This is a genomic window from Ponticoccus sp. (in: a-proteobacteria), assembly GCF_048381735.1.
Map to the genome: position 1 here is coordinate 54,821 of NZ_JBLXGL010000011.1, position 55,488 is coordinate 110,308.

A 55,488-nucleotide genomic window follows, 5' to 3' on the forward strand; every position below is an offset into this window, starting at 1 on the left:
GCGCGCCGCCATCGTCGGCGGCGGGCGCTCCGCCAAGCCCGGAGAGGCCAGCCTTGCCCACAATGGCGTGCTCTTCATGGACGAGTTTCCCGAATTCACCCGCGACGTGCTGGAAACCCTGCGCCAGCCGGTCGAGACCGGCGAGGTCGTGGTGTCGCGGGCCAATGCCCATATCCGCTATCCCTGCCGCTTCCTGCTGGTGGCCGCCGCGAACCCCTGCAAATGCGGGCATCTGGCAGAGGCCGCCCGCGCCTGTTCCCGCGCGCCCACATGCGGCGAGGAATACATGGGCCGCATCTCCGGCCCGCTGATGGATCGCTTCGACCTGCGGATCGAGGTGCCGCCGGTGGCCTTCACCGATCTCGACCTGCCCGCCACCGGGGACACATCGCAGGTCGTCGCGGCCCGCGTTGCCCAGGCGCGCGCGGTGCAGGCGGCGCGGTTCTCCGGCTGCGAGGGCCTGCGCACCAACGCCGATGCCGAGGGCCGCATGCTGGAAAGGATCGCCGCCCCCGACGACGACGGCCGCGCGCTGCTGCTGAGGGCCGCCGACCACATGGCGCTGAGCGCCCGCGGCTATCACCGCATCCTGCGGGTCGCGCGCACCATTGCCGACCTCGACGGCGCCGACACGGTCGGGCGGGCCCATGTGGCCGAGGCGCTCAGCTACCGGCTTCTGGGCGCGAAAGAGACCTGAGCCACTGCGCCAGCGCGCGCAGGGTGGCGCGGCCCTCGGGCAGCATCCCGTAAAACAGCGGCCAGACATGCGGCAGGTCGCGCTCGACGGTCAGGCTCACGGCGGCGCCCTGCCCGCGCAGCCGCTCCGCCATGCGCAGGGTGTCGTCGCGCAGGATCTCGGTCGCGCTGACGGTCAGCCAGACCGGCGGCGCCCCGCCGAAATCGGCGAAGAGCGGCGAGGCCCGCGGATCGTCGGGCGCCGTGACCCCAAGGTAGAGCGCCGCGCAGTCGCGGGCGCGGGTGACCGGCAGCATGACATCGCGGGCGGCGTTCTCGGCGCAGCTGTCGCCCGAGAGCGTCAGGTCGGTCCAGGGCGAAAAGGCGAACAACCCCAGCGGCTTGGGAAGGTCGGCGCGCAGGATCTCCGACAGCAGGCTCAGCGCAAGGCCGCCCCCGGCGCTGTCGCCGCCAAGGATCACGCCTTGCGGATGATCCGCCACCGCGCGGTAGACGGCCAGCGCGTCCGTCAGCGCGGCGGGACAGGAATGCTCCGGCGCCAGGCGGTAGTACGGCAGGCACAGCGGCAACCCCGCCGCCCGCGCCAGCCGCGCCGCCAAGGCGCGATGGGTGACCGGGCCGCCCATGACATAGGCGCCCCCGTGCAGGTACAGAAGCAGCGGGCCGGGGCTGTCGGGATTGACCCAGAGCGTCGGACAGCCGCCGGTGCTGCGGCTGTCGAAGGTGGTGCCGAACGGCGGATGCAGCCAGAGCCGGGCCTTCATCTCGGTCAGGCGGCGCAGCGCCCGGATGTCCTGCGCCCGCCCGAGGTGGCGCTTTTCGGTCAACGGCAGCCAGAAGTTCAGCAGCCGCGCCGGAAGACTCATCCCAGCTTTGCCTCGATCGCCTGCCAGATCTTCCCGGCCACATTGGTGCCGTCGAACCGCTCCATCTCCTGGATGCCGGTGGGCGAGGTCACGTTGATCTCGGTCAGCCAGTCGCCGATCACGTCGATGCCGACGAAGACCTGTCCCTTCTCGCGCAGGACCGGACCGATCCGGGCACAGATCTCGCGGTCGCGGTCGGTCAGGGCGATCTTCTCGGGGCGACCGCCGACATGCATGTTCGACCGCACCTCGCCCGCTGCCGGAACGCGGTTGATCGCCCCCACCGCCTCGCCGTCGACGAGGATCACGCGCTTGTCGCCCTTGGTGACGGCGGGCAGGTATTTCTGCACGATCAGAGGCTCGCGCGAGAAACCGGTGAACAGCTCGTAGAGGGACGAGAGGTTGCGGTCGTTCTCGTCCAGCCGGAAGACCCCGGCCCCGCCATTGCCGTAGAGCGGCTTGAGGATGATATCGCCGTGACGGGCCTTGAAGGCGCGGATCGTTTCCAGATCGCGGGCGATGGCCGTCGGCGGTGTCAGGTCCGGGAAGTTCAGGACCAGCAGCTTCTCGGGCGAATTGCGGACCCAGAAGGGGTCGTTGACCACAAGCACGTCGTCCTTCAGCCGGTCCAGCAGATGGGTCGTGGTGATGTAATGCATGTCGAAGGGCGGATCCTGCCGCAGCCAGATCACGTCCATCTCGGACAGGTCGACCTGCACCCGCTCTCCCAGAACGGCGGGCTGCGCCGCGACCCGCTGCACGGTCATCCAGTGCCCGCGCGCGGTGATCCGACCCTCTTCATAGGCAAGCTGGTCCGGCCCGTAGTAGAACAGCTGGTGTCCGCGCGCCTGCGCCTCTTCGGCCAGACGGAACGTGCTGTCGGCGTTGATGTCGACCCCGGCAATCGGGTCCATCTGAAAGGCGATCTTCATGGGCGCTCCTCGTCTGTCGCCGCCCATAGATGGCGCAACGCGCGGGAAGGCGCAATGCCGGGGGTCGTCAGTAAAACAGGGCGTTCTCGATCACGCGCATGTCACCCCAACGGTTCAGCAGAACCACGTCGAACCGGACCTCGGTGCGGCTGCCGCGCGGCTGGGTTCCAAGGAATTCCTCGGCCGCAGCCTGCAAGCGCCGCATCTGGCGCGGTGTCAGCCGCTCGATGGCGCGGTCGAAACTGCGGCTTTTCTTCACCTCGATGAAGACGAGCCCCGCGCCGTCGCGGGCGATCAGGTCAATCTCGCCCCCCTTGCCGCGCCAGCGGCGGCGGGCAATGGGAAAGCCCCGCCGTTCGTAATCCTGTGCCACGCGATGTTCGGCAGCCAGCCCCTCGTGGTAGCCGCGCGCGCCCCGCAATTGCCGGTCGGTCGGACGCGACCCGGCGGGGGCGGGCACCGGTTCCGAGGGGATCCTGTCGAAATCGAAACAGAGCTGTGTCATTCATCCGTCTCCGCCGAAAGCCGCATGGCCAATTGGTAGACCGGGCGCCGTTTCACCCCGAAACGGGCAGAGACGTAATCCGCCGCATCGCGCACCGACATCGTTTCCAGCGCCTTGGTCACCTCTCGTTCTAGGTCAAAGTCATTACCGGAAGATGAATCGCCCTTGGCGATCAGCACGACGATTTCCCCCTTGGGGGGCGTTTCGGCGTAATGCGCCGCGAGCTCGGACAGCGTTCCCCGCCGCGCCTCCTCGAAACGTTTCGTCAATTCGCGGCAGACCGCCGCCTCGCGGTCCCCAAGCATCTCGGCGGCGTTGCGCAGCATCGCCTCCAGCCGCCGGGGCGATTCGTAGAAGACAAGCGTCGCCTCGACCCCCGCCAGCGCCTGCAAGGCGGTCTTCCGCGCGCCCGCCGCGTTCGGCAGGAACCCGGCGAAGAAGAAGCGGTCTGTCGGCAGGCCGCCCAGCGTCAGCGCCGTCACCACCGCCGAGGCCCCCGGGGCGCTGGTGACCGCATGCCCCGCCTCCCGCGCCGCCCGGGCGAGATCGAAGCCGGGATCCGAGATCATCGGCGTCCCCGCCTCGGAGGCATAGAGCACCGCCCGGCCCGCCGCCATCTCACCCAGCAGCCGCGGGCGCATCCGCGCGCCGTTGTGTTCGTGATAGGCCAGCAGCGGCCGGTCCCCCACGGCGATCCCGTGCAGGTCCATCAGGTGGCGCAGGCTGCGGGTGTCCTCGGCGGCCAGCACATCGGCGGCCTTCAGCAGGTCCAGCGCGCGCAGGGTGATGTCCCGCGCGTTGCCGATCGGCGTTGCGATCAGGTACAGGCCCGGCGACAAACCTCCGCCGATTTTCCCCTTGTCGGCATTCGTCACTTGGACCCCCCTGACCGCAGCACTATGATCCCCGGTAAATCGCGGGCGCTCGCCCCGCCTCCGGAAAACGAGGGAGTAATTTCAACCATGTTTGCCTTTCTGTCCCCGCTGCGCAAGGCGTTGCGGCCAGCCGTTCTGGGGCTTTCCGCCCTGGGCCTTTCTGCCTGCGATGTCAACCTGGCGCCGTCTCTCGGCGGGGGGCCGGCCATCGATCCCTCGCAGCCGATCCCGGTTGCGCTTCTGGTGCCCAAATCCGACGGCGGTGCCGCGCCGGTGGCCGCCGCGCTGGAAAACGCCGCCCGTCTCGCCATCGCCGAGCAGGGCGCGCAGATCGACCTGCGCGTCTATGACACCGCCGGGCGGCCCGAGCTCGGCTCTGCCCAGGCCCAGAAGGCCGTCGACGACGGCGCGCGGATCATCCTCGGCCCGCTGTTCGGAGAGGTCGCGAACGCGGCCGGTCTGGCGGTCGCCGACGAGGGCGTGAACGTGCTGGGCTTTTCCAACAACGCCTCGATCGCGGGCGGCAACGTCTTCATCCTTGGCCCGACCTTCGCCAATACCGCGCAACGGCTGATGGCTCATGCCAAGCGGCAGGGCAAGTCGCGCATCCTGATCGTGCATTCCAACGACGTGCCCGGCCAGTTCGGCAAGTCCGCCATCGAGCAGGCCGCGAAAACGCATGGCGTGCAGGTTGTGGGCGCCCAGCCCTATGCCCTTTCGGTCGAGGGCGTCTCGGCCGCCGCGCAGGCCGCCGGACAGGTGGTCCAGTCCGGTGCGGCTGACACCGTCTTCATCACCACCGACGCGACCAATGCCGCGATGCCGATGCTGCTGCGGCAACTGCCCGAGAACGGCGTCACCTCCGCCCAGGTGCAGTTCGTCGGCCTGACCCGCTGGGACGTGCGGCCCGACCTCTTCGAGCTTCCCGGCGCCGAGGGCGCATGGTTCGCCCTGCCCGAAAAGGCCCGGCAGGACAGCTTCAACCAGCGCTACGCCGCCGCCTATGGCACCGCGCCGCACCCGCTTGCCGGCCTTGCCTACGACGGCATCGCGGCAATCGCCGCGCTGGCCAAGCAGGGGCGCGGGGACGCCCTGTCGACCCGGGGGCTGACCTCTTCTAGCTTTACCGGCACCGGCGGTGTATTCCGTCTGATGAACGACGGCACGAACCGGCGCGCGCTGGCGGTGGCCACGGTCCGCAACAAGCAGATGGTGATCCTTGACCCTGCCCCAAGCAGTCTCTCCTCGGCAGGCTTCTGACCGCGACACGAACCCGGTGCCGGACGACCTGATCGCCCCGGCATCGGATATCTTCGACCTGGACGCGGTGCGCACCACGCTCTTCGCCAGGCTGAAACCCGGCATGGCCGAGGGCACGGTGCGCAAGGCCGTGGTCGAGGCCCTCTCCGAAACCACCGAGCAGGGTCGCGACGTCATCGCCGCGGCCTTTGCCAGGGAACCCTTCGGGTCTCGGCGCACCACCCGGTCCTACACCTGGATCACCGATTGCGTGGTGCGGCTGACCTTCGAGATCGCCACGCAGGTCCTGCATCCCAGGGCCAACCCCACGCAGGGGGAACGCCTGTCGGTCCTCTCGGTCGGCGGCTACGGGCGTGGCGAGATGGCGCCCTTTTCCGACGTCGACCTGCTGTTCCTGACGCCCTACAAGATCACCCCCTGGGCCGAGAGCGTCATCGAGTCGATGCTCTACGTCTTCTGGGACCTGAAGCTGAAGGTCGGTCATTCCTCGCGCACGGTGAAGGACTGCATCCGCCTGGGCGGCGAGGATTTCACCATCCGCACCGCCATGCTGGAACACCGCTACATCACCGGCGACCGTGCGCTTGCCGACAAGCTGACCAAGGCCCTGTGGACCGACCTCTTCAACGGTTCGGAACGCGATTTCGTCGCCGCCAAGCTGGAAGAGCGCGGCGCGCGGCACCGCAAGCAGGGCCTGCGCTACATGGTCGAACCCAACGTCAAGGAAGGCAAGGGCGGGCTGCGCGACCTGCAGTCGCTGTTCTGGATCATCAAGTATGTGCACCACACCGACGACGTGTCCGAACTGGTGCGGCGCGGGGTCTTCCGCCCCGACGAATACGAGGAATTCGTGCAGGCCGAGCGGTTTCTCTGGGCGGTGCGCTGCCACCTGCACCTGCTGGCGGGCCGGGCTGTCGAGCAGCTGACCTTCGACATGCAGGTCGAGGTGGCGCAGCGCATGGGCTACAACGACCGACGCGGGCGCCGCGCGGTCGAGATCTTCATGCAGGATTACTTTCGCCACGCCACCACCGTCGGCGACCTGACCCGCATCCTGCTGACCGCGCTGGAAGCCGACCACACCAAGGACGCGCCGCTGATCCTGCGCATCCTCAAGCGCCAGCCGCAGGTCAAGGACGGCTATGCCGTCGTCAACAACCGCCTTGCGATCTCGGACGACAGGCGCTTCCTGGAAGACCGGCTGAACCTCTTGCGGCTGTTCGAAGAGGGGCTGCGCACCGGGCTGCTGATCCACCCGGATGCGATGCGGCTGGTGAAGGCGAACCTGCACCTGATCGACGCCGGCTTCCGCGAGGACAAGGAAGCGCGGCGGCTGTTCATGGACCTGCTGCTGAAGCACGGCAACCCGGAGCGCGCGCTGCGGCGCATGAACGAGCTGGGGGTACTGGCGGCCTTCATCCCCGAATTCGCGCCCATCGTGGCGATGATGCAGTTCAACATGTACCACCATTACACGGTGGACGAACACACCATCCAGTGCATCCGGCACCTGTCCGAGATCGAGCACGGCGACCTGAAAGAGGCGCTGCCCGTCGCCTCGACGATCCTTGACGAAGGGGTCAACCGCAAGGTGCTGTATGTGGCGCTGCTGCTGCACGACATCGGCAAGGGCCGGGACGAGGACCATTCCGCGCTTGGTGCCCGGATCGCGCGCAAGGTGGCGCCGCGTCTGGGTCTGAACAAGGCCGAATGCGCCACGGTGGAATGGCTGGTGCGCTACCACCTGCTGATGTCCGACATGGCGCAGAAGCGCGACATCGCCGACCCGCGCACCGTGCGCGACTTTGCCAAGGCGGTGCAGACGCGCGAGCGGCTGGACCTGCTCTGCGTGATGACGGTCTGCGACATCCGGGGCGTCGGCCCCGGAACCTGGAACAACTGGAAGGCGGCGCTGATCCGCGCGCTCTACCGCCAGACCCGCCGCGCGCTGGAAGGCGGGATGGAGGATCTCAACCGCGAGAACCGCGGCACCGAGGCCCGCAAGCTTCTGCGCGAGACCCTGTCGGACTGGGAGCCCTCCGCCCTGCGGACCGAGACGCAGCGCCATTACCCGCCCTACTGGCAGGGGCTGCACATCACCGCGCATGTGGTCTTTGCCAGGCTTCTGAAGGACATCAAGGACGACGAGGTCAAGATCGACGTCCACCCCGACGAGGACCGCGACGCCACGCGGGTCTGCTTTGCGCTGCAGGATCATCCGGGCATCTTCTCGCGGCTGACCGGCGCGCTGGCGCTGGCCGGGGCCAATGTCGTGGACGCGCGCACCTTCACCACCAAGGACGGCTATGCCACGGCGGCCTTCTGGGTGCAGGACGCAGAGGGCTCTCCCTACGAGGACCTGCGCATCCCGCGCCTGCGCGAGACCATCCGCAAGACCCTTGCCGGTGAGGTGGTGACCCGCGAGGCGATGAAACCGCGCGACAAGCTGAAGAAGCGCGAAGAGGCCTTCCGCGTGCCGACCTCGATCACCTTCGACAACGAGGGGTCCGAGATCTTCACGATCATCGAGGTCGACACCCGCGACCGCGCGGGGCTTCTGCACGATCTCGCCCGGACGCTGGCGGCGCAGCATGTCTACATCGCCTCGGCCATCATCGCGACCTACGGCGAGCAGGCGGTCGATACCTTCTACGTGAAGGACATGTTCGGGCTGAAGCTGCACAGCCGCGTGAAACGCGAGCTGATCGAGAAGAAGCTGCGGCAGGCGATCGAGGAAGGCGCGGCGCGGGCGCGCGGCTGATGTCCGGGCCCGGGGGATTTCGCCCGGCTGACGCCGCGCGACCGGCCGGGGGCTTTGCCCCCGGACCCCCAGGATATTTCCGGACAGAAGAAGCGGGAGGCGCGCGCGCCGGGACGGCACCGCCGGCATGCGTCCAGGGCGGATCGGCGCGGCCCCGGGGCTTCCTGTGCCCGAACTGCGGTTGCCGGGAACCCTTGGCGCCCCTGCCCCGTTGCATGTCCGATGCACGCCACGTCGCATGCGCGATGTAGCGCCCCTTCCGGGCAACCCGGCTTTCGGATAGGGCTTCGCCAAACGACGGACCGAGGACAGAATGAAACCAATCCGCCTGATCGCCGGGATCATGACCGTCGGGTTCTGGACCCTGCTGAGCCGCATTCTCGGGGTTGTCCGGGAAATCATGATCCTCGCGCTGATCGGGCCGGGGCCGGTGATGGATGCCTTCGTGGCGGCCTTCCGGCTGCCGAACATGTTCCGCCGCTTCTTTGCCGAGGGGGCCTTCAACGCCGCCTTCGTGCCGATCTTCTCGAAGAAGCTGGAGGCGGACGAGAACCCGACCCGCTTTGCCACCGATGCGCTGAACGGGCTGGCCTTCGTGCTGCTGATCCTGACCGGCCTCGCGCTGGTCTTCATGCCCGGGCTGGTCTGGCTGACCGCCGGGGGCTTTGCCGGGGACGGGCGCTTCGGGATGACGGTGGACTATGGCCGCGTGGTCTTTCCCTATATCCTGCTGATCTCGCTGGCGGCGCTGTTTTCGGGCGCGCTGAACGCCACCGGCCGCTTTGCCGCCGCCGCCGCCGCGCCGGTCTTTCTCAACATCATCGTCTGCAGCGCCATGGGGCTGGCCACCCTGGCCGGGGGCGCCGTGATCGAATGGCTGATCTGGGCGGTGCCCCTGGCCGGTGTGGCGCAGCTGGCGCTGGTCTGGATCGCCGCGGACCGGGCCGGGGTGCGCCTGCGCCCGGCGCGGCCGCGCTGGACGCCGGACATGAAGCGGCTTGTCGTGGTCGCCGTGCCCGCGGCCCTTGCCGGCGGGGTGATGCAGATCAACCTGCTGGTCGGCCAGCAGGTGGCCTCGCATTTCGACAAGGCCGTGGGCTGGCTTTATGCCGCCGACCGCCTGTACCAGCTGCCGCTGGGCGTGGTGGGCATCGCGGTGGGCATCGTGCTGCTGCCCGACCTGTCGCGGCGCCTGAAGGCCCGGGACGAGGCCGGATCGCGCAATGCCTTCTCGCGCGCCGGAGAGCTGTCGCTGGCGATTACCGTGCCCTGCGCGGTGGCGCTGATCGTGATCCCGGTGCCGCTGGTCTCTGTGCTGTTCGAGCGCGGCGCGACCGGGCGCGCGGACACGCAGGCCATCGCGCTGGCGGTGGCGATCTACGGGCTGGGGCTGCCCGCCTTCGTGTTGCAGAAGGTGCTTCAGCCGCTGTTCTTCGCCCGCGAGGACACCCGCAGCCCCTTCCGCTACGCGGTCTGGGCCATGGTCATCAACGCCCTGGTCGCGATCGGTCTGTCGCCCGTGCTGGGCTGGATCGCCCCGGCCATCGCCACCACCGCCGCCGGCTGGATCATGGTCTGGCAACTGGCGCGGGGGGCGCGCGCCATGGGCGACGTCGCCTCTTTCGACGCGCGGTTCCGGGGCCGCATCCTGCGCATCTGCGCCGCCTCGGCGGTCATGGGGGCGGCCCTTTACGGCGCGGCGCTGCTGCTGTCGCCCTGGCTGGCCCTACCCTGGATCCGGGCCGCCGCCCTCTTTGCGCTGATCCTCGCGGGCACCCTGGTCTATGCCGTGGCGGGACAGGTCCTGGGCGCCTTCAGCTTCTCGGAGATCCGCGCCATCACCCGCCGCAGAAAGGCCTCGTCATGACGCCCCAAGCCCTGATCACCGCCGCCGAAGGCTTTCCCGCGCTGGAGCGGCTGGTCGCCTCGGCCACCGAAGATCTGGTGATGTCGTTTCGCATCCTCGACCCCAGAACCCGCCTGCGCGACCCGGGCCTGCGCGAGCGCGGGCTCGAGACATGGTCGAACCTGATCTCGTGGACCGCGCGGCGCGGCGTGTCGATCCGGCTGCTGATCGCGGATTTCGACCCGATCTTCACCTCTGGCCTGCACCGCAACGCCTGGGCCTGTGCCTCGGGCTTCGCCGATGTGGCCGGGGAGAACACGCAGATCCTCTGCGCCACCCACGGCCAGCAGGCCGGGGCGCTGTGGCGCATCGCGATGATGCGCAAGATCAACGAGACCATGGCCCGGCTGCGCGACGAGGATCCCGCGCGCCTGACGCCGGTGCAGCGCGACATGCTGAAGCGCGGCCCGGTCCTGCGCCCGGTCACCCTGCACCAGAAATTCGCCATCGCCGACGGCGAAGGCTGCATCATCGGCGGGCTGGACATCAACGAACGGCGCTATGACACGCCGGACCACGACCGCGCCGCCGAAGAGACCTGGCACGACATCTCCGTCGAACTGGCGGACAGGGACTTTGCCGGTGCGCTCTTTGGCCATTTCGCCGATTGCTGGAACGCCGCGCTGCGCTGCGGATCGCCGTCGCTGGCCACCCGGGCCGTCCCGATAGAGCTGTCCCGGCGGGCGCAGTCGCGCCCCGAGGTCAGGCTGCTGCGGACCTTTTCGAACCCCTGCCCCGGCCCGGCCCGCATCAGCCCGCGCCCCAGGGCGATGGACCACGAGACCGCGCATGAAAAGCTCTTTGCCGAGGCAGAGCGCTTTGTCTACATCGAGACACAGTTCCTGCGCCATGCGCCGATCACCGAGGCGCTCTGTGCCGCCGCCGCCCGCGCACCGGACCTGCAACTGGTCGCGGTCCTGCCCGCGGCGCCCGAGCGGGTGCTCTTCGAAGGCGACCGCAGCATCAACGCCCGCCATGCCCACGGCCTGCAGGTCGCGCAGATGGACCGGCTGCGCACCTGTTTCGGCGAACGCTTCGCCGCCTTGACGCCAGCCCAGCCCCGCCCGCGCGACGGTGACGAGCCCGATCTGGAAGAGGCGGCGCCGGTCTACCTGCACTCCAAGGTGACGATGGTGGACAACAAGGCCGTGATCATCGGCTCTGCCAATCTCAACGGGCGGTCGCTGCGCTGGGACAGCGAGGCCTCTGTGCAACTGCGGGACGCGGCCTTTTGCAAGGCCCTGTTCCAGCGGCTGACGGACAAGTGGCTGCGGTCACGGGCCGAGGGCGCCGACCTGACCCGCGCAGGCACATGGGCGCGGATTGCCGAGGCCGAGAAGGCGAAGAAGCCCGCCGACCGCGAGGCCTTCCTTCTGCCCTACCCGATGCAAAAGGCGCGGCGCTTCGCGCGACGCATCCACCTGCTGCCGGACGACATGTTCTGAGGCGTGCGGCCCCGCAGCCGGCGGCCGCGATTCTGAACGGCCTGCGCACCCGGGGCAGGACTGCCCTGCCGCGCCATGGCGGCAAGGGTTTCGCGGCACAGGTCAGGCCGGGGGCCGGTCGCCTGCGGCCCGCGCCTCAGCGATTGCGGACCGCGGCGATCAGCCGGGCCAGCCCGCCGGGCACCAGCGCCGTGGTCAGAACGAAGCCGGTGACGAAGCCCGCGAGGTCGGCAATCCAGTCCTGCCCGCCGCCGAAGAGCACCGCAAAGACCAGCTGGATCCCCATCAGGAAGCCGATCAGCTGAAAGGCGCGGAACTGGCCGCCGCCCTCGCGCCCCAGCCGGACCCAAAGCAGGTATGTGAAGCCCCCGATCAGGCCGTAGACTGGCGGATAGGCCCCCAGCAGCCAGGGGTCGGAGCCCAGAAGGCCGAAGGCCAGCGCCCCGGCGATCGAACAGAGGACGAAAAGCAGGCAGACCCGCAGGCTGCCGATGACCTCTCCGACCACCTTGCCCATGGCCAGAAGGATCACCACCGCAAACAGCGCATGAGAGAAACTGGCGTGAAAGAAGGGATAGGTGACGAAGCGGATCAGGTGCTCGGGCGGAAAGCTCCCGTTCTCCAGCATCCAGTCGAAGGCCCGCCCGGAAAAGCCGAAGCGTTCCACCAGCGTATTGCGCCAGCCGACCGCGTTCGGTCCGCCAAGCAGCCCCCGCGCGCCGAGGTTGAAGGCCAGTTCGAACCCGGCCATGACCAGCGCAAGGGCCGCCACGACGGGCGGCAGCGGGTTGACCGGGGTCTCGTTCACGGGATGGGTCATGCACGGGCCTTTCTTGACGCTCTCGCGGCGCATGGGTAAGCCAGCCCGGACCCGATTTCCACCACGGAGTACACAGATGTCCGAGGACACGACCCAAACCGCTTTCACGCCGCGCGTCTTCTCGGGCATCCAGCCTTCGGGCAACCTGCACCTTGGCAACTACCTTGGCGCGCTCAAGCGCTTTGCCGACAGCCAGACCGCCGGGATCCAGTCGATCTTCTGCATGGTCGACATGCATGCCATCACCGTCTGGCAGGACCCCGCCGCGCTGCGCCGCCAGACGCGCGAGCTGACGGCGGGCTTCATCGCCTCGGGCGTCGACCCCGACAAGTCGGTCCTGTTCAACCAGAGCCAGGTTTCGGCCCATGCAGAGCTTGCGTGGATCTTCAACTGCGTGGCGCGCATGGGCTGGATGAAGCGCATGACCCAGTGGAAGGACAAGGCCGGCAAGAACCAGGAGAACGCCTCGCTGGGGCTGTTTGCCTATCCCGCGCTGATGGCCGCCGACATCCTTGCCTATCACGCGACCCATGTGCCGGTGGGCGAGGACCAGAAGCAGCACCTGGAACTGACCCGCGACATCGCGATCAAGTTCAACAACGACTTCGGCGTGGATTTCTTCCCGATCACCGAGCCGGTCATCGAGGGCACCGCCACGCGCGTGATGTCCCTGCGCGACGGCTCGAAGAAGATGTCCAAGAGCGATCCCTCGGACATGAGCCGGATCAACATGACCGACGACGCGGATGCCATCGCCAGCAAGATCCGCAAGGCCCGCACCGACCCGGACGCCCTGCCCTCCGAGGCCGAGGGGCTGGAAGCCCGCCCCGAGGCGCGCAATCTGGTGAACATCTACGCGGCGCTGGCGGATCTGTCCGTGGACGCTGTGCTGCGGGATGTCGGCGGCAAGCAGTTCTCGGAGTTCAAGCCGATGCTGGCCGATCTCGCCGTCACGCGGCTTTCGCCGATCTCGACAGAGATGGCGCGGCTGATGCAGCAGCCCGACGAGATCGACGCGATCCTGCGCCACGGCGCCGAACAGGCCCGCGCCATCGCCAATCCGATCCTCGAAAAGACCTACGAAATCCTCGGCATGGTGCGCTAGGCGCGCCCCATGCGCGCCGCCGGACCTGCGTTCGGCGGTGCGCCTGCCGACAGCATCCATGCCCGCGCGCTGTCTAGATCCGCAAGGGCAAAGCTGCGCAGGGCAAAGCCCCGCGACAGCGAGACCGAGAGGACCGGACAGAACCAGCCGATGTCGGACACGATCGCGACATGGGTGACGGCCGCAAGCAAGGCCTTTGCCCGGGGCCGGGCGCAGGCGGTTTCGATCCGGCAACCCAGCCCGTCCTCGAAACCCGCGAAACTCTCGATCACCTCGATGACCTTCAGGGGGCCGCAGCGGTCGCGCAACGCCGCCAGGGGCGCGCAGAGGGCCGCGTAATCCGCCCATCCCAGCGGGCCGCGCAGGGTCAGGATCGCGGTGCCAGGGGCCGCGTCTTCGGCATAGTGAATCGGCATGTGTCGGTTCTCCCGGGCCTCACATGCCCCGGCAGACCCCGCGCTGCCTTGATATGCATCACATAGGCGTTTCCCGATCCGACAGCCGCGCCGCCAGCCGCAGCGCATGGACCGGGTCGCGGGCCACGGCAGGCAGTACCGGATCATAGGCGGCGCGCAGCACACCGGCGATCTCGGGCCGCAGGATCACCGCGCCCTCTGCGGTGCGCGCCAGCGGCGAGCGCTCCGCGAAGGCGGTGTCGGACCACAGCAGGAAGGCCTGTACCGCCTGAGACAGGGCCAGCGTCTCGGCGGGCTGGGCCGCAAGGGCATCGTCCATCCGCAGGAAGGTGAAACAGGCCCGGATCGCGCCTTCGGCGTCGAAGCGGAAAACCCGGTACTGGTTCGCGCCGGCCGCATCCAGCCGCGCCACCAGCGCCTCCAGCCCCTCGATCATCTGGCCAAGGGAAGGCACGTCCAGAAGCTCTGACCAGTCGCGGAAGAAGAACAGCATCAGGTTGGCGCCAAGTTCCGGGTCGGTCTCTGTCAGGGGATGCCCGGACAGGGCCGCGACGGCCTCCAGCGCGCCCTTCACCACGGTCAGGGTCTCCTCTTCGACCCCAAAGACGATGGGCGCCACGGGCCGCCCCCAGCGCGCGCAGAGAAAGCTGCCGTCAGAGCGGGTGAACAGGGGCTGGATCTCTTCGGGGGTCATGGCGTCTCCTCTGCGGTCCTAGGGTCAGGGCAGATACGCCAGCACGGAACGGCGGGCAAGGTTCCCGCGCCAGCCATGCAAAGATGAGACAGCCGCTATGCCCTTTCCGACCTAGTACCATGCCGCAATGCAGCATAACTCTGCCCGCAAGGGAGGATAACTTGTTCCCGGAATGAGGCATCCCATGGCAATGACCAACACAGCATACGCGCCGCGCACCAATGTTTTCGCCCGGATCGGCAACCGCATCATGAACGCTCTGGTCATGGTGGCAGAGGCCAACGGTCGCGTGAAGCAGATCGAGCACCTGCAGTCGATGAGCGACGCAGAGCTCGCCCGCCGCGGCATCAAGCGCGACGAGATCGTTTACCACGTCTTCCGCGACCTTTCGCACGTCTGAGACCACCCGCGTTTCACATCCCTCGTGAAAACGGCAAAGCCGCGCCCCACACCGGGGCGCGGTTTTCTCGTTCTGAACCGGCGGATGCGCTCTGCGCATGGCGTCCCCCTCGGCAGGCCCTTGCCGGGGCAAGTCCACCCGGCCCCCAGGACACTCGCCCCCTTGCGGGATGGGCCTTTTCCGACGCGCAGCCCATCGGTCGATTGGCAAGCGAAGCGGTCCGTGCCCCTGCAGGCAACATCCGCCCCCTCGGACAACGAAAAAGGCCGCCCGATGGGGGCGGCCTCTGGTCTTTCGGGAAGCGCGGAACGATCAGTTCTGCGCGTAGAATTCGATGACGAGGTTCGGTTCCATGACAACCGGGTACGGCACGTCCGACAGGCCGGGGGCCCGCAGGAAGGTCGCGGTCATCTTGGAGTGGTCGGCCTCGATGTAGTCCGGCACGTCCCGCTCGGCCAGCTGGGTGGCTTCCAGCAGCGCGGCCATCTGGCGCGACTTCTCGCGAACCTCGACGACATCGCCCTCTTTGACGCGGTAGGACGGGATGTTGACGCGCTTGCCGTTCACCAGCACGTGGCCGTGGTTGACGAACTGGCGGGCGGCGAAGACGGTCGCCACGAACTTGGCGCGGTAGACCACGGCGTCGAGGCGGCGCTCGAGCAGGCCGATCAGGTTCTCACCGGTGTCGCCCTTGACCCGCTCGGCCTCGGCGAAGATGCGGCGGAACTGCTTTTCGGTCAGGTCGCCGTAGTAGCCCTTGAGCTTCTGCTTGGCGCGCAGCTGAAGGCCGAAGTCCGACAGCTTCTGCTTGCGGCGCTGGCCGTGCTGGCCGGGGCCGTATTCGCGGCGGTTGACCGGGGACTTCGGGCGGCCCCAGATGTTTTCGCCCATGCGGCGGTCGATCTTGTACTTGGCAGAGGTGCGTTTGGTCACCGTCTGATCTCCTTTTTATTGGCCTTTCGACCTGATCCGAAAACCGGTTCCCACGTTTCTGGCCGAAATCGCGTTTGCGTCTCGACCGTTGCGTGGACCGGACCCGGGCCGGGCCTCTTGCCGTGTCAAAGGGCGTTGTCCTCTCCCCGGACCGGTTTCCCGGCGACCCGGGTTGACAGGAATCCCCTTGCAGGGCCCACCAACACCAGTGAAGCGGCGCTTATACGGGCATTCGGCCCGGAGTCAAGCACGACACCGGCACCGCCGCGATTTGAAGCAAATACGGACATTTACGGCCTTTTAACGCCTGTGGCGTCAACTGGGCCGCAGGGATCGTGACGGAGAGCAGGGATCGTGACGGAAAAAAGCTTGGCCCGGGACCCGGACACATATGACGGGGCGCCGCGCAATGCGCTGGATCACGCGGTGACGGCGCGCGATGCCACCGTGCTCGACATGGTCCGCCGCGCGATCAGCCACCGCGAGGTGATGCTGGCGTTTCAGCCGGTCATGCAGGCGCGCGTGCCGGGACGGATCGCCTTTCACGAAGGGCTGATCCGCGTGCTCGACGAAACCGGGCGGGTGATCCCCGCCGGGCAGTTCATCGACACGGTCGAGGATACGGAATACGGGCGGATGCTGGATTGCATCGCGCTGGAACAGGGGCTGGCGGAACTGTCGCGCGTGCCGGGCCTGCGGCTGGCGATCAACATGTCGGCCCGGTCGATCGGCTACAAGAAGTGGATGCGCACGCTGTCCCGCGGCCTGCAGGGCGACCCCACCGTGGCGGAGCGGTTGATCCTGGAGATAACCGAACAATCCGCCATCACCCTGCCGGAACTGGTGAAATCCTTCATGCGCGACCTGCAGGGCAAGGGAATCGCCTTCGCCATGGACGATTTCGGCGCGGGCTTCACCGCCTTGAAGCACTTCAAGGATTTCAGTTTCGACGTCCTGAAGATCGACGGCCAGTTCTGCCGCGACATCGCCCGCGACCCGGACAACCAGGTGCTGGTCTCGGCGATGATCCGCATTGCCGAACAATTCGACATGTTCACCGTCGCCGAACGGGTCGAGACGCGGGCCGATGCCGACTGCCTGACCGAGCTCGGCGTCGATTGCCTGCAGGGCTACCACTTCGCCGCCCCCACCGTGCGCCCGGCCTGGCGCGATCCGCCCCCCGCGGCCAAGCGCTCTGCGACCGGCTGACGGGACCGCCGCGCCAAGGCTGCCCCCGCTCCGTGCGATCCATCGGCAAGGAACAGGCCACCGGCCCCACCCGCCACAGCGCCCCCTGATTCTCGGCATCGGGGCAAGCCAAACCCTACCGTAAGGTCAAGCTGAGACACCCTGTCCTGTTACCGGCTTCCCGCGCCCTTGCTATTGCAGCATCGCATCACGTCACGGTGGTTTCGCCGCGCGTGGAAACACGGTATGCCCGATCACACACGATTGGCTGGAGGACATCACATGACCAACGTCGTTATCGCCAGTGCCGCCCGGACCGGGGTCGGCAGCTTTGGCGGATCTTTCGCAAACACGCCCGCACATGACCTTGGCGCCGCCGTGCTCGAGGCTCTGGTGGCGCGCGCCGGGATCGACAAGTCGGAGGTCTCCGAGACCATCCTCGGCCAGGTCCTGACCGCCGCGCAGGGCCAGAACCCCGCGCGCCAGGCCCATATCAACGCCGGCCTTCCGCAGGAAGCCGCCGCCTGGGGCATCAACCAGGTCTGTGGCTCGGGCCTGCGCGCCGTGGCGCTTGGCGCCCAGCACATCATGCTTGGCGACGCCTCTGTCGTCTGCGCGGGCGGCCAGGAAAACATGACCCTCAGCCCCCACGCCCAGTGCCTGCGCGCCGGGCAGAAGATGGGTGACATGCAGTTCATCGACACGATGATCCGCGACGGCCTGTGGGACGCCTTCAACGGCTACCACATGGGCCAGACCGCCGAGAACGTCGCCCAGCAGTGGCAGATCAGCCGCGAGATGCAGGACGAATTCGCCGTCGCCAGCCAGAACAAGGCCGAGGCCGCGCAGAAGGCCGGCAAGTTCGACGACGAGATCGTGCCCTTCACCATCAAGACCCGCAAGGGCGACATCGTGATGGACAAGGACGAGTACATCCGCCACGGCGCCACCATGGAAGCCATGCAGAAGCTGCGCCCGGCCTTCACCAAGGACGGCTCTGTCACCGCGGCCAATGCCTCGGGCCTGAATGACGGCGCCGCCGGTGTCCTGCTGATGTCCGCCGACGCGGCCGAGAAGCGCGGGATCGAACCGCTGGCCCGCATCGCCTCTTACGCCACCGCCGGTCTCGACCCCTCGGTGATGGGTGTCGGCCCGATCTACGCGTCGCGCAAGGCGCTGGACAAGGCAGGCTGGTCGGTCGACGATCTCGACCTGATCGAGGCCAACGAGGCCTTCGCCGCGCAGGCCTGCGCCGTGAACAAGGACATGGGCTGGGATCCGGCCAAGGTGAACGTGAACGGCGGCGCCATCGCCATCGGCCACCCCATCGGCGCCTCGGGCGCGCGCGTCCTGAACACCCTGCTCTTCGAAATGAAGCGCCGGGACGCCAAGAAAGGCCTCGCCACGCTGTGCATCGGCGGCGGCATGGGTGTCGCGCTCTGCGTCGAACGCCCCTGACATCAGGACGCGGTGGACCAGCAATGGGCTGCATTTCAGCACTGGCCCCGGTCCGTCATCCGGTTGGCGCGCAGACGCGCGCCAACCCTCCCAAACTTGTTCCCTTCGGGCAAAAACGATTCGCATTTCAAGGCCGGACGGCTCTATCGGCCCCATCCCCCAAGCCCCTGTCGACCCCTGTCGCCCGGCATACATCGGGCCCCTGTCGCCCCCCTGCGCGGACACCGGTTTCAATGACCGGTGACGGTCCGCTGCGCGCCAGACCGGCGCCTCGCTAGAGCAATGGAACGGAGGCCCCTGCCATGACGATCGGTTTCGACGATCAGCAGAGCCTCCGGGGGTCAGGCCCCCGCGAAACCGTGACGCAGCCCACACCCGAAAAATATCGGCGCAATAAAGTTGCGCCGGAAGGCCCCAGCATATAACGATTCGAACTGACGCCAGAACTGGAGGATACCATGGCAAGAGTTGCACTCGTCACCGGCGGAAGCCGCGGCATCGGAGAGGCGATTTCCAAGGCGCTGAAGGCGGAGGGCTACGAAGTGGCCGCCACCTATGCCGGAAACGACGAGAAGGCGAAGGCCTTTACCGAGGCGACCGGCATCAAGACCTACAAGTGGAACGTGGCGGATTACGACTCTTCCAAGGCCGGTATCGCGCAGGTCGAAGCCGACCTTGGCCCGATCGACGTGGTCGTCGCCAATGCGGGCATCACCCGCGACGCGCCCTTCCACAAGATGACGCCCGAACAGTGGAACGAGGTGGTCGACACCAACCTCACCGGCGTCTTCAACACCGTTCACCCGGTCTGGCCCGGCATGCGCGAGCGCAAGTTCGGGCGGGTCATCGTGATCTCCTCGATCAACGGTCAGAAAGGCCAGTTCGCGCAGGTGAACTATGCCGCGACCAAGGCGGGCGACCTGGGCATCGTGAAGTCCCTGGCGCAGGAAGGCGCCCGCGCGGGCATCACCGCCAACGCCATCTGCCCGGGCTACATCGCGACCGAGATGGTCATGGCGATCCCCGAGAAGGTCCGCGACAGCATCGTCGCCCAGATCCCCGCAGGCCGCCTTGGCGAGCCCTCCGAGATCGCGCGCTGCGTCTGCTTCCTTGCCTCGGACGACGCGGGTTTCATCAACGGCTCGACCATCTCGGCCAACGGCGCGCAGTTCTTCGTGTAGCCCCCTCATGCCCCGCATGAAGGGGCAGCCGGAGACAGTGTTCTTCGGCACAGCCGAAAACACGGTCCGGTCGCTTCGGATAGGCCCCGCCCCTCTCGGTCGGGGCCTTTTTTGTGCGCCAGCGCACCAACAGGCCGCTCATGTGCGTCTTTTCCCAGTCTCAGGCGCGCTATATCCGTAGATCAAAGAGGAGAAGCGCCATGCTGAAACAGATCAACGGATTGCACCATGTGACCTCGCTGGCCAGCGGGGCGCGGACCAACAACCAGTTCTTCACCAACACCCTTGGCCTGCGCCGGGTGAAGAAGACCGTGAACTTCGACGCGCCGGACGTCTATCACCTGTATTACGGCGACGAGATGGGCACGCCGGGCACCGTCATGACCTATTTCCCCTTCCCCGGCGCGCGGCGCGGACGCCCCGGGGCAGGTGAGGTCGGGACCACCGCCTTTGCCGTGCCCAGGGACGCCCTGCCCTGGTGGGAAGAGCGCCTGTCGGGCCGCGGCATCGAGGGGCTGGCCCGCAGCCAGCGGCTGGGTGAAGAGCGCCTGCTGTTCAAGGGCCCGGATGGCGACGGCTTTGCGCTGGTGGCGCGAGACGACGACCGCGCGCCATGGGCCGCCGAGGATGTGCCCGCAGACGTGGCGATCCGGGGCTTTCACTCGGTCGACATGCGGCTGGACCCGCGCGGCGCGGCGGCGAGCGCGGAACTGCTGGGCTTCATGGGGTATCAGAAGGACGACAGCGCCGACACCGTCACGCGGTTCCGGGTGGCGGGCGGCAATGCCGCGCAGGTGGTGGACATCACCGAGGTCGACGCCGCCCCCGCCGGACAGGGCGCGGGCAGTGTGCACCACATCGCCTTTTCCGTGGACGACCGCGCCGCCCAGCTGGAGGTGCGCAAGGCGCTGATCGACACCGGCTACGACGTGACCCCGGTGATCGACCGCGACTATTTCTGGGCCATTTACTTCCGCTCGCCGGGCGGGGTGCTGTTCGAGGTGGCAACCAACGAGCCGGGCTTCGACCGCGACGAGGACGCCGCGCATCTGGGCGAGGCCCTGAAGCTGCCGCGGCAGCATGCGCATCTGCGCGACACGCTGGAGAAGGTTCTGGAACCGATCCCGGATTGAGGGCCGAGGGGGCGGAGGGGGCTCTGCCCCCGCTTCGCCCCCCGAGGTATTTGGAAGACCGAAGAAGGGCGCGGGCTATGGGAGGGAAATCAGGGTGCTGCGCGCGGGACCGGGCGGGCAGGACGCTGGTTTCCGAAACGGACCTGCCCTGAGGCGGACAGGTCCGGGGATGGGCCGCCTAGGCGGGCACCCCAGAGGAGAGGCGCGTGATCTCTTCCTTGATCCGCAGCTTCTGCTTCTTAAGATCCGCGATGTGCAGGTCGTCGATCCCGGGGGCGCGCTGCGCCTGTTCAACGGCTGTCGACAACGACTGATGCTTCTTCTTCAGTTCCTGCAGGTGCGAACTCAAGCTCATGGGATCCTCCTTACGAGTGGGGTGAGGCCTTCAGTCCAGCACATCAAAAGACACAAGTCACGCTGCGAGTGCAGCATGTTTTCACACAAATGTAACAAAACGCGCTTTCTCAGCGCAATTTTGCCGGGAAAATAAGCGGCTCTCCTCGCCTGAAGACGCCTTCGAAGCGATCCGTGTATCGATTGCCGCAGCTTTCGTGGCTGTCGAAGGCATGGATCACCGCCGGAGCGTGGAAGCGGAACTCTGCCCGGCCCTCCTTGCGGGCGCGGGCGAGAATCAGCCGGGGCGCCCTGCCCTCGCGCGGCAGCAGCGGCCACAGCTCCAGGGCACCCAGGTGCCGGTCCAGCGCCGCCAGCAGTTCGGGCAGCCGCTCGGCCCGCTGGATGAAGGTTGCGAAGCCGCGCGGCTTCAGCCGGCGCGAGGCCGTCGCGACCCATGTCTCGAGCGGGGTTTCCCCGGCGCGGGCGACCTCGCGCGCCGTATCGCTGGCGGGCACGCGGCGGCGGGCCTCGAAATAGGGCGGGTTGGCGATCACCGCGTCGAACCGTTCGGCCCGCATGGCGGCGGGCGGCGCGGCCAGATCGCCTTCCCAGATGTCGCCGGCCAGCCCGTTCTCGGACAGGTTCCGGCGAGCCAGCGCGGCATAGCCCGGCTGCAGCTCGAGCCCCGCCAGCCGCAGCCCCGGCACCCGCACGCCCAGACAGCAGAGCGCCGGCGCCGCGCCGCAGCCCAGTTCCAGCACCGCCTGACCGGGTGCCACCGCGACAGCCGCCGCCAGCAGCACCGGATCGGTGCCCGCGCGATACCCTTCGCGTGGCTGGAAGACATGCACCCGCCGCCCCAGCATGGCGTCGCGGGTCAGATCCGCCTCGGCGAAGGGGTCAGTCCTCAAACCGCACCCCGGCCTCGCGCAGCAGGCGCCGGGCGGCCTCGGCCTGATCGCGGCGCACCATCAGGCGGCGCGGCAATATGCCAATGGAGCCTTCGAGGACGCTCATGTTTACGTCCAATTCAAAGCTGTCTATATCCTCACCGTCCAGAATGGACCGGACCAGCGGGATCAGGGTGATGTCGTTGGTGCGCAAGAGCTCTTCCATGAGCGCGATGTAAGGACAGGGCCCGGCCCTTGTCGAGCCTTGCAGGGGAGATTGATGAGTTTGGACACGAGCCTGTCGAAACCGCATGAGCGGCTGGCCCAGCTGCTGGCCGATGACCTGGCGCAGGTCAACGCGCTGATCCGCGAGCGGATGGCTTCGAAGCACGCGCCGCGCATCCCCGAGGTGACCGCGCATCTGGTCGAGGCCGGGGGCAAGCGGCTGCGGCCCCTGCTGACGCTCGCCTCGGCGCGCCTGTGCGGCTACGACGGGCCCTACCACACCCATCTAGCCGCGACGGTGGAGTTCATCCACACCGCGACGCTGCTGCATGACGACGTGGTCGACGAAAGCGCCAAGCGGCGCGGGCGTCCGACGGCCAACCTGCTGTGGGACAACAAGTCGTCGGTGCTTGTCGGCGACTATCTCTTTGCGCGGTCGTTCCAGTTGATGACCGAGACCGGCAACCTGCGGGTGCTGCGCATCCTGTCCGACGCGGCGGCGACCATCGCCGAGGGCGAAGTGCTGCAACTGACTGCGGCGCAGGATCTGAGCACGACCGAAGCGATCTACCTGCAGGTGGTGCGCGGCAAGACGGCGGCGCTGTTCTCGGCGGCGACCGAGGTGGGCGGCGTGATCGCCGCACGCCCCGAGGACGAGGTGCAGGCGCTGTTCGATTACGGCGACGCGCTGGGGATCGCCTTCCAGATTGTCGACGACCTGCTGGATTACTGGGGCGGCGATGCCACCGGCAAGAACGTCGGCGACGACTTCCGCGAACGCAAGCTGACGCTGCCGCTGATCAAGGCCTTCGCCGCTGCGGACGAGGAAGAGCGCGCCTTCTGGAAGCGGGTGATCGAAAAGGGCGACCAGCGCGATGGCGATCTGGAGCACGCGCTGGCGCTTCTGAACCGGCACGGTGCGCTGGAAGCCACCCGGCAAGAGGCGCTGGCCTGGGCCGAGAAGGCGCGCGCGGCCATGGGGCGCCTGCCCTCTGGCGAGATGCGGGACCTGCTGATCGACCTCAGCGACTACGTGGTCAGCCGCGTCAGCTGAGCGTTGCGGCGGTGATCCACCAGCCGGGGTGCTTCAGGCGCAGGGCCGCTGCGGCGGTCTCTGCCGTGGCGCGGTCGTCGTAGAGCGCAAAGCAGGTGGCGCCCGATCCGGACATACGGGCAAGGCGCGCGCCGGGGGTCGCCGTGAGCGCCGCAAGCACCTCGGCAATGACCGGCTGCACGGCGATGGCGGGGGCCTGCAGGTCGTTGCGCTGCGTTTTCAGCCAGGCGATCGCGGCGGGCGTTCCGCCGTCCTCCGGCATCGCGTACATCGGGGGATTGTCCTTGCAGGTCAGCGCCTTGAATACCTGTGGCGTGGGCACGTCCACGCCCGGGTTCACCAGCACCGCCTGCATCGGCGCCATGGTCAGCGGCAGCACCCCTTCGCCGATTCCGGTCATCCGGGCGGCGTGCCCCAGGCTGCAGACCGGCACATCGGCGCCCAGCCTTTCCAGCCCCTCGACGGGGAAGGGCCTGCCGTAGAGGTCCTGCATCGCGCGCAGAACCGCGGCGGCGTCGGACGATCCCCCGCCGATCCCGGCGGCGGCGGGCAGGTGCTTGTCCAGCGTGATCGCCACGGCGCAGCCGAACCACTCCGCCGCCTTCCAGCACAGGTTGCGCGCATCCTCGGGCACACCGGCGGCGCGGGGGCCGGTCACGGTCAGGCGCATCTCGGGCGCATCGGCGACAGTGACGCGGTCGCCTACATCGGCAAACATCACGAGGCTGTCCAGCAGGTGGAAGCCATCGGCCCGCAGGCCGGTCACATGCAGCGTCAGGTTGACCTTGGCCGGCGCGAAGGCGCTACTCGGAGGCATCGGCCCTCAACAGCGGCGGTTCTCCATCCTCGGACAGGACCGCATCCAGTCCCAGCTCGATCTTGCGGCGAATGCGGTCGACGTCGGCCTCTTCGGCGGAATCGCTCATATCCGCGAAGGACAGCGCGCGTTTCCACATGAATTCGGCCTCGCGCTGGCGCCCAACGGCCCAGTAGACGTCGCCAAGGTGGTCGTTCACGATGGGGTCGATGGGCATCAGTTCCGCCGCGTGCTCCATATGCGGCACCGCCTCTTCGTAGCGGCCAAGGCGGTAGAGCACCCAGCCGAGGCTGTCGACGATGTAGCCCGAATCGGGGCGCGCCGCGACGGCGCGTTCGATCATGTCCAACGCCTCGTCGAGCTTCAGCTCTTTCTGGACCAGCGAATAGCCAAGGTAGTTCAGCACCTGCGGCTGCTCGGGGTTCAGCTCCAGCGCCTTGCGGAAATCGGCCTCTGCCTCGGGCCACTTGTCCTGCCGCTCATAGGTGATGGCGCGGGCGTAATAGAGGAACCACTGGCGCGCGGTTTCCTCCTGAAAGGCGTCGATGGCCTTGGAATAGGCCTCTGTCGCGTCCGTCAGCCGCTCTTCCTCCCGGTAGAGGTCGCCCAGCGTGCTGTAGAGCGAGGGCAGATCCGCATGATCCTCGGCCATGCCTTCCAGCAGGGCAATCGCCTCTCCCGGCTTGTCCTGATCGCGCAGCGCATCGGCCTGCCCGAGAACCGCAGCGTGCCAGGCGCTGTCGTCCTGCGGAACGCGCTTGTAGGTGGCGACGGCCAGATCGTACTGGCCCATGTCGGCGAGGATCTCGGCGGTCAGCAGCAGCGCGTCGATATGGTCTTCCCGAAGGTAGGTGGCCATCTGCACGTACAGCAGGGTCAGGTCGTCGCTGCCCTCGTTCGAGAGCGCGCCGCCGAGGGTATAGAACACCTCGGCCATGCCGTCGCGCGGCGAGCCGACCTGCGTGAAGGCCAGCTTGTCCCCCCCGGCCAGGCTGTCGCGGATCTGTTCCAGACCCGGGTCCAGATTGCGCCCGAAGGCGGTGTCCAGAAGGCTCAGCGCCTCCTTGTTCTGGTCGAGCTGGCTGAGGATCTGAAGCCGGGCGATGACGCCGCGCCGGGTCGAGGCCATGCCGGATGTCCCGTCCCCGGAAAACAGCGCGTTGGCGCTGTCGAAATCGCCGACCGAGGCCAGCGCCAGCGCCTTGTGATAGGTCGAGAAAGAGGCCAGCCCCGGCACCTTGGCGACCTCGTCGAAGGCGAGGATCGCGGCGCTCATGTCGCCCTGGCCCAGCTGCGCCCATGCCTTGATCAGCCCGTCGGCCAGCGGACCGGCGCCGCGCTTGTCCTCGATGGCCTTCAGGATCGGGCCGTAGTTCTCGGCCCGCGCATCCCGGGCGATAATCGCCATCTGCGCGATCTGGCTGGCGTAGCCGTCCTGCTGCATGCGGTCGGCCAGCGTCGAGGCGCGGTCGATCTCGCCCAGCGAGAGGTTCGCGAGAATGCCGAGTTCCAGCAGTTCGGGGCGCCCCGGATCGAAGGCCAGCGCGCGGCCGTAGTAATGCGCCGCCGACTTGAAATCGCCGTGGAAGCTGGCCTGCCGCGCGGCAAGGTAATCCCCGGCGATCCCGTTTGCCGCCACCGGCAGCGGGGCCGCAAGGAACAGGGCCGCAAGGCCCGCGCGAAGTCCGTTTGCCATAGCTGCCACGATGAATGCCTCCGTTGGTCTGTGCGCGAAAGCCTAGCGGCCCCGGGGCCGTGGTGCAATCGCGACAATCCCCATCCCATGGGCCCGGGCCTGCCCCCACACCCGCACGTTTGCGTGAGCCCCGCCCTCCGCGCCCCATGCGGGCGGGTCCGGGGCCGGGCCGCGCCTGCCCCGCCAGGCCTCGACCATGCCGCGCCTGCCAAGGCGCCCCGAAGCACGCGGCAGCCTTTCCACATCGTCACCCTGCCTGCCCGGGCCGGGGCCGCCTGTCGCGCCCCGACCCCCATGCAGACACTGCGCCCGATTGTTTAAGAAAAGGTCAAACCTCTTACATATTGGGGTAGTTCGGCCCGTCCCCACCCTGCGGCACGGTCCAGTGGATGTTCTGGCTGGGATCCTTGATGTCGCAGGTCTTGCAGTGCACACAGTTCTGGAAGTTGATGACGAAGCGCGGCTCCTTGCCCTCTTCGCGCACCACCTCGTAGACGCCCGCCGGGCAGTAGCGCTGCGCCGGTTCGTCGTAGTTCGGCAGGTTCTCGGCAATCGGAACCTCTGCGTTCTTCAGCGTCAGATGCGCGGGCTGGCTTTCCTCGTGGTTGGTGAAGCTGAACGAGACGTTGGTCAGCCGGTCGAAGGACAGCGTGCCGTCGGGCTTGGGGTAGTCGATGGGCTTGTGGGCAAAGACCTTGCCGGTCGCCTCGGCATCGGACTTGCCGTGCTTCTGCGTCCCGAAGAGCGACAGGCCCAGCAGTTCATTCGTCCACATGTCGAAACCGCCCAGCGTCAGCGAGGCGGTCAGGCCGTATTTCGACCACAGCGGCTTGACGTTGCGCACCTTCTTCAGGTCCTTGCCGATGGCGCCCTCGCGCACCTCGGTCTCGTAGGCGGTCAGCTCGTCCGAGGCGCGGCCCGCCTGGATCGCCGCATGTGCCGCCTCTGCCGCCGCCTTGCCGGACAGCATGGCGTTGTGGTTGCCCTTGATGCGCGGCACGTTGACCATGCCGACAGAACAGCCCAGCAGCGCCACGCCGGGCGCAACCATCTTGGGCATCGACTGGTAACCGCCCTCGCTGATCGCCCGCGCGCCATAGGCCACGCGCTTGCCGCCCTTCAGCAGCTCGGCCACCATCGGGTGGTGCTTGAAGCGCTGGAATTCCATGTAGGGGTAAAGGTAGGGGTTCTTGTAGTTCAGGTGGACGACGAAGCCCACGTAGACCTGATTGTTCTCAAGGTGATAGATGAAGGACCCGCCCCCGGCGTTCGCGCCCAGCGGCCAGCCCATCGTATGGGTGACGGTGCCCTCGCGGTGCTTGGCCGGGTCGATCTCCCAGATCTCCTTCATGCCAAGGCCGAATTTCTGCGGCTCGTGCCCCTCGGACAGGTTGAACTTGCCGATCACCTCCTTGGACAGCGACCCGCGCACGCCCTCGCCGAGGAAGACGTATTTGCCCAGAAGCTCCATCCCCGGCTCGTAGCCGTCGCCCTTGCTGCCGTCGGGGTTCTTGCCAAACTCGCCCGCGACCACGCCGCGCACTTCGCCGTTCTCGCCGTAGACGAGTTCCGAGCAGGCCATGCCCGGGAAGATCTCGACACCCAGCGCCTCGGCCTGTTCGGCCATCCAGCGGCAGACATTGCCCATCGAGACGATGTAGTTGCCGTGGTTGTTCATCAGCTTGGGCATCGGCCAGTTCGGCACGCGCACCTGCCCGGCCTCGCCCAGCATGTAGAAATTGTCCTCGCGCACCGGCACGGTGATCGGCGCGCCCTTCTCCTTCCAGTCGGGGATCAGCGCATCCAGCCCGCAGGGATCCAGCACCGCACCCGACAGGATATGCGCGCCAACCTCGGAGCCCTTCTCCAGCAGGACGACCTGCAGATCGGCGTCGAGTTGCTTCAGGCGGATCGCGGCCGACAGGCCCGCGGGGCCGCCCCCCACGATCACGACATCATATTCCATCGACTCCCGCTGCATGTCCGTCATGTGGCCTCTCCCTTCCGATGGGTTTGCGAAACAAAATTTCAAAGGGAGTTAGCGCGGCAGCGCGGCACGGGTCAATCGGAACACGGCGTCGTGTCGCCCGTTAGCGCCCAAAGCGGTCCCGGCGCGCCGCTTTTTGCACGCCCTGCGCCGCTGTCTTGGCCGATGCAGGGGCAAAGCGCGGGCCGCTCCCCTGCGACCGCCGGCAAGACATAGGCGTGCCGTCAAAGACTGCCAGCCCGACCCGGTGGCTATCCCGCGCCCCGCGCCCCCGGCTCTCCGGTCGCGCGGATATCCGCCCAGCCGCGCGGCCTTGCACAGAGGCCTCCTCTGGCCCCAGGGCCGCGCGGCTGGGCAGTCCTTTGCAGGTTGCAAAAATCCTTCTGGCGGGTTAGGCCACGTGGCTTTACATCCGCCTCACGGGCGGCAAAACTCCCGAAACTCTGGTTTCCAAGGCGACAGGCACCCCATGGAAAAGATCCTGATCACCCGCGCGGGTTTCACCGCGCTCGAACGCGAATTGAAGCAGCTCAAGTCCGTCGAGCGGCCGTCGGTCATCCAGGCGATTGCCGAGGCGCGCGAACTGGGCGACCTGAAGGAGAACGCCGAATACCATTCGGCGCGCGAGAAGCAGGGCTTTATCGAAGGACGCATCAAGGAGCTTGAAGGCGTCATCGGGCTGGCCGAGGTGATCGACCCGACAACCCTGTCCGGCGCGGTCAAGTTCGGCGCCACGGTCACCCTGGTGGACGAGGACACCGACGAGGAAAAGACCTGGCAGATCGTCGGCGAGCACGAGGCCTCGATCGAGAAGGGCCTGCTGAACGTCAAATCGCCCATCGCCCGCGCCCTGATCGGCAAGGAAGAAGGCGACAGCGTCGAGGTCCGCACGCCGGGCGGCGAGAAATCCTACGAAATCCTTTCCGTCTCATTCAAATAGGGGCAACGGGGGCGCCATGGCCGAGACAAGGGAAGCCCGCCCGACGATGCCGGGGTTCTACACCCGCAGTGTCGAGGGCGTGACGCCGATCGAGATCGCGGCGACGGCGGCGACGGTGCTCTGGCTGGCCCTGTCGGGAGGCTTTTTCCTGCTTGGCGATGCCGGGGCCGCGACCGGCGGCATGCATTTCCTGCTGGTGCTGATGATCGTCGTGCTGCCGGTCTGCCTGATCTGGGTGGCGGCGCTGGCGGCCCGCTCGGCGCGGATCATGCGGGACGAAAGCGCGCGGCTTCAGGCCTCCATCGACGCGCTCCGGCAGGCCTATATCGCCCAGTCGCAGGGCGGCAAGGGCGAACCGCCCCACCCCGCCATCATGAAGCGGCTGGACGAGATCGCAGGCGCCCAGCGCAATTTCGAGGCGACGCTGGCCATGGTCGGCGGCGTCCGCACCGCCGAACAGGCTTCGGTCTCCGCCCCGCCGCCGCCGCGCGGTGCCGATGACCAGCAGATGCTGTCGCTCGGCACACCCGCCGAGGCCATGCAGCCGCCCCTGTCGAAGGCCGATTTCATATCCGCCCTGCACTTCCCGGAAACCGCAGAGGACAAGGCCGGCTTCGCCGCCCTGCGCCGCGCGCTCAAGGACCGCAACGCCGCCAAGCTGATCCAGGCCTCGCAGGATGTGCTGACGCTGCTGTCCGAGAACAGCGTCTACATGGACGACCTGCGGCCCGACATGGCCCGCCCCGAGACCTGGCGCAGCTTCGCCGCGGGCGCCCGCGGACGCGCCATCGCCGGGCTGGGCGGCATCCACGACCGCTCTGCCATCGCCCTGACGGCGGGACGGATGAAGGAGGACCCGATCTTCCGCGACGCCGCGCACCACTTCCTGCGCCGCTTCGACCAGCAGTTCACCAGTTTCGCAGAGCAGGCGACGGACGAAGAGATCACCGCCTTCTCCGCCACCCGCACCGCCCGCGCCTTCATGCTGCTGGGCCGGGTCGCGGGCACCTTCGACTGAACACAGCCCCCGGCAGCCAAGCGCAAGCCCCCGATGCGTGACCGGGCCTCGAACCGCGAAGCCTCCCGCCGATCCCGCTGCCCCACGGGGCGACGCGCCCCGCGCAAGCCGCCGCAGCCCCCCGGCTCAAGCGCACCGCCCCCTTCTTCGGTCTTGCAAATACCTCGGGGGTCGCCATCCTGGCGCCATCGGTCCGGGCGACGATGGCGACGGGCAGAGCCCCCGACCGGTCGCCGGGCATCGGCGCGGCGAAACCGGACGCATCCCCTACAGCCCGAAGGACCCGAAGGGGATGTAGCGCACCGGCACACCCGGCTCGACGATCATGGCGCCGTCGGGCAGTTCCACCAGCCCCTCGGCCCAGCTCAGCCCGGAAACGCGGCCCGATCCTTCCGACCGGAAGACCTCGGCCCGTCCGTCGCGAATGCGTGCGCGCAGGTATTCGCGCCGCCCCGGTTTCTTGCGCTTCGAGAACCCCGCGGGCACGTCGAAGCCCTGCGGCTCGGACCAGTCGGCCCCCGCCAGCAATGCCAGCGCGGGCCGCGCGAAGATCAGCGTGCAGACGAAGGCCGCCACCGGGTTGCCCGGAAGGCCGAAGACGGGGGTCTTCCGGTTCCACAAGCCCAGGGCCAGCGGCCGCCCCGGCTTCAGCGCGATCCGCCAGTCGTTCAGCGCCCCCGCCTCGCGCAACAGCGCCGAGACATGGTCCTCGTCCCCGGCAGAGGCCCCGCCCGAGGTCAGCACCGCGTCCACGTCCGCCCCGTCCAGCCGCGCCCGCAGCGCAGCCCGGTCATCGCCGACATGGCCAAGGTCCACCGCCTCGTGACCGAAGCGCGCCAGCAGCGCCAGCAGCATGGGCCGGTTGGCGTCATAGGTCTGCGAGACCCGGGCCGCCGTGCCCGGCGCCACGATCTCGTCCCCGGTCGACAGCACACCGACCCGCAGCGTCGCCCGCACCGGCAGCGCCCCGTGCCCGGTGGCGGCGGCAAGCGCGAGGTCGGCGGGGGTCAGCAGGCGGCCCGCCTGCAGGCAGGGCGCCCCCGCCTGCATGTCCTCGCCCGCAGGGCGGGTATTGGCCCCCGGCTTCACCGGCAGGCGGAAGGCCAGCCGCGCCCCGTCGGTGCGGGTGTCTTCCTCCAGCACCACCGTATCGACGCCCTCGGGCAGCAAGGCCCCGGTCAGGACGCGCACCGCCTGGCCCGCCGGCACGGCGCCCGCAAAGGGCGCGCCCGCAGCGGCCCGCCCGGGCACCAGCGGCAGGACGACCTCTTCCGTCCCGGGCAGGGACTCCACCGCGAAACCGTAGCCATCGACGGCGGTGTTGGGATGCGGCGGGTTGGCGCGCCGGGCCGTGATCTCCTCTGCCAGCACGCGCCCGCTGGCGGCGGACAGCGGCACCGTCTCGACCGCCGTGACCGGGCGCAGTCCCGCGCGCAGATGCGCCAGCGCCTCGTCCACCGGGGTCCAGGACACCCCTCGCGGCAGGGCAAAGCAATCGTTTGTCAGCGGCGGCGGCTTCAGCCCGCCGGACTCGTCCGGCGCCTGCCGGGCCTCTGGCTCTTCGTCCAACCCCAGGTCGCGGGCGATGAAATCGGCGATCGAGGCGGTATCGTTCAGGTCGAAGACCGGGCGGTCGATCTCCAGCGGCACATCGCTGGCCACCGCGCGGACCGTCGGATCGCCCGGCGCGATCAGCGGATTGCCGGGGGCGGCGCGAAAGGCCTCTATCTTGGGGTGGCCATCGCGTTTGTAGCCCTCGACCAGCACCAGGTCGCAGGGCCCCAGACCCGCCAGCAGCGCTGCCAGCGAAGGCTCCTCTCCCTCGGCCAGCTCGGTCATCCGCGCCGCCCGGCGGGCCGAGGCCAGCACCACCTCGGAGGCCCCCGCCACCCGGTGGCGGTGGCTGTCGGTGCCGGGGTGATCGACGTCAAAGCTGTGATGCGCGTGCTTGATCGTGCTGACCCGCAGGCCCCTGGCGACGAAATGGCCGATCAGCCGCTCCATCAGGCCGGTCTTGCCGCCGTTCTTCCAGCCGGTGACTCCGTAGACATTCACAGCATGGCCTCCGCCCGCGAGAGATCCTCGGGGGTGTTGATGTTGAAGAAGGGGTCGAAGCCCGCCGCGGGAAAGACCGTCTCGCGCCCGCCGTGGCGTTCCGTCCACAGAACGACCTTGCGCAGCCCGTCCCGCAGGGACGCGCGCAGGTCGTCGCGCAGCGCCACCGGCCAGAGACCGAAGGTCGGGTGCCGGATCAGGCCCGAGCGGGCGCGGCTGCGGGTCTCGGCCTCGCCCTCGGTCGCGGCCAGCACCAGCGGATGGGCCTGCCCCTCGGCGGCCAGCAGCAGACGCGGCACGAGGTCTTCGGGAAAGAAGGGCGTGTCGGCGGCGACGCTGACCACCGCCTCGGCGCCCTGTTCAGCGGCCCAGTCCAGCCCCGCCAGAACCCCCGCCAGCGGCCCGGGGAAATCCGGCAGCGGATCGGGGCGCACCGGCAGGCCGGAGGCGGCAAAGCGCGCCGCATCGCCATTGGCGTTCAGAAGCACCGCACCGACCTGCGGCGCCAGCCGTTCGGTCACCCGGTCCAGAAGGCTCCGCCCGCCAAGGCTCAGCAGCGCCTTGTCGCCGCCGCCCATGCGCGTGGCCAGCCCGCCCGCGAGTATGACGCCAAGTGGTTGTTTCACGGCTTGCGCTTCCCGTCCTTGTAAGCGGTGGGTATCAGGTCCGAGAGCGGGCGAAAGGCCATGTCCTCGCCATCGGGCACCGCCACCAGCGCGCCCGCCGCGTAATCCAGCATCAGCTCGCGGCAGGATCCGCAGGGCGGGATGACCTCTCCGCGCCGATTGACCGCGCCGCAGAAGATCACGACATCGTCCGGGTCGGCGGCCTTGGCCATGCCGATGGCCACCGGTTCGGCGCAGATGCTGGCGCGCGGCAGCGTGCTGTCGAGGTTCATGCCGATGTAGCGCCTGCCCGAGGCGGTCAGCACCACGGAGGCGACCGAGTGCCAGTCGCCGCGCTGGCGGTCGCGGATGAAGTCGCGGGCGGCGGCGATGGCCTCCCGCAGTCTTGTGTCGCTGTCCATGTCGTCCTTCATGCCGCTGCCTCCGCTATTCCGGCGCGCACCCCCGCCCTGCCGGGACGCTGGCCGCCGCCAGCCGGACAGGCAGTGTGAAGACCCGGGGCCTCCGCCGTCAAGGGCTGTGCCGGGCGCGGCACGGGGCCTGGCCCGCGGACAGCACCCGCCCCGGTCATTCCGCACTCTTGCGGCGGGACTTGCGGTCTTCTTCCGGCACCGCGTCCGGGTCGATGTCGCGGATCAGGCGTTCCTCGCCCGCGAGGCAGACAAAGCGCTTGCCGCGCATCCGCCCGATGCAGGTGAGGCCGACCTGCCGCGCGATCTCGACCCCCCAGGCCGTAAAGCCCGACCGCGAGGCCAGCACCGGAATGCCCATCAGCGCGGTCTTGATCACCATCTCGGAGGTCAGCCGCCCGGTGGTGTAGAGGATCTTGTCGTCGGGCGAGACGCCTTCGCGGAACATCCACCCGGCGATCTTGTCGACCGCGTTGTGGCGGCCCACGTCCTCCATGTAGACCAGCGGGCGGTCGCCCTGACAGAGCACCGTGCCATGGATCGCCCCGGCCTCCAGATACAGCGAGGGCGTGGTGTTGATCCTGGCCGCCAGGGCGTACAGCCAAGAGGTCCGCACCGGCGCGGGCGGCAGGGTCACCGCTTCCAGCCCCTCCATCATGTCGCCGAAGACCGTGCCCACGGCGCAGCCCGAGGTGCGGGTCTTCTTTTGCAGCTTTTCCTCGTAGGTGGTCTCGGAGGCGGTGCGGACGACCACAGTTTCCAGCTCTTCGTCGTAGTCCACGCCGGTCACGGTCTCATCGTCGCCCAGCATCCCCTGATTGCGCAGGAATCCCAGCGCCAGGTACTCGGGGTAATCGCCGATGGTCATGGCGGTCACGATCTCCTGCCGGTTCAGGTAGATCGTCAGCGGGCGCTCCTCGACCACTGCTGTCTCGATCGCGGCGCCGGTATGGTCGGTGCCCGAGACGCTGCGCGTCAGGCGGCGGTCCCCGGCAAGCGGTGCGATGAGGTAGTCGGAGGCGGGCGATTGCATCTGGTCGAGGCCTTGGATAGGGCAAGAGGGCAACAGGATCGGGGGTCAGTCATGGCAAATGGCGGGGTGAAGTCAAGCTACTGGCGCGGTGTCCGCGACGGGCTGCCCTTCCTGATGGTGGTCGGCCCCTTTGCCGTGCTCTTCGGCGTTCTGGCGACAGAGGCCGGGCTGACGGTACTGGAATCGCTGGGCTTTTCCATCGTCGTGATCGCGGGCGCCGCGCAGTTCACCGCGTTGCAACTGATGTCCGAACAGGCGCCGACGCTGATCGTGATCGCCTCGGCCCTGGCGGTGAACCTGCGGATGGCGATGTATTCCGCCTCTATCACGCCCTACCTCGGCGGGCTGAGCCTGAAGAAGCGGATCCTCGCGGCCTATTTCCTTGTCGATCAGACCTACGCTGCCGCGGCCATCGAATACGAGAAGCGGCCAGAGATGACACGGGCTGAGCGCTACGCCTATTTCATGGGGGTCGCGACGCCGATCTGCCCGCCGTGGTACGCCTTCACCGTCATCGGCGCGCTGGTCGGAGAGACCTTTCCGCCGGGCCTCGGCCTTGATTTCGTGCTGCCGCTGGCCTTCCTCGCGATGCTCGGCCCGGCCCTGCGCACCGGCGCGCATCGGGTGGCCGCGCTGGTCGCGGCGCTGGCGGCGCTGGCCCTGGCCGGGCTGCCCTACAACCTTGGCCTGATGGTTGCGGCGGCGCTCGGGATGCTGGCGGGGGCCGAGGTCGAACGCCGTGTCGAGATGCGGGAGGCAGCCCGTGGATAAGTCAGCACTCTGGATCGTCATCGCCGCGCTGGGGGTCGGATCCTTCGCGTTGCGCTTCGTGTTTCTGGGGCTGGTGGGCGACCGGGCCATGCCGCCCTGGCTGCTGCGCCACCTGCGCTACACCGCCGTCGCGGTCATGCCCGCGCTGGTGGCGCCGCTGGTGCTCTGGCCCAAAGCGACGGAGGGCGAAACCGACCCGCTGCGCCTCTCGGCGGCCTTCCTGACGCTGGCCGTGGGCTACCTGACAAAGAACCTCTACGCGGCCATGGGCATCGGGGCGGCGGTCATGCTGGGCGGGGCCTGGCTGGGGTCCTGAGGGCCTTTCCCCCGCCGCGAACAGACCGACGCCGACGCGACGCCGCGCCTGTCGGGGCAGAGCGTGTTTCGACCTGAGGACCCTGGGTTCGGGGTGGCTACGGCGACACGCCGGAACCTGAGGCATCCCGTGACACCAATGCCCCGAGAGCGCGGCAGGCACTCGGCGTCACAGGGGAGAGGCGGAACGCTTTACCGTCTATCGGCCTGCGGGACGCCTCGCCCGAGGGGCACGCTGCTGCCAGACGGGGGGCTTTCGGGGGCCCAAGGGCTGCCCCCGGCGCCGACACGCGGCCCGCGCGGGACACAGCTTTCAACCGGATGTTCACCGAATCGCCCGACTGTAGAGGGCGGTCGGGAGGGGGAAACCCGTTAGCCTTTCATGAAGGCTGCGGACGGGTCCGCCCTACCCTCACCCCTCTGCGGTAAGGGCCAGCCGCGCGTTCCGCTTGCGCTCTTCATAGGCCTTCACCGCAAGGCTCTTGTCGTCGTCGTCCATCTCGCGGCGCACCCGTTCCGTGACGCCGGGCAGGCGAGAGAAGTCATCGGCAAGCTTGTTGGGATACCATTGCGACCCGATGTTCTGGAATCCCGGCAGTTGCCGCAGGATGCCAGAGGTCGCCTTGCTGCACTGCGCGGCAGGCACGGCACCGTGGCCCTGCACCAGCTGAAGGGCGCGTTCCGCCACCTCGGGCGCCACGGTCGTCTTCTGGATGCGCACGCGATAGGTCTCGCGCGCATGGGCGCTTTCAAAGACCTCCTCGACCTCGGGTGTGATGCCGTAGAGGACATCGTCGATCTCTGGCACGCTCTGGAAGCGCACGGACCCGGCGGGGTCGAAGACCACCCGCTGCGAGGGTGCATTGATCATCATCGCCGTATGAGCGCCCGAGTCGCTGCGGTTGTTGATCATCGTGTACAGCGTGATCTCGGACGGGCCGTCGTGGCGATAGGCGGCGCGCGCCGCCTCTTCCGCGGTGGCGTTCGGCCCCGACACATTGCCGGCGCAGCCCGACACCAGAACGGCGCAGGCAAGGGCCGCGAAGAGCGCGCGGATCGTCATAGGTCCACCCCTGTCATGTCTATAATTCCCGGGCAGGGTCGCGCGGCACAGCGCCGGACCCAAGGCACGAATGCGTCATCCCGGGAAGAAGCGCGCGGCCTGTGGCAATCCTGCCCCGCCGCGCGCGTGGCGTCAGGCGTTGAAGACCGCCATGAAGATCACCAGGCACAGGATCACGATCATCGCGCGGATGGTGAAACTGATGAAGCCCTCGAAGGTCTTTTCCTGGACGGTGATGTCCATCGAGCCGTGCTTGTGTTCTGCCATGGTCCCAAGTCCCGTGATTTGCGTTTGCCCGGTGACCTAGCGCAGATTCGCGCCCCTGTCACTGCGCCATTCTGCGCCCTTTCCGCCCCAACCGGCACGTCAGCCCCCCCCCCTAGGGCTCACGGAAGGCCTCGCGCGATTTGTAGAGCGGCTTCAGCAGGTATTGCAGCACTGTCTTCTCGCCGGTGTGCAGTTCCGCCTGTGCCTGCATGCCGGGGCGGATTTCCATCGCGGCCTGCCGGTCGCTCAGGTCGTTCAGGTCGACGCGGACCGTCACCTTGTAGTGCGGCTGGTTCTCGGGGCGGCGCTCGTCCTTGAAGGTATCCGCCGAGATCACGTCAACCCGGCCCTTGAGCGTGCCGTAGATGGTGTAGTCATAGGCCGACAGTTTCACCGTCGCCTCCTGCCCCGGGCGGATATTGGCGATATCCTCGGGGCGGACCCGCGCCTCGACGAACAGCTCGTCGTCCATGGGGATGATCTGCATGATCTCTTCGCCCGGGCGCACGACGCCGCCGATGGTCGTCACCGACAGCGTGTTCACCACCCCGTGCATCGGCGAGGTCAGCACCGTGCGGTTCAGCTGATCCTGCGAGGCCTTCAGGTTCTGCCGCAGCGTCGCCAGTTCCCTGAGCGTCTCGGAATACTCCTCGGCCCGGCCCAGTTCGGTCTGCGTCACGATCTCGTCAAAGGCTTTCTCGGCATCGGCATGGGCCTTGCGGGCGCGTGTCACCTCGATCAGCGCCACCACCTTCTTGTCCAGCAGGTTCTCCATCAGGCTGCGCTCGGACGCGGCCTGTTCCAGAACCCGTTTCGCGCCCGCGCGCCGGGACAGGTAGTCCGACTGCCGCGCCGCCAGAAGCGCCTGTTCCGAGACCACCAGCTCACGCGACCGCTCTGCCAAAGGCGCGGGGACTTCGACGACCGAAGCCCCCGCCAGTTCGGCCTCGAGCCGCAGGCGGCGGATCTCGAGGGCGGTGATCTGGTCCTGCAGGTCGTCCACCGACGACCGGAACTGCGTGCCGTGCAGGCGGGCAAGGATATCGCCGCGCAGCACCTCGTCGCCCTCCTTCACCAGCAGCTCGGAGAGGATGCCGCCTTCGAGGTTCTGGATGATCTGGGGGCGCGAGCTGCTGATGATCTCTCCGTCGCCGCGCACGATCTCGTCCAGCCAGGCCATCGAGGCCCAGAGGAGGAAGGCCAGAACGGTCGCGGCGCAAAGCCAGACGGTCAGCGACGGCCCGCGCATCCGGGCGCCCAACTGGGCGGTCAGGTCGGTGGTGCTCAGGGTCATCTGGAAGGCCTCCGCGACGGCTTTGGGCGCAGCACTTGCCCCGCGCCCGGCACCGGGACGAACCGGAGGACGCGGCAAGGGGCCATGGCGCGGGCCACCGGCGCGCCGCGCAGATCATGGCCCCTCAGTGCCGACAGGCCCACGACCGGGCCGAGACGCGGGATGCCGGACCCCGCGCCCATCTCAGGCGGCCCCCTGCGTGCTGCGCAGGTGGTCGAGCACCCGATCGCGCGGCCCGTCCACCGCCAGCCGCCCGTTTGCAAGGATCAGCGTGCGCGAGGCCAGTTGCAGGATCGGCACGCGGTGCGTGGCGATCACCGCCGTCCGCCCGGCCAGCCAGCCTTCGAGCCGCGAGATCAGCGTCTTTTCCAGCGTCTGGTCCAGCGCGGCGGTGGGTTCGTCCAGCAGGCAGATTTCCGGGTCCTGCAACCACAGACGCGCCCAGCCGATGCTCTGGCGCTGCCCCACCGACAGCCCCTCTCCGCCGTCGCGGATATCCAGATCCAGCCCCTTGGGATGGACCTTCACGAAGGGACCCAGCCCGGCGAAATCCAGCGCCTGATACAGCCGCCCGTCGTCGCGCTCCAGCATCGACAGGTTCAGGTTGTCGCGCAGGGTGCCCTGAAACAGCCGCACCTCCTGCCCCAGATAGCCGATCGACCGTCGCAGGTCGCGCGGCTCGATCTGGCCCATCTCGGTGCCGTCCACCAGCACCTTGCCCGAGGCGGGCGCATAGAGCCCCGTCAGCATCTTCAGTAGCGTCGACTTGCCGGACCCGTTGGCGCCCAGCACCGCCAGCACCTGCCCCGGCTGGATCACGAGGTTCTGCAGATCCACCGCCGGCGCGCCCTCGGGGTCGTAGCGGAAAGTGGCGCCCTGCACCTCGAAGCGGCCTTCCAGCTTTTCGCGCCGCAGGTAGCTGCGCGCGGGCGCCCGGTCCTGCGCCACGCCCGCCAGCCCGTCGAGACCGTCGAGCGCCGCCCTGACGTTGCCCCAGCGCGCGAGGATGCCGGACAGCTGCGTCAGCGGGGCCAGCGTGCGCGAGGACAGGATGCCGACGGCGAGGATGCTGCCCACGGTGAACTCTCCGGCGAAGACCAGATAGGTCCCGGTGATCACGGCACAGACATAGGTCGCCTGTTGCAGGCCCTGGCTCCAGAAGGTCAGCGAGGCCGCCAGCCGCCGCTGGTCCGAGCTTTTCAGCGCCTGCACGGCGGTCAGCTCTTCCCAGATCCGCGCAAACCGGGCCTCGGCGCGCTGCGTCTTGATGGTGTCGAGGTCGCCCACCGCCTCCATCAGCAGCCGCGCCTGCCGGGTCGAGGCACCCTGCATTTCCCTGGTCAGCCGGATCATGCGGCGCTGCATCAGGAAACCCGGCACGACCATCAGGATGCCGCCCGCGATCAGCACCCAGACCACCGATCCGGCAATCGACCAGACCAGCGCGAGAAAGACGAAGATGAAGGGGATGTCCGCCATCGCCCCCACGGTCGAGGCGGTGAAGAACTCGCGCACCGAGCCGAAGTCGCGCATCGCCGAGAACAATTGCGAGGGTGAGCGTCCGGCCAGATCCGACCGCATGCCCAGCAGCCGCCCCATCAGCAGACGCTGCGCGCCCATTTCGATCTGCCGCCCTGCCCCGTCCAGCAGCCGCGAGCGCGCGACCTTCAGGAAACCTTCCATCAGCAGCGCCAGCGCGGCGCCCGCCGCCAGCACCCAAAGCGTCGCCTCGGACTGGTGCGGGATCACCCGGTCGTAGACCTGAAGACTGAACAGCGCCACCGAGACTGCCAGAAGGTTCGCCACCAAAGACCCCAGCGCCACCTCGCCAAAGGCCCGGCGGAAGGGCGCGAACTGGCCCCAGAACCAGTGCTGTTCCGCCTCGGCGCTGGCGTGGATCTCGGCCAGCATCTGCACCGGCGCCTCGGCCCGGACCACCTGCCCCGCGAAGGGGCCGCGGAACTCCGCAAGCCCGACCTCGGCCTGCCGCGAGGCGGTGGTCTCGTCGTAGATCGTCAGCCAGTCGCCGTCGCGCGCCAGAACCAGCACCGCCTGCCCGTTCGTCATCAGCGCCAGCGCAGGCCAGTCGGCGGCCTCCAGCAACGGCACATCCTGCACCCGCGCCAGAAGCCCGGCTGCCTCGGCCCCGGCCTTCAGAGCATCGCCGTCGAAACTGTCGTTCGGTCCGGCGTTGCGGGTCAGGGCCTCCAGCACGTCGGGGCTGCGCGCCTCGACCCCCAGACGCCCGGCCAGCACCCGGATCAGCGCGGCCCGGGACCGCGCCCGGTCGGAATGGCGCGGCGCCTGCGCCACACTGTCGGCGGGCACCGGCACCATGCGCAGCGCCGCCCCCGCGCGACCGGCCATGCCCCGGAGGCCCTGCGTCACAGGCGTGCCCCCTCGGCCAGCGCGCCTTGCAGGCGGGCCAGTTCCAGCGTCGCGCGGGCGGCCTTGTAGCGCAGGTCTATCTCGGCCTCCAGGGCGGTGGCGTAGATCTCGTAGACGCCAACCACATCCATGACCTGTCGCTGACCGCCCTCGTATTGCGCCCGGAACAGGTCGAGGTTCGTCCTGGCCTGAGCGGTCAGGACAGCCGCCTCCTGCCCTTGCCGCCGGTACGCGTCGCGCTGGATACGCTGCGACTGGATCTGGCGCGCGGCCACCTCGCGGGCCTCGCCCACCCTGCGGTCGGCGCTGACCCGTGTCGCCTCGATGGCTTCGAACTCTGCCATGGTCCCCAGCGAAAACAGCGAATCCGTAGTCAGTTCCAGCCCGCCGGTGACCCGCCCGTCACGGCCAAGCGCGCCGGTCGCCGCAAGGCCCGGCAGGTGCCCGGCGCGGGCGATCTTCGCCTCGGCGATGGTGCGTTCGCGTTCGGCCCGGGCTCGCAGCACGCCCAGCGCCTCTCCGGCGCCCGGGTCACGCAGGCCGCCGATGCCGGACAGCTCTGCCAGCGGGCGTGCTGACATGGCGTTCAGTTCCGCAAGCGCCACCGCCGCGGCCTCTTGCGCCTCGCCGGACCGGGCCCGCATCGAGGCCAGCTTTTGCCGCACCACGTTGAGGTCGGACATGTCCGAAACACCGCCCTTCACGCGCTCGAGGATGACCCATTCGAAATGGCCCATCTCTTGCAGAGCGCCCCGCAGATGCGCCGCAAGGTCACGGTTCTGCTGCGCGGTCAGGTACAGAGACAGCGCGTCGCCCACCCGCCTGTTGCCGTCCTCGACAAGGGCAACGGCGGCGATCTCGACATTGGCCTTGGCCAGATCGCGCTCCGCCACCCTGCGCCCGTTGTCGAAGAGCACCTGGTTGATGACCAGTTCCGCCACGAAGGCGCCCAGCGACTCCAGCGAGACGCGCGGCCCGAACCGCGGCATCCAGTTCTTCGCCGCCGCCTCTGCGCGCAGTTGCGCGACGCGCAATTCCGCCTCTGCCACGCGGGCGTCCGAGGCGATCACGGCATCGGCGACCCGCGCATAGGGCGTGCCCGGCTCGATGGCGGAGGGACGCAGTTGCAGGGCGTGTATGATCTCGGAGGCCTGCGAGGGCCGGGTCACGGCGGGCTGCGCCTGGGCCGCGCTGGCCAGGGGCGCCGGGTCGGGTCCCCTGAACCGGCTGACCGTGCCCTCGGCCATCTCCTTCATGCATCCGGGCAGCATCGCCAAAGTGACGATCAAGCCCAGGCTCCGCCTGCGTCTGCTCATGTCGTGCCCCCGTTACGGCGCGTTTTATGGTTATCGGGATCCGGGGCCCGGTTCTGCCGGGCCTCCGGACGCTGTGCCTGTCAGACCACCCCGGTCACGGCGGCGATCTCGTCCTCGATCAGCAGCGTCGCATCGCCCAGCGAGAAGACGTTGAAGGTGGTGCCCTCCACCTCCTTCGTGCCCTCGGCCTCGGCGCCGGTGATCGTGACGCTGTCGTCGGGCCCGCCGCGCACCGTCACGGTGTCGGTGGTGGAAGACAGCGCCATGATCTGCGCCTCGGTGATGGTCAGCTGGCTGTCTTCGGCGAAATGCAGGTCGATGGTGTCGACCTGATAGCCGGACAGCGCCTCGGCGATGTCGTCGGACATCAGGACATCGTTGGTCCTGGGATCGTCGGTCACAAGATAGCTGCCGGTGGTGTTGCCCGCCGCATCGGTGGCCGCCAGCACAAGATGCGTGCCATCGGCCACATGGCCGTCGAGGTTGATATAGGTCTGGCCGATCCCCGGAATGTCGTCGCTGCTGCTGACATCCACCGCCGTCACCAGCGGCCTGCCCGCCGGGTCGGTCACCTGTCCCAGAAAGACCGTATCCTCCGAAATCTCGGTGCGGATCAGGTCCACGCCCGCGCCGTCGCGGCCATAGCCGGTCCAGCCCGGCGCATCCGGGGCATCCGTGTCGATCGTGATGCTGTCGGTCAGCCTGCGGGTGTTGCCTGCCGCATCCGTCGCCTCGACCAGCAGCGGCGCGTCCAGCGTGCCCTCGGGGATGGACCCGGCGGGAATGTCCACCGTCCAGTTGCCCGCGGAATCGACCGTGGCCACATGCGCCACCCCGCCCAGCGTGACCGATACCGTCGATCCCGCTTCAACCACGCCGGTCAGGGCAAAACCCGCCTTCGCCTCGAGCGCGTTGACCACGCCGTCTGCGCCGCCCGGCGTGCCACCCAGCGTGAGGTTCCGCACCAGCGTGTCCACGTCGACGCTGCCCGAGGCGGTCTCGACATTGCCTGCCGGGTCGGTGGCGGTCGCCGTGACGGTCAGGCTGCGTTCGCCGGCCGGGATCTCGGCGACCGAGAACGCCGCCGTCCAGGACCCCTCCGGGGCAACCGTGGCGGTCCGGGTCACGCTGCCCAGCGTCACGGTGACGGTGCTGCCGGGTTCCGCCGTGCCGGTCAGGGTCACGCCATCCGACCGCTCGACGGCATTGACGACGCCGTCGCCCCCGACCGTTTCGGTCATCACCGTGACATTGGTTTCGGTGTCGATGGCGATGCTGCCGGTGACCGTCGCCACGTTCCCGGCGGCGTCGGTGGCGGTGGCGGCAATCTCCATCGCGGTCTCGCCCTCGGGGACATCGCCGGTGGGCAGCGTCACGGACCATGCGCCATCCTCGGCCACCCTGGCCGCGTGTTGCGCGCCGTTCGCGGTGACGGTGACGACAGAGCCCGGCTCTGCCTGCCCGGTCAGCACCACGCCATCGGCGCGCTCTGCCGCGTTCACCACGCCGTCGCCCCCGACAGTTTCCGTTTCGACCGACAGTGCGATCTGGGTGTCGACGATGAAGCTGTGGTCCACCGTCGTGACATTGCCCGCCGGATCGGTGGATGTGACGGACGCGACCGTGTCGTAGGTGCCTTCGGGCAGGGCGTCCAGAACGACGCTCCACGCGCCGTCCGCACCGACCGTGGTGGCGTAGTCCTGGCCCTCTGCGGTGACCACGATGGCGGCGCCGGTCTGGCCGGTTCCGGTCAGCGTCACGCCGCCCGCCTGCTCGACCGCGGAAATCAGGTCGTCCCCGGTCAGGGGCAGCTCTGTCAGATCCAGCCTGTTGAGGGTATCGATCTGCACGGCATCGGTGACGGTTGTCGTGTTGCCATAGGCATCACTGCTGCTGATCGTCACATCGGCGGTATATTCGCCCGGCGGGCACACGGTGTCGTCGAACCTGACGCCCCATGCGCCGCCGTCGGACACCGTGACGGTCTGCGTCGTCTCGCCCAGGGTGACGGTCAGCGCGGCGCCGGGCTCTCCGGTGCCGGACAGGGCGACGCCACCCGCGTGGCTGGCCGCGTTGAAGAGATCGCCGGTCGAGACAAAGCCCTGTTCAAGGCCCAGCGCCGGGGGCGTGGTGTCGATGGTGAAGGAGGGGCCGTCAAGCTCGGTCACGGTGCCGCCGGGATCGGTCACCACCACGTCGATGTCATCGTAGTCGCCATCGGGCGGGAAATCGTCGCCGTCAAAGACCGCCTCCCATGTGCGGTCCGGGTCGGCCACCACGGTCACGGTCTCGCCGCCGATGGTGACGTCGACCACAGAGCCCGGATTGCCGGTGCCCGAAATCACGATCGCCGGGTCGTCGCCGCCAGCAATCACATGGCTGCCCTCGGAATCATCGACGGTCGGAGCGATCCAGGGCGTGTCGTCGCCGCCGCCCAGGGTCTCGTCGCCTCCCACGGTGTCATCACCGCCGCCCAGGGTGTCGTCGCCACCCACGGTATCATCGCCACCCAGGGTATCATCACCGCCGCCAAGGGTATCGTCGCCACCGCCCAGGGTGTCATTGCCACCGCCCGGGGTGTCATCGCCACCGCCCAAGGTATCGTCGCCGCCGCCCACGGTGTCATCACCGCCACCCACGGTGTCATCGCCACCGCTCAGGGTGTCGTCGCCGCCGCCCAAGGTATCGTCGCCACCGCCCAGGGTATCGTCGCCGCCGCCCAGGGTATCGTCGCCGCCGCCCAGGGTATCGTCGCCGCCACCCACGGTGTCATCGCCACCGACCACGGCGTCATCGCCACCGCCGCCGCCATCATCATCGCCGCCGCGCCCCAGCAGCAGGGCACCGCCGGCGGCAGCGGCGGCACCTGCGCCCATGCCGCCGACCCCAAGCCCCGCCCCGCCCAGCAGCCCGGGCGCCAGCATGCTGACCTCTTCCTCTTCGCCGGTATAGGGCACATCCGCCGAGACCATCGGCTCGTCGACAAAGATCAGGTCGTCCAGGGAGCTCCACTTGCCCCATGTCTCGCCCGGCCCGTATTGCGCGAACAACGCCCCGCCCTCGGCCTCGATGAAGCCGACTTCGTTCAGGACCCCGTTGGAACTGACGAAAAAGCGGCTGGCCCCGGCGGTGCCCGCAGCGTCGAAATAGCCCTCCAGCACGATGACGCGGCCATCGGCAAGGGTGATCAAAAGGTCATTGGCCGCCCGGTCGTAGCCGCGCAGATCGGACTGCGCCACGTTCAGGGAAATGTCGTTTCCGGACCCGGCTTCGATCAGAAATGCCCGATCGCTTCCACCCACGAAACCATGCTCGACCGCACCCACAGGGGTACGGATCACGAAATTGATCGCGTTCATATAAAAATACCGCTCTGCCTCTGCGCCCATAATTTTTTTTGGGCTGTTTTGCTCGGGGTCGAACCTACCCGAATTCCGACACATTCTCTAGATGGAACCTGTCACGCTGCGCTGGAAACGGGGATATTCGCCCCATCCGCGCCGCATTCAGGGAATTCTGTGGCATATTTGCGGCAAAGACAGCGCAAACATGCCTCAATGGATGTACGCGACCTGCCCCGTCTCTACCGCACGTTGTGCCGCAAGACCCATGCGTACAGCCCATGCGCCATCGCTCAGGGACACCGACCACGGGCCACGCCCCCGCAGCGCCTCTGCAAAGGCCCGGTGCTGGTGAAAGGTCGCGCCATTGTGGTCGCCCGCCGCCTGAAGCGCCGGGTCCAGCGGCAGCCGGGTGACCTGCGGACCGGGCGGCTGGCGCGGGCTTTCCTCGACCTCGGCCAGCGGCGAAGGCCCCAGCGCCGGGGGCCAGAACCGCGCCGGGCCGGGCACGCGCGCCTCGATCCGGCCTGCCGGGCCGCAGGCCGACAGGTCCTCCTGAAATCGGCTGCCCTCGGCGTACATGCACAGCTCCAGCATGGCGCGGGCGCCGCTGGCGAAGTCGACGATGACATAGGCGCTGTCCCAGATGTCGGGCACCGCGTCGCCGTAGCGTTCGGCGCGATGGTTCACCATCTGGCCGCCGCTGGCCATGATCCGCACCGGGTCGGACTTCAAAGCCAGCCGCATGAGGTCGAAGAAATGGCAGCATTTCTCGACCAGCGTGCCGCCGGTGTAGCGGTTGAAGCGGTTCCAGCCGCCCACCTTGGGCAGGAAGGGAAAGCGGTGCTCGCGGATCGTCAGCATCGTCGCGCCGCCGGTGACCGCGTCGATCCGGTCCAGAAAGCGCGCGATGGCGGGCATGTAGCGGTATTCCATGGCCACCCAGACCGGCAGGTCCAGCGCCGCGACCCGCGCCGCCTCTGCCTCGGAGATGTACAGCGGCTTTTCCACCATCACCGGCAGCGGACGGCGGCGCGCGATCTCTTCCAGCTGCGCGACGTGGCAGTGGTTGGGGCTGGCGATCAACAGGCAGTCAAGGCCCTCTATATCAAGAAGCGCGGCCAGGTCCGGGCACAGCACGGCGCCGGGGGCCAGGGTGGCCGCGATGGCCGCCATATCCGCATCCGGCTCGACGATCGCGGCGACCCGCGCGCCGGGCAACAGGGCGATATTGCGCAGGTGCTCCTGCCCCATCATGCCGCAGCCGATGACGCCGTAGCGCAGCGCCCCCGCTGTCATTTCAGCCGCGCCACATAGGTCGCCACCTCGGTGTCGATCCAACCGCGGGACACCTCGGCCCGCGCGCCGTCCCGCGCAAAGCTGACCCGCGTCGCACAAAGGCAGGGCGCGCCGGGGCGCGGTCCGAAGGCATCGGGCGCCCAGTCGGGGACGGGCAGCAGGCTCATGCGGTCCTCGGCGCGGGTGATCCACAGGTCCAGCCGCTCTCGGTAGAAACGGTAGAGCGATTCCGACAGGTCGCGCCGTTCGATCCGGTCCGTGTAAGCCCCATCCAGCCAGATCTCTTCCAGGATGGCGGGCCTGCCGTTCAGCCGCCTCAGGCGGCGGATGCGATGGGCCTCGGCGCTGGAACCGAAGGGCGGCAGGTCCTCGGGCTTCGCCACCCGGTCGATGGACAGAAGCTCGGCGGTCGGCAGCCCCCCGCCCTCCAGCAATTCGACGCGGAAAAAGGCATAAACCGACTGCACGTCCGCCTGCGCCCTGATATAGTTGCCCGATCCGTGGACACGCTCCAGCAGGCCCTTCTCGGTCAGATCCTCCAGCGCCTTGCGCAGCGTGCCGACGGAAATGCCCAGACGCTCGGCATAGACCCGTTCGGGCGGCAGGCGTTCTCCGTCCTGCAACCGCCCGGCATTGATTTCGCGGATCAGCATTTCGCTGATTTGCAGGTAGATGGGCAGCGCGTGACGGTTCCGCATAGGGACTCCCTGAAATTGATACAGTATTGATCTACATGAACGCGCCTGCTACGCAAGAGGAAATCAAGTCACGGAGGCGCCATGACCGTCGTGCCCATCACCTCTGCCGATCTGGACGCCGTCGAGGTCAGCTGGTTCGCGGCCCTGTGTTCGGACGATTACGAATTCCTTGGCGTGCCGGACGGGCGGCTGCGGTCGTCCTTCGCGCATTGTTCGGCCATCGTGCAAGAGGCCGAACGGCAGGGCTTTCGCAATATCCTGTGCCCCTCGTCCTACCAGGTCGGGCAGGACACGCTGAGCTTTGTCGCGGGCTGCGCGCCGATCACCGACCGGATCGCCATGCTGGCCGCCGTGCGCTGCGGAGAGATGCAGCCGATCATGCTGGCGCGCACCTTGGCGACGCTCGACCACATGCTGGAAGGCCGCCTGACGGTGAACGTGATCAGCAGCGACTTCCCGGGCGAGACCGCCGAAAGCGCCCTGCGCTACCAGCGCTCGCGCGAGGTGGTGGAGATCCTCAAACAGGCCTGGACCCGCGACACCATCGACTACGCGGGTGAGCACTACCGCTTCAGCGGGCTGCCCACCGATCCGGCCCGGCCATGGCAGAGCGGCGGGCCGCTGCTGTATTTCGGCGGCTATTCCCCCGACGCGCTGGAGCTGTGCGGCCAGCATTGCGACGTCTACCTGATGTGGCCCGAACCCAAGGCGCAGATCGCCGAGCGCATGAAGGCGGTGAACGCGGTGGCCCGGCGCCACGGGCGGACGCTGGACTACGGGCTGCGCGTGCATGTCATCGTCCGCGACACAGAGGCCGAGGCCCGCGAATGGGCCGAACACATCACCTCGCGGCTTGATGACGAGATGGGCCGCCTGATCCGCGAGCGGGCGCTGGACAGCGGTTCGCTGGGTGTCGCGCATCAGGCCCGCGCGCGCGAGCTGGCGGACCAGTACGGCTATGTCGAGCGGCACCTCTGGACGGGTATCGGGCGGGCACGATCCGGCTGCGGCGCGGCCATCGTCGGCTCGACCGACCAGGTTCTGTCGGAACTCGAAGAGTACCGCCACATGGGCATCCGGGCCTTCATCCTCTCGGGCTATCCGCACCTGGACGAATGCCGCCACTTCGGAACGCGCGTGCTGCCGCAGATGGCGACCTGCTCGCTGCCGCAGGCCTACGGGCGCCTGCCCGACGGCCCGCCCGCGACCCCCTTGGCCGCCGGAGAACGGCGCTGATGCACAGCGCCGCCCCTGCCCTGCGCCCGGGCCGCCGCCCTGCCCGCTGCGCATGTGCGGGTGCATCGAAAGACCCGACGGCCCGCAGCCCCGTCGCTGGCGGCGCCGCCTGCCCGGCGCAGGCGTGACGGTGTGACCCGCGCGGCGACCGCAGGCCCTTGCACCGCAGCACCGGACGCCGCATAAAGCGGCGCGGTTCCGGGTGCCGACCGTGACCCGGATGCCGCGACGGTTGCGATTGCCCGGCTCTTGGCGCATCGTGGCCGCATTCTACCTGTAGTCGGAAAGCAACGATCCGGCCCGGATCGCCCGTGCGGCACGCGCGCCCATGGACAGGGAGACAAGGTTTGAACGACACATCAACGCCCTCGGCCACGCGCCGCCCCGAGGCCCGGACATGACCGCAATGCCCCATACATTCGACCCGGCAGAAGCGGACCCCCGCAGCTTTCGAGACGCGCTGGGACGCTTCGCAACCGGTGTGACGGTGATCACCTGCGCGACCCCCGAGGGACCGCTGGGCATCACCGCCAACAGCTTTTCCAGCGTCTCCCTGGACCCGCCGCTGGTGCTCTGGTCCCCGGCGAAACGGTCGACGCGGCATCCGTTCTATGTTCAGGCCGAGTTCTTCGCGATCCATGTGCTGGGCGCCGAACAGGTCGACCTGTGCTTCGACTTCGCCCGCGACGGGGTTGCCTTCGGGCGCTACGACTGGACCTACAACCAGCATGGCGTGCCGATGCTGGACGGCTGCCTGTCGCGCTTCGAGTGTCGGCAGGTTGCGATCCATGACGCCGGCGACCACTCGGTGGTGATCGGGCAGGTCTCGCGGGTGACGACGCGCGACGGCCATCCGCTGGTGTTCAGCGCGGGCGATTACGGGCGGTTTCAGAAGGCCTGAGCGCCTGCCCCGCCCCGCCTGGGACCGAAGCCCCGCTGCCCCGACTGGCTGTCCCGGCCTCGCGCAGGCGGCGCGGCGCCCCAGATTGCGGGCAAAACGCTTGGCCCGGTGCCGCCGTCGCGCGTGCCCGCCCGGGTCGAAAGCCCCGCTTTGACGCGATCAATTCCGCAAAGCTCCCAGATCGGCGGCCCGATGACCGCGCCGCCCTACCGGTAGCTCTTCAGCAATTCGCGGATCACCGGCTGTTTCTGCGGTCGGTCGTGGATGGACAGCAAAAGCGCCGCCAGTTCCGGCTCGGCCACCCGCTTCGACGCGGCCTTGGGCGAGAACCACTTGCGCTTGCGCTCGCCGCGTTCCTTCCAGTTGCGCAGCAGGGTGTCGACGAACAGCGGATAGACCCGGACGAGGCAAGGCACGACGCGGCCATCCGGCATGACCTTGCCATAGCGGTACTGGCCCAGCTCCTCGCTGCCGATATGCCCGCGCGCCCCGGCCTCTTCCAGCGCCTCGATGGCGGCGGCGTCCCAGGGCTTCTCGCCGTCCATCGTCCAGCCCTTGGGCATGACCCAGCGCCCGGAATCGCGCGAGGTCACCATCAGCACCCTGACCCTGTCCCCTGCGTCCCAGCGCATCGGCAAAGCCGCTATCTGATCGCCGACTACGGGCAAGACGCCCCCCAAGAGACCATTCAAGAAACCATTTCCGCCCGATACCGCAACAATGCGACAACCGTGCGACACTCGCCCCATGTCACCGGGAAAACAGGCGAAGACCGCTCCGAAAGGCCGACGCGACCCCGGCCGCCCTGCCCCGGCGGTGGCGGTGCCCGCGGCCAGCTGCCTGGTCAGCCGGTCGGCCAACATGGGGGACAGGCCACCGCCAGCCATCCGTGCCAGCCTGACCACCCGAGGGAGCGCGAGGGCCGTCCCGGTCGGAAACCCCACCATGAACCCGGTCCGGACCGTGGTGCGGATCGGCGTCGCGAACCTGGGGTGGTCTGCTGTGATCCCAGAAGGGGCGCTCGGCGGGATCAGCCGCCGTAAAGCACCGCGTCGGGGATCTCGTAGCGCTCGGCCCCGTCCACCAGGATCGCGCTCAGGTCCGAGGTGCGGCTCTGGCTGACGCTGCGACCGGGGTCGCTGCCCACCAGCTGACCGCTGCGGAAATCGAGATAACGCTCGCCGCCGCCGGGCAAGGTGATCCAGACGCTTGCGGTGCCGTCGGTCCCGCGCGAGACGCGGAAGGGGCAGCTGCCCATCGGCTGGCCCGCGCTTTGTGCGCAGGGGACAAGGCCGCGCGCCTCGGGCGAGGGCCGCTGACGGGCGTCGGGGGCCGCCGCTTCGCGCAGATAGCGCCCGGCGGCCCAGCCGGTCAGCGGCTGATCGCCGGCAAATTCGACCTGGCACCAGCGGGTCTGGCCGTTCATCCGGCACCCCATGTTCCGCACCCGGTCGCCGCTGGCAAGCTTGCCCACCACCGCGTAGCCGGTGCCCGGCCCCGACCGCACGTTCAGCGTGTCGCCCGCCGAAAGCCCGGTGACCTGCCACCAGTCCGGCCCGCCCGACAGCCCGTCGGCATAGTCTGGCTGCCGCGCCGGAGCCTGCGCCGCCGCGCCGCCGATGGACACCCGCAGCGTGTAGTCGGTGGTCTCGTCGCGCCGCGCGGCATTGCGCATCAGGAACACCCGGATGCGGTAATCCCCCGACGCGGGCAAAGTGCCGCTGAACCGGTTGCCCGAGGTCGACCCGATGTGGATCGCCGCCGGATCGTTGCCCACCAGCAGGTTGAAATAGGCCGAAGGATTGCTGGGGGTAAATTCGATGGTCATGGTCTGCCCGGCGCTGGCGCCAAGCAGGTAGTCGATGCTTTCGTAGCCGCGCAGGCGGTCGCTGATTGTCGCCCCCGAGGTGCCGGGCGCGAAGGTCACGCGCTTTTCCACCGTGGTCTGGGCGCCGAGGATGCCGGGGGCCAGTGCGATCCACAGCAGGATCAGGCCCTTGATGATACGCATGCGTCGTCTCCTTCTTCGAAATGGCCCGGCCCCGTGGCGGTCGCGCGGCCCGTCAGAACCCGATGCGGCCGCCGCCCCGACCGTTGATGGGAATTGCGAAAGCCGCATGCATGCCCCGGATCGCCTCGTCAACGGAGACCCGCGCTGTCGCCCGGGTGCCGGTCAGGCTTCGTCCGTCGCGGCGAGGAAAGAGCGGAACCGCTGCCGCCGCAGCGCCCCTATGGGCGGGCCGGGCATGGGCGCCTTCGGCACCGGTCGCGTTCAGCCGGGCCGGGCGGACCGCCGGTTCGGGATCGGCTTCCGCCGCGAAACGCAGGCAGGAGACGCGGCTGATGAGGATATCGCGGCGCGCCCGATCAGCACGGGCGCTTTGCCGCCGGTTCATGGCCTTGAAACCGAAGATCGGAGGCAGGGCAGTCACATCGAGTATCCTTGCTGGCGCACCCCCGACGCGCAGGCAAAGGGGAGGCTATGACCAGAACCTCGTGCGGTCCGCAGGCCTGTTTGGCATGCAGGCGCTTTCGTGGCTTTCCTCTCGGATTGCGCCGGAGGGTACATCATGACATGCGAAAAATCTACGGCCTTGGGCGTCGCGCGCGCGACCGCCGCAGGGCGGAAGGCTCTGAGATCGAGCCCCCCGCCTTTCTGCCAGACATGTGACAGGCGGCTTTCCCTGCCGGGACCGGTCCCCGGCGGGATCAGTCCAGGATTGCGGCGGTCACGATGATTTCGACCTTCAGCACATCGCGCGCCAGTTTCGCCTCGCCGCAGGCCCGCGCGGGGGCGTGGCCCTCGGGCACCCAGGCGTCCCAGACCGCGTTCATCTCGTCGAAATCGGCCATGTCGGACAGCCAGACGATCGCCTGCAGGATATGCTCGCGCGACGATCCGGCCTTTTCCAGCAGGGCGTCGACGCGCGACAGGCAGTCCCGGGTCTGTTCGGCCACGGTGTCGCCCGCGCCGACCTGCCCACAAAGGTAGGCCACGCCGTTGTGCTTGACGATCTTGCTCATGCGCTGGCCGGTTTCGATCCGTTCGATCATGGTGTTCTCCTTGTCCTACATTGCGCCGATCAGAGAGAGCGCATCCTTGAGTTGGTCGATTTCGGCGGCGTCCAGAGAGCGCTGCGGCGGCAATGGATCGCCGCAGTCGAACCCCTGAAGCCGCAGGCCCGCCTTGATCGCCGCCGCCAGATTGAAGCGGGCGAAACTTTCGTTCAGGGACCACAGGCGGCGCTGGAGATCCATGGCGGCGTCCCATTTCCCCGCCTTGCACAGCGCGTAAAGCTCTACGCTCTGACGCGGCGCGACGCAGGACGGTCCGGCCATCCACCCCAGCCCGCCGATCAGCATCACCGCGGTCGTGATATGCGCCGAGGCGGCAAAGACGCCAAGCCGCCCCTCGGTGCGGTTGAGAATGCTCAGAAGGCGCCCCGTATTGGTCGAGGCGTCCTTGATGTAGCGGATATTGGGGTGATGCGACAGCCGCGAGATCACCGGAAGGCTCAGGTCGCTGCGCTGGAAGTTCGGGTTGGTGTAAAGCGTCACGGGCGCGTCCGTCGCATCCGCGATGGCGGTGAAATAGGCCTCGACGCCCGCGTCCGTGAGGGGAAAATAGGCCTCGAGGATGGCAAGGATGCCGTCGGCGCCCAGGGCCCGCCACCGCTGCGCCTGTGCCACCGCGTCGCGCGTGGTGGTCGAGGCGACCCCCGCAATCACCGGCACCCGCCCGTCCACAGCCTCGACCACCGTGCGCACGACGGTCTCTTTCTGCGCGGCATCCAGATAGGCGAACTCGCCGGTCGAGCCGAGGGGCGCAAAGCCGTGCACCCCCTGCCCGATCAGATGCTCGACAAGCCGCGACAGGGCGGCACGGTCGACCTCTCCCTCCGGGGTCACCGGTGTCGGAAGATAGGGGATGACGCCGTGAAGAGAGAGGTCGGACATGGTCTTTTCCCGTGGTTCAGCCGATCAGTTCACGGGTCAGCCCCGTGATTTCCTTGAGCTTATCAAGGGCGACGAGCTTTTCGAAGATCGTTCTGGCGCGGGCCTCGCCAAGGATGCCCGTGACGTTGCCGTAGAACTTCGCGGCCACCTCGTCGTCGCTCAGCGGCAGATCGGGATTGCCCCGGTTGATCGGCACGCGTTTCTCGATCACCTGCCCGTCGGTCAGCGTCACGACCAGATGGCCCGGGAAATACTTGGGAAAGCCGGTCGTGCCCTTCTCGGCGTCCTCGTAGGTGACCTTGCGCGCCACATCCAGAAGCTCCTTCCGGGCGATGGCGGTGTCGCTGAACGAGGACAGGTCCGCCCCGCCGTCGATCAGCCCCAGACCGACCAGATAGGGCAGGCTGAACTTCGCGCCATAGGCGTTGCTGGGCACGTATTTGCTTTCGATCGGCTTGCAGACAAAGCCCGCCGCGACCTCGTCGATGATCGCGTGCACGCGCTCGATCCGGTCCGGCGTGATGCCGTCCTCTTTCAGGGCGATGGCACAATCAAGGGCGCCATGGGCGAAGTGGCAGCAGGGATAGGGCTTGATCGAGACATTCTCGGTCTCCCAGCGCGTCCCGAACTCTTCCACAAGCGCCTCGGGGCGGCAAAGCTCGGGCAGGCCATGGGTGGACAACAGCCCGTTCGCCCCCTCGAAGACGGTCGCGGGGCCGGTTGCCCCGGCGCGGGCGAGGTAGGCGATTTCCATCGCCGTGCGCGCCGCCCAGCCCACATGGTAACCCTTGGAGGCGGAATTGTTGGTCAGGAACTCGGTGATGCCCGCGGCCTGGCTGCCGCACAGGCCCAGGGCATTGGTCATCTGGCAGGCGGTCAGGCCCAGCAGCTTGCCCGCCGCGACCGTCGCGCCGAAGATCCCCGCGATTGCGGTCGAATGAAAGCCACGGTTGTGGAAACTGTTGCCCGAGGCGATGCCCACGCGCGCCGCGACCTCCCAGCCTGCGACGAAGGCGGTCAGCACCTCCGGCCCGCTGGCGTGGACCTCTTCACCCAGGGCAAGCACCAGCGGCGTGAGAATGGCACTGCCATGCACGATAGAGGCGGTATGGGTGTCGTCGAAGTCCAGCACATGGCAGGCGACCCCGTTGACCAGCGCGGCATAGGGCGCCGTCAGGCGGCGGTCGGTCCCGATCACCGGATGATCGCCTCCCGTCCCGGGAATGGCGGCCACGCCCTTGAGCGCAGCCGCGAAATTGGGATGGCGGGTGCCCGCCAGACCTACCCCCAGCGTATCGGTCATCAGTTGTCGCGCACGCACCGTGGTGCGCTCCGGTATGGTGTCGAACCGAAGGGCGCAAATGAAATCGGAAATCTGCCGGGAATAGGTCATTGTCTTCTACTTTCAGTTAGATACGGCCACCGGCCCTGGTCTTGGCCACCGCCTGATCGACAAGATCGGGGGCGCTGCCGACATAGGTGGTCGGGTCCAGAAGGGCGTCGAGATCTGCCTCGGAAATCGCCTCGCGGATCTCCGCGTTGGCCAGAAGCGCCTCGCGGAACGTGATGTCGCTTTCGATCCCGTGCATGGCGGCACTGTAGACCTCTTCGTGGGCGGTCTGCTTGCCCATCTTGTCGGACAGCGCGAACATCACGCGCTCGGCCAGGGCATAGCCGCGCAGCAGGTTGAGGTTTTTCAGCATGCTCTCTTTCTTGACCTCGATATCCGCGAAGACGAATTTCAGGTTGTCGAGCACGACAGAGAGCATCAGGCAGATCTCGGGCAGGATCTTCCATTCCATCTTCCAGACGGCCCCGTCGCGCTCATGCTCGTGCTTGGTGATGTCCGAAAGAATGTTGATGTTGGATTTCAGCGTGTTGCTGACAGTGACAGAGTTCTCCGTCACGGCCGGGTTGCGCTTGTGCGGCATGGTGGAAGAGCCGACCTGACCCTTGCCGAAGGGTTCCGCGATCTCGTCGAATTCGTTGTGCGCCAGCAGGAGAAGCTGGTTGCCGATCTTGTTGAGCGTCGCGTTGATGCCGCCGAAGGTCGAGCCCAGTTCGAAAAAGCCGTCACGGGCAGCCTGCCAGGAAATCGTCGGCGTGCCGAGGCCCAGACGGTCGTTCACGGCCTTTTCCATCTCGTCGGCCTTGGCCCCGAAAGAGGCCTTGGTGCCCACGGCACCGACGATGGAACCGACGAAGACGCGCTTTTCCATTTCGTCGAGACGTTCGAGATGGCGGTCGATTTCCGACAGCCAGATCGCGGTCTTGAAGCCGAAGGTGACCGGCAGCGCCTGCAGCGACAGCGTGCGGCCCATCATCGGCGTGTTGCGGTGCTCTTCGCTCAGGCGCATCAGGTCCTTGGCGAGGATCTTCAGGTCGCGGCGGATGATCTCGGTCGCCTTGCGCAGTTGCAGCACGAGACCGGTGTCCATGACGTCCTGCGTGGTCACGCCGTAGTGCACGTATTCGCCGGCATCGCCCTCGCAGGCGGCTTCAAGCGCGCGCACGGTCGGCACCAGCGGGTGCTTCGTGATCTTCAGGTGATGCAGCACCAGGTCCTTGTCGATGGCCTCGTAGTTGGACTTCGCCGCGATTTCCGTCGCCGCCTCTTGCGGGATCATGCCAAGATCGGCCTGCACCAGCGCGAGTGCGGCCTCGACATCCAGCCATGCCTGCATGCGGGCGCGGTCGTTGAAAACGCCACGCATTTCTTCGGTCGACCAAGCATTCATCAAAAGCTCGGAGTCAAAAACACTCGTTCCCATTTCCGTGGGTCTCCTTGGTTAAGCGTGTATTGTGCGAAGGGGGGCGGGCCGTTCTCTGCGTTTAACGCCCGCGCGCCGTGTCGAAGGAGGCAGCCAGATCCGCCACCAGATCGTCGATATGTTCCAGACCGGCGTGAAAGCGGATCATCGCGCCGGCCCGGGATTCGGGAAACAGGCGCCCCGCATCCGGCGAGGACGGCATGGCGAGGC

The 55,488-nt window shown here is 68.2% G+C and carries 52 protein-coding genes (2 of these 52 only partly in view); 18 read left to right on the forward strand and 34 right to left on the reverse strand.

The features are described 5' to 3' along the window. Window positions 1-697, forward strand: the final stretch of a protein-coding gene (locus ACN5KJ_RS16740) for a YifB family Mg chelatase-like AAA ATPase (RefSeq protein WP_418595107.1). 848 nt of this gene lie to the left of the window's left edge; 697 of the gene's 1,545 nt are visible here — the last part of the coding sequence; its start codon lies beyond the left edge, outside the window; the stop codon is at window positions 695-697. Here the strand turns inward: ACN5KJ_RS16740 and ACN5KJ_RS16745 are convergent. From ACN5KJ_RS16745 to rsmI, 4 genes are all read right to left on the reverse strand, one after another. Then, window positions 663-1,562: an alpha/beta hydrolase gene (locus ACN5KJ_RS16745; protein WP_418595108.1), complete on the reverse strand. Its 900-nt coding sequence runs from the start codon at window positions 1,560-1,562 to the stop codon at window positions 663-665. The two genes, ACN5KJ_RS16740 and ACN5KJ_RS16745, sit on opposite strands and share 35 nt — an antisense overlap. Then, complete coding sequence (gene gshB / locus ACN5KJ_RS16750) at window positions 1,559-2,494, reverse strand: glutathione synthase (protein WP_418595109.1); 936 nt, start codon at window positions 2,492-2,494, stop codon at window positions 1,559-1,561. The genes ACN5KJ_RS16745 and gshB overlap by 4 nt, the downstream gene beginning before the upstream one ends. Window positions 2,495-2,561: 67 nt before the next feature. Further along, a complete protein-coding gene (locus ACN5KJ_RS16755) occupies window positions 2,562-2,999 on the reverse strand; it encodes a YraN family protein (RefSeq protein ID WP_418595110.1) in 438 nt (145 codons plus the stop codon). Continuing rightward, window positions 2,996-3,838 (reverse strand): 16S rRNA (cytidine(1402)-2'-O)-methyltransferase, encoded by an 843-nt coding sequence (gene rsmI / locus ACN5KJ_RS16760; protein WP_418595111.1) that lies wholly within the window; start codon window positions 3,836-3,838, stop codon window positions 2,996-2,998. The genes ACN5KJ_RS16755 and rsmI overlap by 4 nt, the downstream gene beginning before the upstream one ends. 123 nt (window positions 3,839-3,961) lie before the next feature. On the opposite strand from rsmI, the gene ACN5KJ_RS16765 reads away from it, so the two are divergent. The 4 genes from ACN5KJ_RS16765 (at window position 3,962) to ACN5KJ_RS16780 (ending at window position 11,246) form a co-directional block, all read left to right on the forward strand. Continuing rightward, window positions 3,962-5,134, forward strand: a complete 1,173-nt coding sequence (locus ACN5KJ_RS16765; protein WP_418595112.1) for a penicillin-binding protein activator — start codon at window positions 3,962-3,964, stop codon at window positions 5,132-5,134. Continuing rightward, entirely contained in the window at window positions 5,094-7,895 is a 2,802-nt protein-coding gene (locus ACN5KJ_RS16770) for a [protein-PII] uridylyltransferase (RefSeq protein ID WP_418595113.1), read from the forward strand. Before ACN5KJ_RS16765 ends, ACN5KJ_RS16770 begins: the two co-directional genes overlap by 41 nt. A 313-nt stretch (window positions 7,896-8,208) precedes the next feature. Beyond that, window positions 8,209-9,762 (forward strand): murein biosynthesis integral membrane protein MurJ, encoded by a 1,554-nt coding sequence (gene murJ, locus ACN5KJ_RS16775; protein WP_418595114.1) that lies wholly within the window; start codon window positions 8,209-8,211, stop codon window positions 9,760-9,762. Continuing rightward, entirely contained in the window at window positions 9,759-11,246 is a 1,488-nt protein-coding gene (locus ACN5KJ_RS16780) for a phospholipase D family protein (protein WP_418595115.1), read from the forward strand. The genes murJ and ACN5KJ_RS16780 overlap by 4 nt, the downstream gene beginning before the upstream one ends. Window positions 11,247-11,382: 136 nt before the next feature. On the opposite strand, the gene ACN5KJ_RS16785 is transcribed toward ACN5KJ_RS16780, so the two are convergent. Further along, window positions 11,383-12,066 carry a rhomboid family intramembrane serine protease gene (locus ACN5KJ_RS16785; protein ID WP_418595116.1) on the reverse strand — a complete coding sequence of 228 codons (684 nt, stop codon included), beginning with the start codon at window positions 12,064-12,066 and terminating at the stop codon, window positions 11,383-11,385. Between the two features lie 76 nt (window positions 12,067-12,142). Between ACN5KJ_RS16785 and trpS the strand changes: the two genes are divergently transcribed. Further along, entirely contained in the window at window positions 12,143-13,171 is a 1,029-nt protein-coding gene (trpS, locus tag ACN5KJ_RS16790) for a tryptophan--tRNA ligase (RefSeq protein ID WP_418595117.1), read from the forward strand. On the opposite strand, the gene ACN5KJ_RS16795 is transcribed toward trpS, so the two are convergent. Continuing rightward, the gene (locus tag ACN5KJ_RS16795) at window positions 13,168-13,587 is read right to left on the reverse strand and encodes an STAS/SEC14 domain-containing protein (protein WP_418595118.1); all 420 of its coding nucleotides are present in this window, start codon (window positions 13,585-13,587) and stop codon (window positions 13,168-13,170) included. The genes trpS and ACN5KJ_RS16795 overlap by 4 nt on opposite strands. A gap of 58 nt (window positions 13,588-13,645) precedes the next feature. Then, the gene (locus tag ACN5KJ_RS16800; RefSeq protein ID WP_418595119.1) at window positions 13,646-14,281 is read right to left on the reverse strand and encodes a hypothetical protein; all 636 of its coding nucleotides are present in this window, start codon (window positions 14,279-14,281) and stop codon (window positions 13,646-13,648) included. 184 nt (window positions 14,282-14,465) lie between these two features. On the opposite strand from ACN5KJ_RS16800, the gene ACN5KJ_RS16805 reads away from it, so the two are divergent. Next, window positions 14,466-14,681, forward strand: a complete 216-nt coding sequence (locus tag ACN5KJ_RS16805) for a DUF1127 domain-containing protein (RefSeq protein WP_418595120.1) — start codon at window positions 14,466-14,468, stop codon at window positions 14,679-14,681. A gap of 312 nt (window positions 14,682-14,993) precedes the next feature. Here ACN5KJ_RS16805 and rpsD read toward each other — a convergent pair whose 3' ends face one another. Next, window positions 14,994-15,614, reverse strand: a complete 621-nt coding sequence (gene rpsD / locus ACN5KJ_RS16810) for a 30S ribosomal protein S4 (protein WP_347166731.1) — start codon at window positions 15,612-15,614, stop codon at window positions 14,994-14,996. Window positions 15,615-16,070: 456 nt separating this feature from the next. Here rpsD and ACN5KJ_RS16815 point away from each other — a divergent pair, with 456 nt between their 5' ends. The 4 genes from ACN5KJ_RS16815 (at window position 16,071) to ACN5KJ_RS16830 (ending at window position 20,574) form a co-directional block, all read left to right on the forward strand. Beyond that, complete coding sequence (locus ACN5KJ_RS16815; protein ID WP_418595185.1) at window positions 16,071-16,823, forward strand: EAL domain-containing protein; 753 nt, start codon at window positions 16,071-16,073, stop codon at window positions 16,821-16,823. 261 nt (window positions 16,824-17,084) lie between these two features. Next, window positions 17,085-18,260, forward strand: a complete 1,176-nt coding sequence (locus ACN5KJ_RS16820) for an acetyl-CoA C-acetyltransferase (protein WP_418595121.1) — start codon at window positions 17,085-17,087, stop codon at window positions 18,258-18,260. Window positions 18,261-18,718: 458 nt separating this feature from the next. Continuing rightward, window positions 18,719-19,441 (forward strand): acetoacetyl-CoA reductase, encoded by a 723-nt coding sequence (gene phbB / locus ACN5KJ_RS16825; RefSeq protein WP_206565249.1) that lies wholly within the window; start codon window positions 18,719-18,721, stop codon window positions 19,439-19,441. Between the two features lie 200 nt (window positions 19,442-19,641). Then, on the forward strand, window positions 19,642-20,574 hold the full coding sequence (locus tag ACN5KJ_RS16830; protein WP_418595122.1) for a VOC family protein: 933 nt from the start codon (window positions 19,642-19,644) through the stop codon (window positions 20,572-20,574). Window positions 20,575-20,752: 178 nt separating this feature from the next. On the opposite strand, the gene ACN5KJ_RS16835 is transcribed toward ACN5KJ_RS16830, so the two are convergent. The 3 genes from ACN5KJ_RS16835 to ACN5KJ_RS16845 all read right to left on the reverse strand — a co-directional run bounded on the left by ACN5KJ_RS16835 (window position 20,753) and on the right by ACN5KJ_RS16845 (window position 22,026). Next, window positions 20,753-20,929, reverse strand: coding sequence for a DUF465 domain-containing protein (locus ACN5KJ_RS16835; RefSeq protein WP_206565247.1), 177 nt, complete (start codon window positions 20,927-20,929; stop codon window positions 20,753-20,755). 109 nt (window positions 20,930-21,038) lie between these two features. After that, a complete protein-coding gene (locus ACN5KJ_RS16840) occupies window positions 21,039-21,821 on the reverse strand; it encodes a tRNA1(Val) (adenine(37)-N6)-methyltransferase (protein ID WP_418595123.1) in 783 nt (260 codons plus the stop codon). Then, window positions 21,811-22,026, reverse strand: a complete 216-nt coding sequence (locus tag ACN5KJ_RS16845) for a DUF2007 domain-containing protein (RefSeq protein WP_347166727.1) — start codon at window positions 22,024-22,026, stop codon at window positions 21,811-21,813. The genes ACN5KJ_RS16840 and ACN5KJ_RS16845 overlap by 11 nt, the downstream gene beginning before the upstream one ends. Before the next feature lie 54 nt (window positions 22,027-22,080). Between ACN5KJ_RS16845 and ACN5KJ_RS16850 the strand changes: the two genes are divergently transcribed. Continuing rightward, entirely contained in the window at window positions 22,081-23,079 is a 999-nt protein-coding gene (locus tag ACN5KJ_RS16850; RefSeq protein WP_418595124.1) for a polyprenyl synthetase family protein, read from the forward strand. On the opposite strand, the gene ACN5KJ_RS16855 is transcribed toward ACN5KJ_RS16850, so the two are convergent. From ACN5KJ_RS16855 to ACN5KJ_RS16865, 3 genes are all read right to left on the reverse strand, one after another. Then, complete coding sequence (locus ACN5KJ_RS16855; protein ID WP_418595125.1) at window positions 23,072-23,896, reverse strand: 4-(cytidine 5'-diphospho)-2-C-methyl-D-erythritol kinase; 825 nt, start codon at window positions 23,894-23,896, stop codon at window positions 23,072-23,074. The two genes, ACN5KJ_RS16850 and ACN5KJ_RS16855, sit on opposite strands and share 8 nt — an antisense overlap. Then, window positions 23,883-25,592, reverse strand: coding sequence for a tetratricopeptide repeat protein (locus tag ACN5KJ_RS16860; protein ID WP_418595186.1), 1,710 nt, complete (start codon window positions 25,590-25,592; stop codon window positions 23,883-23,885). The genes ACN5KJ_RS16855 and ACN5KJ_RS16860 overlap by 14 nt, the downstream gene beginning before the upstream one ends. 337 nt (window positions 25,593-25,929) lie before the next feature. Next, window positions 25,930-27,582 carry a 4Fe-4S dicluster domain-containing protein gene (locus ACN5KJ_RS16865; protein WP_418595126.1) on the reverse strand — a complete coding sequence of 551 codons (1,653 nt, stop codon included), beginning with the start codon at window positions 27,580-27,582 and terminating at the stop codon, window positions 25,930-25,932. A 466-nt stretch (window positions 27,583-28,048) separates the two neighbouring features. Between ACN5KJ_RS16865 and greA the strand changes: the two genes are divergently transcribed. Both greA and ACN5KJ_RS16875 read left to right on the forward strand, forming a co-directional pair. Then, on the forward strand, window positions 28,049-28,519 hold the full coding sequence (gene greA, locus ACN5KJ_RS16870) for a transcription elongation factor GreA (RefSeq protein ID WP_206565238.1): 471 nt from the start codon (window positions 28,049-28,051) through the stop codon (window positions 28,517-28,519). Window positions 28,520-28,535: 16 nt separating this feature from the next. Further along, complete coding sequence (locus ACN5KJ_RS16875; protein WP_418595127.1) at window positions 28,536-29,537, forward strand: hypothetical protein; 1,002 nt, start codon at window positions 28,536-28,538, stop codon at window positions 29,535-29,537. Between the two features lie 267 nt (window positions 29,538-29,804). Here the strand turns inward: ACN5KJ_RS16875 and ACN5KJ_RS16880 are convergent, their stop codons facing one another. From ACN5KJ_RS16880 to ACN5KJ_RS16895, 4 genes are all read right to left on the reverse strand, one after another. Continuing rightward, window positions 29,805-31,592 (reverse strand): bifunctional molybdopterin-guanine dinucleotide biosynthesis adaptor protein MobB/molybdopterin molybdotransferase MoeA, encoded by a 1,788-nt coding sequence (locus ACN5KJ_RS16880; protein WP_418595128.1) that lies wholly within the window; start codon window positions 31,590-31,592, stop codon window positions 29,805-29,807. After that, on the reverse strand, window positions 31,589-32,218 hold the full coding sequence (gene mobA / locus ACN5KJ_RS16885; RefSeq protein WP_418595129.1) for a molybdenum cofactor guanylyltransferase MobA: 630 nt from the start codon (window positions 32,216-32,218) through the stop codon (window positions 31,589-31,591). Before mobA ends, ACN5KJ_RS16880 begins: the two co-directional genes overlap by 4 nt. Further along, on the reverse strand, window positions 32,215-32,631 hold the full coding sequence (locus tag ACN5KJ_RS16890) for a hypothetical protein (protein ID WP_347166722.1): 417 nt from the start codon (window positions 32,629-32,631) through the stop codon (window positions 32,215-32,217). The genes mobA and ACN5KJ_RS16890 overlap by 4 nt, the downstream gene beginning before the upstream one ends. Window positions 32,632-32,785: 154 nt before the next feature. Then, window positions 32,786-33,661: a formate dehydrogenase accessory sulfurtransferase FdhD gene (locus tag ACN5KJ_RS16895; protein WP_418595130.1), complete on the reverse strand. Its 876-nt coding sequence runs from the start codon at window positions 33,659-33,661 to the stop codon at window positions 32,786-32,788. Between the two features lie 51 nt (window positions 33,662-33,712). On the opposite strand from ACN5KJ_RS16895, the gene ACN5KJ_RS16900 reads away from it, so the two are divergent. Continuing rightward, window positions 33,713-34,432 (forward strand): AzlC family ABC transporter permease, encoded by a 720-nt coding sequence (locus tag ACN5KJ_RS16900; protein ID WP_347166721.1) that lies wholly within the window; start codon window positions 33,713-33,715, stop codon window positions 34,430-34,432. Beyond that, window positions 34,425-34,748 carry an AzlD domain-containing protein gene (locus ACN5KJ_RS16905; protein ID WP_418595131.1) on the forward strand — a complete coding sequence of 108 codons (324 nt, stop codon included), beginning with the start codon at window positions 34,425-34,427 and terminating at the stop codon, window positions 34,746-34,748. The genes ACN5KJ_RS16900 and ACN5KJ_RS16905 overlap by 8 nt, the downstream gene beginning before the upstream one ends. Window positions 34,749-35,159: 411 nt before the next feature. Here the strand turns inward: ACN5KJ_RS16905 and ACN5KJ_RS16910 are convergent, their stop codons facing one another. From ACN5KJ_RS16910 to ACN5KJ_RS16945, 8 genes are all read right to left on the reverse strand, one after another. Next, window positions 35,160-35,810: a hypothetical protein gene (locus ACN5KJ_RS16910; protein ID WP_418595132.1), complete on the reverse strand. Its 651-nt coding sequence runs from the start codon at window positions 35,808-35,810 to the stop codon at window positions 35,160-35,162. A gap of 132 nt (window positions 35,811-35,942) precedes the next feature. Next, window positions 35,943-36,077 carry an aa3-type cytochrome c oxidase subunit IV gene (locus ACN5KJ_RS16915; RefSeq protein ID WP_023848087.1) on the reverse strand — a complete coding sequence of 45 codons (135 nt, stop codon included), beginning with the start codon at window positions 36,075-36,077 and terminating at the stop codon, window positions 35,943-35,945. 112 nt (window positions 36,078-36,189) lie between these two features. Continuing rightward, on the reverse strand, window positions 36,190-37,371 hold the full coding sequence (locus ACN5KJ_RS16920) for an HlyD family type I secretion periplasmic adaptor subunit (protein ID WP_418595133.1): 1,182 nt from the start codon (window positions 37,369-37,371) through the stop codon (window positions 36,190-36,192). A gap of 183 nt (window positions 37,372-37,554) precedes the next feature. Beyond that, window positions 37,555-39,738, reverse strand: a complete 2,184-nt coding sequence (locus ACN5KJ_RS16925; RefSeq protein WP_418595187.1) for an ATP-binding cassette domain-containing protein — start codon at window positions 39,736-39,738, stop codon at window positions 37,555-37,557. A gap of 17 nt (window positions 39,739-39,755) precedes the next feature. Next, a complete protein-coding gene (locus ACN5KJ_RS16930; protein ID WP_418595134.1) occupies window positions 39,756-41,075 on the reverse strand; it encodes a TolC family protein in 1,320 nt (439 codons plus the stop codon). An 80-nt stretch (window positions 41,076-41,155) separates the two neighbouring features. Then, on the reverse strand, window positions 41,156-44,434 hold the full coding sequence (locus ACN5KJ_RS16935; RefSeq protein WP_418595135.1) for an Ig-like domain-containing protein: 3,279 nt from the start codon (window positions 44,432-44,434) through the stop codon (window positions 41,156-41,158). A 195-nt stretch (window positions 44,435-44,629) separates the two neighbouring features. Further along, window positions 44,630-45,715 (reverse strand): Gfo/Idh/MocA family protein, encoded by a 1,086-nt coding sequence (locus tag ACN5KJ_RS16940; RefSeq protein WP_418595136.1) that lies wholly within the window; start codon window positions 45,713-45,715, stop codon window positions 44,630-44,632. Further along, window positions 45,712-46,413, reverse strand: a complete 702-nt coding sequence (locus ACN5KJ_RS16945; protein ID WP_418595137.1) for a GntR family transcriptional regulator — start codon at window positions 46,411-46,413, stop codon at window positions 45,712-45,714. Before ACN5KJ_RS16945 ends, ACN5KJ_RS16940 begins: the two co-directional genes overlap by 4 nt. Window positions 46,414-46,494: 81 nt before the next feature. Between ACN5KJ_RS16945 and ACN5KJ_RS16950 the strand changes: the two genes are divergently transcribed. Further along, complete coding sequence (locus tag ACN5KJ_RS16950) at window positions 46,495-47,649, forward strand: LLM class flavin-dependent oxidoreductase (RefSeq protein WP_418595138.1); 1,155 nt, start codon at window positions 46,495-46,497, stop codon at window positions 47,647-47,649. A 397-nt stretch (window positions 47,650-48,046) separates the two neighbouring features. Then, window positions 48,047-48,550 (forward strand): flavin reductase family protein, encoded by a 504-nt coding sequence (locus tag ACN5KJ_RS16955; RefSeq protein WP_418595139.1) that lies wholly within the window; start codon window positions 48,047-48,049, stop codon window positions 48,548-48,550. 206 nt (window positions 48,551-48,756) lie between these two features. On the opposite strand, the gene ACN5KJ_RS16960 is transcribed toward ACN5KJ_RS16955, so the two are convergent. From ACN5KJ_RS16960 to metC, 8 genes are all read right to left on the reverse strand, one after another. Then, window positions 48,757-49,182, reverse strand: coding sequence for an NUDIX hydrolase (locus tag ACN5KJ_RS16960; RefSeq protein WP_418595140.1), 426 nt, complete (start codon window positions 49,180-49,182; stop codon window positions 48,757-48,759). A gap of 398 nt (window positions 49,183-49,580) precedes the next feature. Continuing rightward, window positions 49,581-50,561, reverse strand: a complete 981-nt coding sequence (locus tag ACN5KJ_RS16965; protein WP_418595141.1) for an SH3 domain-containing protein — start codon at window positions 50,559-50,561, stop codon at window positions 49,581-49,583. A 52-nt stretch (window positions 50,562-50,613) separates the two neighbouring features. After that, the gene (locus ACN5KJ_RS16970) at window positions 50,614-50,982 is read right to left on the reverse strand and encodes a hypothetical protein (RefSeq protein WP_347166705.1); all 369 of its coding nucleotides are present in this window, start codon (window positions 50,980-50,982) and stop codon (window positions 50,614-50,616) included. Between the two features lie 277 nt (window positions 50,983-51,259). Further along, complete coding sequence (locus ACN5KJ_RS16975; RefSeq protein WP_418595142.1) at window positions 51,260-51,604, reverse strand: RidA family protein; 345 nt, start codon at window positions 51,602-51,604, stop codon at window positions 51,260-51,262. 15 nt (window positions 51,605-51,619) lie between these two features. Next, the gene (locus tag ACN5KJ_RS16980) at window positions 51,620-52,507 is read right to left on the reverse strand and encodes a dihydrodipicolinate synthase family protein (RefSeq protein ID WP_418595143.1); all 888 of its coding nucleotides are present in this window, start codon (window positions 52,505-52,507) and stop codon (window positions 51,620-51,622) included. A gap of 16 nt (window positions 52,508-52,523) precedes the next feature. After that, window positions 52,524-53,900, reverse strand: coding sequence for an MmgE/PrpD family protein (locus tag ACN5KJ_RS16985; RefSeq protein ID WP_418595144.1), 1,377 nt, complete (start codon window positions 53,898-53,900; stop codon window positions 52,524-52,526). Window positions 53,901-53,916: 16 nt separating this feature from the next. Continuing rightward, the gene (gene purB / locus ACN5KJ_RS16990; RefSeq protein WP_418595145.1) at window positions 53,917-55,278 is read right to left on the reverse strand and encodes an adenylosuccinate lyase; all 1,362 of its coding nucleotides are present in this window, start codon (window positions 55,276-55,278) and stop codon (window positions 53,917-53,919) included. Between the two features lie 61 nt (window positions 55,279-55,339). Next, a protein-coding gene (gene metC / locus ACN5KJ_RS16995; protein WP_418595146.1) for a cystathionine beta-lyase crosses the window boundary here: on the reverse strand, window positions 55,340-55,488 show its final stretch. 1,006 nt of this gene lie beyond the right edge of the window; 149 of the gene's 1,155 nt are visible here — the last part of the coding sequence; the start codon falls outside the window, past its right edge — the gene reads right to left on this strand; the stop codon is at window positions 55,340-55,342.

Bases quoted from the DNA above. Each gene is read 5' to 3' on its own strand.
- ACN5KJ_RS16745 (WP_418595108.1), bottom strand. From the start codon at position 1,562: ATGAGTCTTCCGGCGCGGCTGCTGAACTTCTGGCTGCCGTTGACCGAA.
- gshB (WP_418595109.1), bottom strand. From the start codon at position 2,494: ATGAAGATCGCCTTTCAGATGGACCCGATTGCCGGGGTCGACATCAAC.
- ACN5KJ_RS16755 (WP_418595110.1), bottom strand. From the start codon at position 2,999: ATGACACAGCTCTGTTTCGATTTCGACAGGATCCCCTCGGAACCGGTG.
- ACN5KJ_RS16765 (WP_418595112.1), top strand. From the start codon at position 3,962: ATGTTTGCCTTTCTGTCCCCGCTGCGCAAGGCGTTGCGGCCAGCCGTT.
- murJ (WP_418595114.1), top strand. From the start codon at position 8,209: ATGAAACCAATCCGCCTGATCGCCGGGATCATGACCGTCGGGTTCTGG.
- ACN5KJ_RS16780 (WP_418595115.1), top strand. From the start codon at position 9,759: ATGACGCCCCAAGCCCTGATCACCGCCGCCGAAGGCTTTCCCGCGCTG.
- ACN5KJ_RS16785 (WP_418595116.1), bottom strand. From the start codon at position 12,066: ATGACCCATCCCGTGAACGAGACCCCGGTCAACCCGCTGCCGCCCGTC.
- trpS (WP_418595117.1), top strand. From the start codon at position 12,143: ATGTCCGAGGACACGACCCAAACCGCTTTCACGCCGCGCGTCTTCTCG.
- ACN5KJ_RS16795 (WP_418595118.1), bottom strand. From the start codon at position 13,587: ATGCCGATTCACTATGCCGAAGACGCGGCCCCTGGCACCGCGATCCTG.
- ACN5KJ_RS16800 (WP_418595119.1), bottom strand. From the start codon at position 14,281: ATGACCCCCGAAGAGATCCAGCCCCTGTTCACCCGCTCTGACGGCAGC.
- ACN5KJ_RS16805 (WP_418595120.1), top strand. From the start codon at position 14,466: ATGGCAATGACCAACACAGCATACGCGCCGCGCACCAATGTTTTCGCC.
- ACN5KJ_RS16815 (WP_418595185.1), top strand. From the start codon at position 16,071: ATGGTCCGCCGCGCGATCAGCCACCGCGAGGTGATGCTGGCGTTTCAG.
- ACN5KJ_RS16820 (WP_418595121.1), top strand. From the start codon at position 17,085: ATGACCAACGTCGTTATCGCCAGTGCCGCCCGGACCGGGGTCGGCAGC.
- phbB (WP_206565249.1), top strand. From the start codon at position 18,719: ATGGCAAGAGTTGCACTCGTCACCGGCGGAAGCCGCGGCATCGGAGAG.
- ACN5KJ_RS16830 (WP_418595122.1), top strand. From the start codon at position 19,642: ATGCTGAAACAGATCAACGGATTGCACCATGTGACCTCGCTGGCCAGC.
- ACN5KJ_RS16835 (WP_206565247.1), bottom strand. From the start codon at position 20,929: ATGAGCTTGAGTTCGCACCTGCAGGAACTGAAGAAGAAGCATCAGTCG.
- ACN5KJ_RS16845 (WP_347166727.1), bottom strand. From the start codon at position 22,026: ATGGAAGAGCTCTTGCGCACCAACGACATCACCCTGATCCCGCTGGTC.
- ACN5KJ_RS16850 (WP_418595124.1), top strand. From the start codon at position 22,081: ATGAGTTTGGACACGAGCCTGTCGAAACCGCATGAGCGGCTGGCCCAG.
- ACN5KJ_RS16855 (WP_418595125.1), bottom strand. From the start codon at position 23,896: ATGCCTCCGAGTAGCGCCTTCGCGCCGGCCAAGGTCAACCTGACGCTG.
- ACN5KJ_RS16860 (WP_418595186.1), bottom strand. From the start codon at position 25,592: ATGGCAAACGGACTTCGCGCGGGCCTTGCGGCCCTGTTCCTTGCGGCC.
- ACN5KJ_RS16865 (WP_418595126.1), bottom strand. From the start codon at position 27,582: ATGACGGACATGCAGCGGGAGTCGATGGAATATGATGTCGTGATCGTG.
- greA (WP_206565238.1), top strand. From the start codon at position 28,049: ATGGAAAAGATCCTGATCACCCGCGCGGGTTTCACCGCGCTCGAACGC.
- ACN5KJ_RS16875 (WP_418595127.1), top strand. From the start codon at position 28,536: ATGGCCGAGACAAGGGAAGCCCGCCCGACGATGCCGGGGTTCTACACC.
- ACN5KJ_RS16890 (WP_347166722.1), bottom strand. From the start codon at position 32,631: ATGAAGGACGACATGGACAGCGACACAAGACTGCGGGAGGCCATCGCC.
- ACN5KJ_RS16895 (WP_418595130.1), bottom strand. From the start codon at position 33,661: ATGCAATCGCCCGCCTCCGACTACCTCATCGCACCGCTTGCCGGGGAC.
- ACN5KJ_RS16900 (WP_347166721.1), top strand. From the start codon at position 33,713: ATGGCAAATGGCGGGGTGAAGTCAAGCTACTGGCGCGGTGTCCGCGAC.
- ACN5KJ_RS16910 (WP_418595132.1), bottom strand. From the start codon at position 35,810: ATGACGATCCGCGCGCTCTTCGCGGCCCTTGCCTGCGCCGTTCTGGTG.
- ACN5KJ_RS16915 (WP_023848087.1), bottom strand. From the start codon at position 36,077: ATGGCAGAACACAAGCACGGCTCGATGGACATCACCGTCCAGGAAAAG.
- ACN5KJ_RS16920 (WP_418595133.1), bottom strand. From the start codon at position 37,371: ATGACCCTGAGCACCACCGACCTGACCGCCCAGTTGGGCGCCCGGATG.
- ACN5KJ_RS16925 (WP_418595187.1), bottom strand. From the start codon at position 39,738: ATGGCCGGTCGCGCGGGGGCGGCGCTGCGCATGGTGCCGGTGCCCGCC.
- ACN5KJ_RS16930 (WP_418595134.1), bottom strand. From the start codon at position 41,075: ATGAGCAGACGCAGGCGGAGCCTGGGCTTGATCGTCACTTTGGCGATG.
- ACN5KJ_RS16935 (WP_418595135.1), bottom strand. From the start codon at position 44,434: ATGAACGCGATCAATTTCGTGATCCGTACCCCTGTGGGTGCGGTCGAG.
- ACN5KJ_RS16940 (WP_418595136.1), bottom strand. From the start codon at position 45,715: ATGACAGCGGGGGCGCTGCGCTACGGCGTCATCGGCTGCGGCATGATG.
- ACN5KJ_RS16945 (WP_418595137.1), bottom strand. From the start codon at position 46,413: ATGCGGAACCGTCACGCGCTGCCCATCTACCTGCAAATCAGCGAAATG.
- ACN5KJ_RS16950 (WP_418595138.1), top strand. From the start codon at position 46,495: ATGACCGTCGTGCCCATCACCTCTGCCGATCTGGACGCCGTCGAGGTC.
- ACN5KJ_RS16955 (WP_418595139.1), top strand. From the start codon at position 48,047: ATGACCGCAATGCCCCATACATTCGACCCGGCAGAAGCGGACCCCCGC.
- ACN5KJ_RS16960 (WP_418595140.1), bottom strand. From the start codon at position 49,182: ATGCGCTGGGACGCAGGGGACAGGGTCAGGGTGCTGATGGTGACCTCG.
- ACN5KJ_RS16965 (WP_418595141.1), bottom strand. From the start codon at position 50,561: ATGCGTATCATCAAGGGCCTGATCCTGCTGTGGATCGCACTGGCCCCC.
- ACN5KJ_RS16975 (WP_418595142.1), bottom strand. From the start codon at position 51,604: ATGATCGAACGGATCGAAACCGGCCAGCGCATGAGCAAGATCGTCAAG.
- ACN5KJ_RS16980 (WP_418595143.1), bottom strand. From the start codon at position 52,507: ATGTCCGACCTCTCTCTTCACGGCGTCATCCCCTATCTTCCGACACCG.
- ACN5KJ_RS16985 (WP_418595144.1), bottom strand. From the start codon at position 53,900: ATGACCTATTCCCGGCAGATTTCCGATTTCATTTGCGCCCTTCGGTTC.
- purB (WP_418595145.1), bottom strand. From the start codon at position 55,278: ATGGGAACGAGTGTTTTTGACTCCGAGCTTTTGATGAATGCTTGGTCG.